The following is a 55,767-nucleotide window of genomic DNA, read 5'->3' on the forward strand; positions in this document are numbered from 1 at the left end:
GTCCTCGCACGCGACCCGAGGGCCGTGCCGACCCACGAGATCAGCGGCATCGACATCCTCGCGACCGTCCTCGACGGCGAGACCGTGCACGGCGACCTGGCGGGGGAAAAGCCCCTCAGTCGCGGACCCCGGCCGCCACCGGAGTGGCGTCCTCCGCGGCCACCGCCGTCCCCGTGCCCGCCCCCGGCTCCGACTTCGCCACGACCAGGCTCTCCCGCACCCCGCGCCGCGTACGCAGCCCGGTCAGCGTGATCAGGAAGCCGAGCGCGGCGACCGCGGTGACCACCACGAGCCCGGGCCGGAAGCTGTCCAGGACCTGCTGCGGCGAGGCCGCACCGGCCCCACCGGCGCCACCGCTCTCCGAGCCGGTCACCACGGCCGTGATGACGGCCAGGAAGATCGCGCCACCGACCTGCACAGAGGTGTTGAGCAGCCCGGACACCATGCCCTGCTCCTCGTCGGCCACCCCATTCGTGGCCTGGATGTTCAGGGACGGGAAGACCAGGGCGCAGGCAGCGCCGATGAGCAGCATGGTCGGCAGGATCACCGCGAGGTACTGCGGCGTGAGGCTGATCCGCAGGAACAGCGCGTACCCCACCACCATCAGTGCGAACCCGGTGGCGATCACCCGCGGCGTACCGAACCGGTCGACAAGGCCGCCGATCTTCGTCGAGGAGAGCGCCACCAGCGCACCCGCGGGCAGGAACGCGAGCGCGGTCTCCAGGGCCGACCACTCGAGCAGCGACTGCAGATAGAGCGTCGCCATGAACTGGAACGAGACATAGCTGCCGAAGAACGTCATCGCGCCCAGGTTGGCCCGCACCTGGCTGCCCGAGCGCAGTACGCCGAGCCGGATCAGCGGGCTCGCGCTGCGCCGCTCGATCGCGATGAAGGCACCGAGCAGGACGACGACCGCCAGGAAGGAGAGGAGCGTACGCGCGGAGCCCCAGCCCACCTCGGGCGCCTCGACGACGGTGAAGACGAGCAGCAGCATCGCGGCCGTGCCGGTGACGGCGCCCGGAACGTCGTAGCCGCCGCGGGTGTCCTCACGCGGGGTGCGCGGGATCATCTTCAGGCCGACGGCGAGCGCGACGAGCGCGATCGGCGCGGGCAGCAGCATGGTCCAGCGCCAGCTGGCCTCGGTGAGCAGTCCGGAGAGCACCAGGCCCATGGAGAAGCCGGTGGCCGCGCAGGTGGTGTAGATGGAGAGCGCGCGGTTGCGCACCGGGCCCTCGGCGAAGGTCGTGGTGATGATGGACAGGCCGGCGGGCGCGGTGAATGCCGCACTCAGGCCCTTGATGAAACGGCTGGCGATGAGCAGCGGCCCGGAGTCGACGAGCCCGCCGAGCAGCGAGGCGAGCGCGAAGACGGCGAGCGCGATCAGGAACACCCGGCGCCGTCCGAGCAGGTCGGCGGCGCGGCCGCCGAGCAGCAACAGGCCGCCGTATCCCAGGATGTAGCCGCTGACGATCCACTGGAGGGCCGAGGTGGACAGGCCGAGTTCCGCACCGATGGACGGCAGGGCGACGCCGACCATCGATACGTCGAGGGCGTCCAGGAACATCGCCGCGCAGAGCACGATCAAGGTGCCCCAGAGTCGCGGCGTCCAACGTTCCGTGGACGAGGAGGTGTTGAGCGGAGAGGTCATGGCAGGAGACAGTACATGCACATGCATTGGATGCAAACGCATTTAATGACCGTGCAACAAACCTTCGGTTCTCTGCTACCGTCTGGACATGGCGACGAAGGCTGACACGGCCGAAAGTGCGCTGGTGGATCAGTGGCGCGGCATCCTCGCGGTGCACGCCCGCACCACCTGCGAGCTCGACCGTGCACTGCATCAACACGGCCTCGGGGCAAGCGACTTCGAGGTCCTCGACGTGCTCGCGGGCAGCGACTGCTCGTACCGTCTCCAGGAGATCGGCGAACGGGTGCACCTGAGCCAGAGCGCCCTGTCCCGCCTCGTGGCCCGCCTGGAAAAGGAGGGCCTGGTCCACCGCGGCCTCTGCAGCTCCGACCGCCGCGGCGTCCAGGTCGCCCTCACCGACCGCGGCCGAGCGCTGTATACGGAGGTCAAGCCGGTACAGCGGGCGGTCCTGCGCAAGATGCTCGCGGATCGCCAACAGGGCTAGCGGACCAGGGAACTCACCCGAACTGGCCGGGCTGGTAGCTCCCGGCGGGCTGCTGGACGAGGACGTTCACGCGGTTGTAGAGGTTGATGACCGCGATGACGGCCACCAGGGCGGCGAGCTGTTCCTCGTCGTAGTGCTTGGCGGCATTCGCCCAGGCCTCGTCCGTGACCCCACCGGCCGCGTCCGCGATCCGGGTGCCCTGCTCCGCCAGCTCGAGGGCGGCGCGCTCGGCGTCGGTGAAGACCGTGGCCTCCCGCCAGGCCGCGACCAGATGGAGCCGCTGCGCGGTCTCCCCAGCGGCGGCGGCGTCTTTGGTGTGCATGTCGGTGCAGAACCCGCACCCGTTGATCTGGCTGGCCCGGAGCTTCACCAACTCCTGCGTCGCGAGCGGCAGCGACGAGTCCGAGAGCACCTGCCCCGCCGCGTTGAAGTGCTTCAGAAGCTTGCCCACGAGCGGGCTGCCGAACAGGTTCAGGCGAGCATCCATGATGAACTCCTCTGCCGTATGTCGATGCGCTACACCCCTACGACGGACCGGCTACGACGCGATGTGACACGACCAAATGTGACGTGCGCCACCCCGGATTACCGGGACACCGTCCGGCGGGTCGTGAAGCCGATCAGGGCGGCCAGGGCGGCCAGGGCGGCGACGCTGGTCAGGGCTACCGGCAGGGAGAACCAGTCGGCCATGAAGCCGATGGCGGGTGGGCCGAGGAGCATGCCGCCGTAGCCGAGGGTGGAGGCCGCCGCCACGCCGGTCGGGCCTGCCAGGGCACCGGCGCGTTCCACGGCGACGGGGAAGACATTGGCCAGGCCGAGGCCCGTGATGGCGAAGCCGGTCAGGGCCGCTTCCGTTGCCGGGGCGAGTGCGCCGAGCAGCATGCCCGCCGTGGCCGTCGCGCCGCCGAGGGTCAGGGTGCGGGTGCGGCCGAGGCGTTCCAGGAGTGTGGTGCCGGTGAGGCGGCCCACCGTCATGGCCAGGGCGAAGAGCGAGTAACCCGCCGCCGCCGTGCCGGGGGCGGCGCCCAGGTCCTGTTGCAGGTGCAGCGCGCCCCAGTCGGCCATGGCCCCCTCGCCGTACGCCGTGCACAGGGCGATCAGGCCGAAGACCGCTACCAGTGTGCGGGTGCGGCCCCTCAGGCGGGTGCTCGGCTCCGTGGCGGCGGGCTCCGCGAGTGCCGGGGACGGATGGCGCAGCAGCGTGGGTGCCGCCGCCGCGGTGATCAGGAGGCCGATCAGCGTCAGGCCGAGCAGGTGGCGGGTGGGGGAGAGGTGACCCGCGACCAGGCCGCCAAGTCCCGCGCCCACCATGCCGCCCAGGCTGAACGCGGCGTGGAAGCTCGGCATCACCGGGCGCCGCAGGGCGCGCACCAGGTCGACGGCCGCGCTGTTCATCGCCACGTTGATGCCGCCGTACGCGGCGCCGAACACCAGGAGCACCGCGCCGAGCGCCACCGGCGAGTGGGTCAGCGGCGGCAGCGCCACGCTCAGCGGCATCAGGACGCCGCAGGCCACCGTCACGCCGTGGCTGCCGTACCGGCGGCAGAGCCGTCCGGTGAGCGTCATCGTGACCACCGCGCCCGCCGAGACGCCAAGGAGCGCGAGCCCCAGGTCGCTCGCGGACGCCCCGGTCTGCTCCTTGATCGCGGGGATCCGGACCACCCAGCCCGCGAAGACGAAGCCGTCCAGGGCGAAGAACGCGGTCAGGGCGATGCGCAGGCGGGAGAGAGGGGTGAGACGGCGCGGGGAGCGTGGGCCGTTGGCGGGTACGGAACCGAGTTTGTTTAGTGTCGGCACAAACTCAGCGTACGGGCGGGTTCGGGCGCCCCGCAAGCCAGTTGACCGGTCGCACCGTGGGACAGGCGCATCGTGGGACCCGGGCCGCCTGCTGACGCCGCCCCGCCGCTCGTACGCAGAATTGCGTAGCCCCGAAGCCGCGCCTGTGACGACGACCGGACGCGAAGATCGGCGGAGTATTTCCGGTGTCACGAAGCAGCACCGGATCTTGGAGGAATAGCGATGAGCACCAGTGAGCAGCGGACCCTTTCGACGGCGAGCAAGGCGAACGCCGGTTTCCTGATCCTGGCGGGCATCGGGATCTTCATCCAGAAGTTCAGCGGAGTCGACGAGTTCCCGACGGTCCCGCCGGGCGCGATCATCCTGCTGGTCTCCGGCCTCCTGGTCGCCCTTCTCGGGGCGCGCTGGGCCTGGACCGCCTTCATCGGCCTGCTCGCGCCGCTCTACCTGGGCGTCGCCTCGGTCCTGGTGGAGTCCGGCGTCTGGGACCGGCTCGCGGACCCGGCGTCCTTCGGACCGTTCATCGGCAGTGCCGTGCAGATGGGCTCCATGGCGATTGCCCTGGTCGCCGGGGCGGGCGCCCTGTACGACAGGTTCGCGGGACGCAAGGCCGCCGTCAGGAGTCACCAGGCAGCGTGAGGCCGGCCCGTACCGCGAAGACCACCAGCTGGGCGCGATCCCTCGCGCCCAGCTTCGTGGTGGCCCGGCCGACATGCGTACGCACCGTGGCGGGGCTCAGATACAGCTCCTGGGCGATCTCGTCGTTGGACCGCCCGGTCGCCACCCACGCCACGATCTCCCGCTCCCGCTCGGTCAGTTCGTCGAGCGCCGAGGACGTGGTGACGCCGCCCGCGATGTGCCGGGCGAAGTGCGAGACCACCCGCCGCGTGACCGACGGCGAAAGCAGCGCCTCACCGGCCGCGGCCACGCGCACGGCCTGGATGAGCTCGAGCGGGTCGGTGTCCTTGAGCACGAAGCCGCTGGCACCGGCCTGCAGGGCGGCGAAGACGTACTCCTCGATCTCGAAGGTCGTCACGATCACCACCCGGGTGCTCTCCAGAGCCGGGTCGGCCGTGATGGTCCGCAGCGCCTCGAGGCCGTCCATGCCCGGCATCTTGACGTCGAGCAGCAGGACGTCCGGCCGGGTGCGCCGGACCAGCTCGATCGCGCCCGCGCCGTCCTCGGCCTCCCCGACGAGTTCGAGGTCGTCCTCGCGCTCGATGAGCGCCCGCAGGCCCATCCGCATCAGCATCTGATCGTCGGCCAGCGCGACCCGGATCATGTGTCCGTTCCCTTCGTCGTTACGGGCGTTACGGGTGTTACGGGCGTCATGGGGATGCGTGCGAGCACCTGGAAGCCGCCGCCCCCGTCACGCGGCCCCGCGGTGAGCTTGCCACCCAGGGCCTCGATACGGTTCCGCATTCCGGCCAGACCCCGCCCGCCGGAACGACTCGTCGCCCCGGCTTTCTGTTCCGTTTCCGTTCCGGTCGCCTTGGTTGCCGCCGTACCCGCGCCGTCATCGGTGACCTCGACGAGGAGGTCACCCTCTTGACGCGCCACGCGGACCCGGGCCCGCGCCGATCCGGCGTGCCGCAGCACGTTCGTCAGCGACTCCTGTACGACGCGGTAGGCGGCGGCGTCGGCCTCGGCGGACGGCGACTCCGCCCGATCCCCCTGTTCCAGTTGAAGATCCACCGGAAGTCCCGCCCCGCGTACCCGGTCGGCGAGCTCGGGCAGCGCGTCGAGACCCTTCTTCTCCGCGGGTCCCGCCTCCAGCATCCCGAGGGTGAGCCGCAGTTCGCCCAGTGCCCCGGTGCTGGTGGTACGGATGGCCTCGAGGGACGCACGGGCCTGCGCCGGATTGTCCTCGAGGACGAGCAGCGCCACCCCGGCCTGCATCGCGATCACCGAGAAGCCGTGTCCCGCGACATCGTGCACCTCGCGGGCGACCCGCATCCGCTCCTCGAGCGCGCCCCGCTCCACCAGCTCCGCCCGGACCCGGCGCGCGGCCACCGTACGCACCTGGACGAGCGTCCCCAACGACCAGGGAACCACCAGCCAGTTGAGCCACGCGACGGCGAAGATCACCGAAAACTGGTCCTCGCCCGCCATCCGGACGAGCAGCGCCGTCACCACGACCGCGGCCGCCGCCGCGCACGCCGCCAGGGACACCCGCACCGAGCGGACCCGGGCCACATGGAACGTCGCGAACACCGGGCACAACAACACCGGCCCGGGGGCGTACCCCGCGAGCACATAACCGCCGGTCCCGACCGCGACCGCCGCCAGCATGGCCACCGGCGCCACCCGCCACCAGGCCAGCGCGCCGACGGCGACGGCCGCCCACAGCCAGGCCCAGACGTCCGGCCGTCGCGCCCCGTCCATCACCGATGACCAGAGGTCCGAACTGGCCACGACCATCAGCACGAGCGCGGCGGCCACGAAGCCGTCGCGCCGCTCGGGCAGCACCAACTCCCGTACCGCGCCAAGCCCTCGTAACTTCCCTCGCGTCACCACGGGGTGAGCATACGGGGCGGCCGATCACGCCGGGCCGGCCAGCCGTCCGCCGCGTTCCCCGCCAGGCATACGCGGGTGTGCGTAGGCGGCTCCGCGTACGCGGCCGTGCGTACGCAGCAGTGCGTACGCGCGAATCAACATCGGCGTCGACGCCCGGGAGGCCGGGTGTGGCCGATGCTGGCCGGACCGCGATGCACCGGGCGCACCGAGCGCCACCGAGCCGCCCCGAGATCTACGGAGGAGCCATGACCGAGACCCTGACACCGGCTGTCCGGCCCCGTGCCAAGGCCGCGGGCAAGGCCCGTGGGGGCCGCAGGATGTCGCCCCGGCTGCGCAAGTTCGTCCTCACCTGCCATGTGGTCGTCTCGGTCGGCTGGCTCGGCCTGGAGATCGGACAGCTCATCATCGGGACCGTCGGCGTCGCCGCCGACAACCCCGAGCTGATCAGGGCGACCCGCATCGTCGCGGAGATCCTCGGCGTCGAGGTGGTCGCCGTGGCCGCCTGGTCGTCCCTGATCACCGGCCTGCTCCTGTCCCTCGCGACAAAATGGGGCCTGCTCAAGCACTACTGGATCATGACGAAGCTGGTCATCAACGTGGGCCTCATGGTGGCCGGTCACTCCCTGTTCCGGCACTGGCTGCACCACCAGGCCGATATCGGGGTCGCCGCCGACCCGGTCAGCACGAAGCTCCTGATCGGCATGGGCATCGGCTTCACCCTGCTCCTGACGGCGACCACGCTGTCCGTCTACAAGCCGTGGGGCAAGACCCGCTTCGCCCGCCGCGGGTGACGTCGGCCGCGGCGGCCGGGTCGGCCGACATAGCCTCGTCGTATGAGCGAGCTGTTTCCACGTACGCGCCGGGTCGTCGCGCCGGGGGCCGTCCACGTGCCGGACTGGCTGTCCCTGGACGAACAGCGTGAACTGCTCGCCGCGTGCCGGGAGTGGGCGCGGCCTCCGGCGGGGCTGCGCGAGGTCCGGACACCGGGCGGTGGGCGCATGACGGCCCGCCAGTTCGGCCTGGGGTGGCACTGGACTCCCCGGGGGTACGCGCGTACGGCCGTCGACGGCGACGGCGCCCCGGTCAAGCCGATGCCGCCGTTGCTCACCGAGCTGGCACGCCGGGCCGTGACCGCCGCCGGGTTCGGCAACCGGGAGACGTACGACATCGCGCTCGTCAACTACTACGACGCGGACGCCCGCATGGGCATGCACCAGGACCGCGACGAGACGTCGGACGCCCCGGTGGTGTCGGTCAGCCTCGGGGACAGCTGCACCTTCCGGTTCGGGAACACGGACCACCGGACCAAGCCGTACGCGGACGTCGAACTGCGCAGCGGCGACCTGTTCGTCTTCGGCGGGGAGTCGCGCCTGGCCTACCACGGGGTGCCCCGCGTCCACGCCGGGACCGCGCCGCCCGAACTCGGCCTGAACGGGCGCCTGAACATCACGCTGCGGGTCAGCGGCTTCACGGATCCGTCCGGGTCGGCTGCCGCATCGGGTGCATCGGGTGGATCGGCCGGGTCGGGTGGATCGGTCGGGTCGGGTGCATCGGCCGGGTCCGGTGCATCGACTGGATCAGGCGGAGCGGCGGGTTCGGATGGGTCGGGCGGATCGGGTGCTTCGGCCGGTCCAGTAGGTCCCGAGCCGATCATGGGAGACTCGCCGGTATGAACGGCAAGGCGGAGCCCCGCGACGCGGGGCACATGTCCACGCGTACCCGTCTTGAGCGGGGGCGCAGCGCGCTCGGGCCCGCGCTCGAACTGGTCCACACCGGCCGGGCCCCGACCCGCGCGGTGCTCACCGCCGAACTGGGCGTGACCCGGGCCACGGCTGGCGCGGTCGCCGCGGAGCTCGAGGCGCTCGGCCTGATCCACATCGAGCCCGGCGCCGCGGCCGGGGCGCAGGGCCGCCCCTCGCACCGCCTCACGGTCGCGGACGACGGGCCCGTGGTGCTCGCGGCCCAGGTGCACGCCGACGGATACCGGGCCGCGCTCGTCGGCCTCGGCGGCACCATCGTCGCCACCGCGCCGGGCTGCGAGACCATCGAGGCCGACCCCGCCGTCGTACTCAACTCCCTGGTCGAGGCCGGAGTTGGGCTCCTCGAGCAGACCGGGCGGCGGTGCGTGGGCGCCGGGCTCGCGGTGCCGTCCGCCGTGGCCGAGCCCGAAGGGCAGGCCCTCAACCCGCTGCACCTGGCCTGGCCCGCGGGCGCGCCCGTACGGGAGATCTTCGCGGCGCAGATCGCCGCGGCGGGGCTGCCGGGGCCCGCGTTCACCGGCAACGACGTGAACCTCGCGGCGCTGGCCGAGTACCGGCACGGCGCCGGGCGCGGCGCCCGCGACCTGCTGTGCGTGGCCACCGGGCACCGCGGGGTCGGCGGCGCCCTGGTCCTCGACGGGCGCCTGCACACCGGGAGTTCGGGCCTCGCCCTGGAGGTCGGCCACCTCACCGTCAATCCCGAGGGGCGCCCCTGCTATTGCGGCAGCCGCGGCTGCCTGGACGTCGAGGCGGATCCGCTCGCCTTCCTCGAAGCGGCCGGGCGGGTGCCGGGCCCCGAGGTGTCACTCCTGAAGCAGTCCCAGGACCTGCTGCGCCGCCACTACGACGACCCGCTGGTGCGCGGCGCCGCCGAAGAGCTGATCGACCGGCTCGGGCTCGGGATCGCGGGCTTGGTCAACATCCTCAACCCGGACCGCATCGTGCTCGGCGGGCTGCACCGGGAACTGCTCACCGCCGACCCCGGCCGCCTGCGCGCCGTCGTCGCCGACCGCAGCCTGTGGGGCCGCAGCGGTGGGGTACCGATCCTGGCCTGCACCCTGGACCACAACAGTCTGGTGGGAGCGGCGGAGTTGGCGTGGCAGCCGGTGCTTGACGATCCGCTGGGGGCGTTGGCCGCGGACTGACGCGGCCGGTGCGGGTTCGGTTCACACACTCGCGTTACGCACCCGCGTTACGCACCCGCGTCCGTCGCGGGAACGGTGAACGCCCGAGCCGGGTTCCCCACAAGCATCCCGTCCACCACCTCCTTGCCGACCGCCGCATCAAGCCGCTCGCGCAGGCCGCGCAGCAAGTACGGCATGCCGGGGCCCTCGTTCACCGACCGCGCACCCGCCGTGGTGGTGTCGCCCCCGAGCAGCAGGCGGTCCGCGAAACCCGCGTCGGCAAGGTCCCGTACGGCCTCCGGCATCCGCCAGTCCGTGGCGTGGTTCGCTCGTGACGGGCCGTCAAAGGCCAGATAGGCGCCCGCTTCCGCGGCCCGGCGGTGCACGGCCGGATCGGGGAAGCGGTTCAGGTGGCCGAGGAGCACCCGGTGCGGCGGGACCCCCAACTCGCCGCACAGCAGATCGAGTACGTCAAGCGCGCCGGTGCCCAGCTCCAGGTGCACGCCGATGGGGGCGCCCGTGGCGTGGTGCGCCTCGGCCGCGGCGGCCATGGTGTGCCGGGCGTGCGCGTCGAGGCCGTGGTAGCCGCCCGCGACCTTGATGAGGCCCGCACGGATGCCCGACTCGCCCATTCCCTCGGTGTGTTCACGGACGAACACCTCCGCAAGTCGGGGGATGATCCGCTCAAGGAACGTGGGGTCGTAGTGCACCGCCTGGTGCAGGCCCGTCGCCGCGACGATGTGCAGCCCGCTCGCCCGCGCCACGTCTGCGAGGCCGTCCACGCACCGCCCCATGCCGTACGGCGTCCACTGCACCACACTCGTCCCACCGGCCTCACGAAAGGCCACCGCCTCGGCGTGCGCCGCCTCCGGCGAGTCCAGTTCCTGGCCGACCGGCAGCCGGGGGCTGGACAGGAAGAAGTGGTCGTGCGCGTCGCAGACCCCGAGCTCTTCGGGCGCGATGTCGCCGAGCACCGTCCGTATGACGCCGGGCGCGGCGGCCGTCACCACTGCGGCTCCCGCGGCAGCGCGGCGAGCTCGGGCGCCGACAGGTGCAGGACGCGGAAGCGGTCGCCGCCGGTCGGCGGGTCCTCGCGGTTCCAGAGCGCGAGGCGCACCAGCTCCCAGCGGTCCGGGTCGAGCGCGAGCACCGTACCGACCGCGCCCGGAAGCCGGGCCTCCCGCTCCGCCTCCTTGAACGTCGCCTCGACCGCCTCGGCCGGGTCCGCGTCCCGCGGCAGATACTCCTGTCGCCGTACGGCGGTCCGGACCGAGCCGCCCGCGGCCACTCCGTCGACGAGGGCGAGCCCCGTCCAGTGCCGCACCGTAGGGCGCCCGAAGTCCGCGCTCAGGCCCCGGAAGCCGGGCCCCAGGAGGAAGCCGGTGAGGGCCGCGGGCTCGGACCACAGGTAGAACGGCGCGTACGCGTTCACCGGCGACCCGGCGACGCCTTTCTCGCGCACCAGATAGGCCTTGAACCCGAGGCCGGGCAGCTCGTCGAGCAGATGCCCCTTGGTGGCCACGCGCTCCCGGACGATGCCCATGTCGTAGTCGGCGGGCAGGGTGATCTCGTACTGCATGGCGTGCATGGATGTTCCCTTCCGGTCCTTCCGGAGTCCGGTCCTTCCGGAGTTACGTCGCGCCGTGTCGGGCGCCGTGTCGGGGCCTCAACCGGCCCGCAGCAGGTCGAGCGTGCCGAGCAGCCCCCGTACCGCCTCGTCGAAGTCCTCAGGCGCGCCGGAGGCCCGGGCCAGGACATAGCCGCCCTGGACCGTCGCGACGACCAGGGCCGCGGTGCGCTCCGGATCGAGCCCGTCCGCGAACTCGCCGCGCGCCAGGCCCTCCCGGACGACCTCGGTGAGGCGGCCGCGCAGCCGGTCGAGGGTCTCGTCGACCGGGGCGCGCAGCGCGTCGTCGGCGACGATGTCCGGGTCCATGGTCAGCCGCCCCACCGGACAACCGCGCAGCACGTCCCGCTCGCGCAGCAGATACGCCTCGATCCGTTCGTACGCCGTGCCGTCGCCGCCCAACGCCCGCTCCGCGGCGGCCCGCAGCTCCTCGGCGGTGCGCCTGATCGCCGCGAGCGCGAGGTCCGGCTTGCCCTTGAAGTGGTGGTACATGCTGCCCTGGCCCGCGCCCGCGCGCGCCTGGATGGCCTTGGGGCTGGTGCCCACATAGCCGCGCTCCCACAGGAGCTCCTGGGTGGCCTTGATCAGCCGGTCCGGAGTGCTCATGACACCACCGTACATACTAGTAGGTACAGAAACCACTCGCGGCCTGCGGAAGTGCCGAACGAGCCCGCCGCACGCCCGCACGCCCCGGAGCAGGCACGACACCTGGCTCGTACTCCCGTGGAGGTATACGAACTGCCGCTGGCCGTACGACGCCCCGGACCCCGGGCCTGGCCGATGCTCGGTTCATCGACAAGGAGCAGTCAACGAGCAGTCATTGACGAGGGAGATGAACCGAGATGCAGACCTTGGCGCACTGGGAAGGCGGGCCCGGCCCGTGGTTCCTGTTGTTCCCGCTGTTCTGGGCGGCCGTCGTGTTCGGCATCGTGACGGTGCTGCGGCGCACCGTGTGGCGCGGCCGTGGCCGCGGCGGCCCGTGGCGCGCCGTGCCCGATGAGAAGTCACCGATCAGCGTGCTCGGCCACCGTTTCGCCTCCGGCGAGATCGACGAGGAGGAGTACTGGCGGCGACTCACCGTCCTGAACGAGGAGTTCGGCCGTACCGGCAAGACGGGAGGTGCGGCATGAGCGCAGTGGCCGGCGGGGCGCCCCTCACGCCGGCCGCGGCGCATGTCGTGGACGCCGTGAAGGTCTATGGCAGCGGGGGCACCGAGGTCCGTGCCCTCGACGGGGTGAGCGTGGCCTTTCCGGCCGGGCGCTTCACCGCGATCATGGGCCCCTCGGGCTCCGGCAAGTCCACGCTCATGCACTGCGCGGCCGGTCTCGACACGCTCTCGTCCGGTTCCGCCTTCATCGGCGGTACGGAGCTGAACTCGCTGAACGACCGGGCCCTGACGCGGCTGCGCCGGGACCGGGTCGGTTTTGTCTTCCAGTCCTTCAACCTGCTGCCCACGCTGAACGTCGCCGAGAACATCACGCTCCCCATGGACCTGGCGGGCGTGCGCGGCGATCCGGAGTGGATCGACGCGCTCATCGACGTCGTCGGGCTCGGCGACCGGCTGCACCACCGGCCCGCCGAGCTCTCCGGCGGGCAGCAGCAACGCGTCGCCGTGGCCCGGGCGTTCGCCGGGCGGCCCGAGGTGGTCTTCGCCGACGAGCCCACCGGCAACCTCGACTCGCGCTCCGGCGACGAGGTGCTCCGGCTGCTCGGCCGCGCGGTGCGCCTGATGGACCGTACCGTCGTGATGGTCACCCACGACCCGGTCGCCGCCGCCCACGCCGACGAGGTCGTCTTCCTCGCCGACGGCCGCCTGGTGGACCGCCTCGAGGAGCCCACCGCCGAACGCGTCCTCGACCGGCTCAAGGCCGCGGACGCGAACTCGGCCCGTACATCCGCCCGTTCGGCCGCCCGGAACGGTCGGACGCACGGCGAGGCGGCGGAGTGGCTGCCGCTGTGACCCCCAGCGCCACGGGGGTCCTGCTCACCGTCCGGTCGGCTCTGTCGGCCGACCGGACGGGAATCGAGGGGGAGCGCTCAGCCGACCCCGGCTGGTCGGTACACCACGTGCTCGGGCAGGCTCTCCGCCGGGAGCGCCGCGGGGAGCGTGAACCATACGGACTTCCCGGAGTCGCCGTCGGGCCGTACGCCCCAGCTCTCGCTGACCGCGGCGACCATGGCGAGTCCCCGGCCGCCGGTGTCGCACAGATCGGCCACGTGCAGCTCGGGCAGCCGTGGATCGTGGTCGTGGACGGAGACCGTGAGCCGGTCGACGAGCCACTCGATCTCCACGGTGCACGTCTTGTCCGGGACGGCGTGCTGGTGGACGTTGCTGAGCAGTTCGGTGACGCCGAGCGCGGCACGGTCGATCAGCGGATCTAAGTGCCAGTAGCGCAGTTGCGCCGAGATGATTCTGCGGACTTGTCCGATACGCGACGGCAGGGCCTGGAGCTCCACCGTGCAGTGCCTGCTGGGCTGACTGATCACGGCTGCGACTCCCCGAATTGAGTCCGGAAGACGACGTTCGAAACCGGGGCGCGGACCCCGGGTCCCGTAGTGGCTGCCTGTTGCTGGGCGGTGAGGCTGGGTCACAGCGTGACCGCAGATAAACCCTGAGTTATGTGAGACCAGGGTCGCTCAGCGGTGACGCACCCGCAACTCGACGCCGCACCGCCGCTCTTCCCTCTTCGCGCGCGGGCGCCGCGAGTTCGCAGCTCGTGAACCGTAGGAGTGCGTGGAACGTGAACCGTACGAAAGCGTAGAAACGGGCTAGTCGCGGGCCCGGCGGCCGCCCGCCTTGCGGACCGCGTCGATGAAGCGGCGCGCGGTGCGCGGGCCGGAGGTGTCCGGGTCCGGGTCGGTCTCGCCGAGCGTCAGGGAATAGCGGGTGCCGTTCACCGTGGCCTGCGCCGTGTCGTCGGAGAACCAGCCCCGGCCCGCGCGGACCGCCTCGAGCGGCGCGCTGTCGATCTCCTTGCCGTAGCTGGTGAGCAACTCCAGGCGCCCTTCGCTGATGCGCACCTGCCCGGCCTTGGTCAGCGAGCGCAGCCGCCGCTCGATCCGCACGCCCTTGGCCGTGAAGTCCGGCTCCGCCATGCCGCTCGCCCCCTGCAAGTCGTATGTCCCGGTGGGTCATGCATCCCGGTGCGTTGTGCGTTCCGATCGTACTGGCCCGCGTTCCGGTCGTGAAGCGCCGGTGAAGCGCCCTCAAACCGCCTGCCCCCTGGGAACGTCCAGAGCTGTGACAGGTGTTCCTTTGGGCTACTCAAAGGGCTGTTTATGCAGGTGAGAAGGGTGAGGAGGGCGTTTATCATCGGGCGTACGGAGCCTGCTCGGACAGGTCGGGCAGGGCTGGCGGCAGGACACGGCACAGCCCATGGCAGGACATGAAGGAGCGGCACGGTGAACACCACAGAGCAGCCAGGGGCCGGGACGGTCATGCGGACACTCGACGTCGACCGCAGTGACGCCACGTACCGGGAGTGGCTGAAGGAGGCGGTCCGCAAGGTCCAGGCCGACGCCAACCGCTCCGCCGACACGCATCTGCTGCGCTTTCCGCTGCCCGAGCCGTGGGGGATCGACCTCTATCTGAAGGACGAGTCGACCCATCCGACCGGCAGCCTCAAGCACCGCCTCGCGCGCTCCCTCTTCCTGTACGGCCTGTGCAACGGCTGGATCAGGCCCGACAGGCCGGTCATCGAGGCGTCCAGCGGCTCCACGGCCGTTTCGGAGGCATACTTCGCGAAGCTGATCGGCGTCCCCTTCATCGCGGTGATGCCGCGTACGACCAGCGCCGAGAAGTGCCGACTCATCGAATTCCAGGGCGCGCAGTGCCACTTCGTGGACGACTCGCGCAAGATGTACGAGGAGGCGGCGGACCTCGCCGCGCGCACGGGCGGCCACTACGTCGACCAGTTCACGTACGCGGAGCGGGCCACGGACTGGCGCGGCAACAACAACATCGCCGAATCGATCTACCAGCAGCTGCGGTTGGAGCGTTACCCGGAACCGGCCTGGATCGTGGCGACGGCCGGCACCGGCGGCACCTCGGCGACCATCGCCCGCTATGTGCACTACATGCAGCACGACACCCGCGTCTGCGTGCCCGACCCGGAGAACTCCTGCTTCTTCGACGGCTGGGTGACCAACGACCCGGACGCCACCAGCGATTGCGGCTCGCGGATCGAGGGCATCGGGCGGCCCCGGATGGAGCCGAGCTTCGTGACCGGCGCCATCGACCGGATGATGAAGGTCCCGGACGCGGCCAGCGTGGCCGCCGTACGCGCCCTGGAGCGGGCCATCGGGCGCAAGGCGGGCGGCTCGACCGGCACCGGCCTGTGGAGCGCCCTGAAGATCGTCGCGGAGATGGTGGCCGAGGGCCGCACCGGCAGCGTCGTCACGCTGATCTGCGACCCCGGCGACCGCTACCTCGACAAGTACTACTCGGACGCCTGGCTGGCCGAACAGGGCCTGGACATCGGCCCGTACGCGGCGACCCTCGACTCGTTCCTGACCACGGGGGTGTGGCCGGACTGAGCCCGCGTCGGGCCACGTGGGGCTACGCGGGTCAGGCGTGGGCCGTGGAGATGCGCTTGTCCAGCGACGTCACCGCGTCTCGGAACGCCTTCGCGAGCCCGGGGCGTGCCGCCTTGACGGCCAGGCGCACCGGGGCCGGGCCGTCCGCGGCGAAGGTCCACTGCACCCGGGTGCCGGTACCGGCCGGGGTGAGCCGCCACTCCTCGACCAGGGCGCGCAGCATCGGGGCGTTGGTCGCGTCGACCCGGTAGGCGTACCGCTCGTCCGGCTCCGCGGCGAGGATCGTCTCCTGGAACCGGGTGCCGCCGAGCAGCTTCACCTCGCGGCCCGCGCCGTCCCGGGTGGGTCGGCACAGGGTCACGGCCCGGAACCAGTCGGGCCACCCCTCGACGTCCTCGGCCAGGGCCCGGAAGACGGCCGCGGGCGGGGCGGACACGTCCCGCGCGAAGACGTGGCGCACGGGCGCGGAGTCGAGGAATTCGAGCCCCACAGGGCTGAGTTGGCGTGCCATGGGATCCGTACCCCCATCGAGGAAGGTCAGTTGCCGGGTTGCCGGGCGCGGGGCAACCCTAGCTGACTGCCCGTCAGTTGTCTGTCCTCAGGCGCCGGGTCGGCCGGCCTCGCCCGGCGTCTCGACCTCTCCGGCCACCACCAGCTCCGGCAGCAGCTCCGAGATCTCCGCGCGGGCCGCCGCGGACAGACCGGAGTCCGTCACCAGCGCGTCCACCTCGTCGAGCCCGGCGAAGGAACTCAGGCCCACCGTGCCCCACTTGGTGTGGTCGGCCACCACGACCACGCGCCGCGCGGAGCGGACGAAGTGGCGATTGGTCTCCGCCTCCGCGAGGTTGGGCGTGGACAGGCCCGCCTCCGCCGATATGCCGTGCACCCCGAGGAAGAGCACATCGAAGTGGAGCGAGCGGATCGCCGCGTCCGCCACCGGCCCCACCAGCGTGTCCGACGGGGTGCGCACCCCGCCCGTCAGGACCACCGTCGGCGCCCCGGGGCGCGGCCCGCCCCCGGCCGCCGCCGAGCGCTGCGCGCCGTAGAACACATCGGCCACCCGCACCGAGTTGGTGACCACCGTCAGGTCCGGCACCTCGAGCAGCTGCTGCGCAAGGGCGAACGCCGTCGTGCCGCCCGCCAGGGCGACCGCGCTGCCCGGCGCCGCCATCGCCGCGGCCGCCCGCGCGATCTCCTCCTTGGCCGACAGCTCCAGGCTCGACTTGGCCTCGAACCCCGGCTCGTACGAACTGGCCTCGGCCACCGGCACCGCGCCGCCGTGCACCTTCTCGAGCACGCCCTGCCGGGCCAGCGCGTCCAGGTCGCGGCGGACCGTCATGTCCGAGACGCCCAGCTTCCTGGTGAGTTCATTGACGCGGACCCCGCCGCGCCGCCTGACCTCGTCGAGAATGAGGGCGCGCCGCTGCTCCGCGAGGAGGTTCTGGTTCTCGCTCACGCCCGATCCCGTCCTTCCGCCGTGGTCCTCTGCCTGACCCAGGGTTCCTCATCCTCGCACGTGGCACTGACACCCGCGGCACCGCCCGACGGCGGGCCCCGAACCGTACAGCTCGGGGAGATTCGGTGACGAGGGGTGCCCACCGGGCCCGCGACCAGGGATCCTGACGCCAGGACTTGGACAACGGCGAGGCACGCACGGGGGAGTCGACGACAGTGCAGCGCACTTCGGCGGAGGAGTCCGCCCAGGAAGACGTAAGACGCCAGCCCGCCCTGGAACTCTTGGTACACGGCGTCGGCGGCACCACACCGGAAGAGATGCTGAACGATCCGCGCACCGTGCGGATCACCGGCGACAAGACCGCCGCCGTGTACCGGCGCGCCGACGACGAGGACGCCGAGGAGCGCCCCGAGGACTACCAGGGCGAGCCGGTCCCGGAGGCGTACGTCTGGTCCAACCTGACCTCCGGGAACGGCGCCCGCGCCCTGTGGCTGCTGCTTCTCCCGTTCATGGTGGTCAACCTCGCGCACTGGATGCGGCCCACCGCCCGCGGCATGCAGCGCACGGTGCGGACGTACGGCGTCCTGGCCCGCCTGATCGGGCTCACCCTGACCGTGCTCCTTGTGGCCGCCGCCTGCGAGGTCGCCCTCGACCTGGCCGCCTGGCAGTGCGCCGGTACGCGCGCGTGCGCCGAGGAACGGGCCTGGCTCGCCTTCCTCGCCCCGAACGGCGACGGGAGCGGCGGCTGGTGGTCCCAGCCCGGGCGCCGCCTGGCCCTCGCCGCCGTGGTGCCGATGGCCCTCACCGGGCTGCTCTGGTACCTCTCGCACCGCACCTGGAGCGCGTACGAGTCCGAGCGGCCCATGGCATACGAGGACGAGCGGGAGCCGGAGGAGGACGGCCCGCGCAGCACGCTCAGCCGCCCCGGCTTCTGGTACGGCCGCCGCCTGGTCGCCCGCCTGCGCGCCGCGCACACCGCCGCGGGCCTGCTCACCGTCACCGCGGCCGTGGGCACCTCCGCGGCCCGGCACGACCGCGCGCCCGGCGGGCCCTTGGCCCTGAACGCCGCCGGGTGGATCCTGGTGACAATTCTCGTCCTGGGCGCGGTCGTTGTGGTGTGGGTGGTGTGCCGCAGGGGCCGCAGCGAGAGCACCCTCGACCGGCACCTGGACAAGGCGACCATCAAGGGACTGCCCCTGGCCGCCCTCGGCGTGCTCCTGCTCGCCATGGTCTACGCCGCCTGGGACCGGCCCGGCTGGGTCTCGGCGGGACGCCTTCCCGGGCACGAGACCTTCGGGTCGATCGCGCTCGTCCAGGGGATCCTGGTCCTTGCGCTCGCGGTCGTGGCCCGGGTCATCCACCGTCGTACGCGCGTGCCGAGCACCGTCCTGAGGGGGCTCGGCGGGCCCGCCGTGGCGATGCTGGCCTGCGCCCTGGGCGGGGTGATGTCCGGCGGCGTCGCGCAGCGCTTCGGCGACTGGCTGGACGGCTCCGGCACCCCCGGCACGCCCGACGGCGCACCCGGCTTCGTCGGGCCGCCCGTCGTGCTGACCTGGCAGGCCGCGGGGATCCCGGTGGTCCTGGTCGTGGTCGTCCTGCTCGTCGTGGTGTTCCTGGTGCGCACCCTGCGCCTCCAGCGCACCGAGATGCCCCGGGTCCTGCTCGACTACCAGGGCGAGCGCCCGGACCAGGAGCGCACCCGCCGCATCGCGGGCACGCGCACGCGTGCCGCCCTCACCGACCACGCCCCGCTGATCGCAGGCATCATCTCGGCCGTCACGCTGCTGCTCGGCGCCGCCGCCCTCGCCGGAGCCTGGGCCACCGGACAGGTGCCCGGCACGGCCGCCGAGGGCAGCCCGGCGTTCATCGAGGGCGCCGCGCACACCGCGCAGGCGCTCGGCTCCTGGCTCATCGGCTTCGGTTTCATACTGTTCGTCACCTGGGGCCGCCGCGCCTACCGCGACCCCTCGGCGCGACGCACCATCGGCATCCTCTGGGACGTCGGTACGTTCTGGCCGCGCGCCGCCCACCCGTTCGCGCCGCCCTGCTACGCCGAGCGCGCCGTACCCGATCTGACCTGGCGGATCGCGACCTGGACCCGTGAGCCGGGCCGCCACCTGGTCATCTCCGGACACTCCCAGGGCAGCGTGCTCGCCGCCGCCGCGGCCTGGCAGCTGCGGCCCTCGGTGCGCCGCCGTATCGCGGTGCTCACCTACGGCTCACCCCTGGAACGGCTCTACGGGCGCTGGTTCCCCGCCCACTTCGGCCCGGAGGCGCTCACCGCGCTGCACCGCGAGGTCGACTGCTGGCGCAACCTGCACCGCCGTACCGACCCGATAGGCGGCCCCATCGGCCTGCCGGGCGACTGCGGCCCCGACGTCGACCACCCACCGCTCAAGGACCCCCTCGCCTACGGCCGTACGGAGGCCCTGCCGCTGCCCGCGCCCATCCTCGGCCACGGCGACTACCAGGCCGACCCGGCCTTCGCCCAGGAACGCGAGAAACTCCTCGCCCGCCTGCGGCCCGGTGCCGTACCGCGGCAATCCGACCACCGCTACTGCGGGTTGATCCCGGACAGCGCGGTGACGGACGGGCCCGACCGGCCAACGGGCCCGCCACCCAAGGGCAGTTAGGCCCACCGCCTCACGGCAGTTCCGGCAGGTCCTCCGGGTACAGCAGCGTCAGGTCGTCCGTGCTCGCCCCGTCGATGCGGGCCACGCGGCCCGCGTGCTGCTCGACCATCGCCTCGAAGGTCTGCCGGGCCGTACGCCCGTTGCCGAACGACGGGCCCTTGGGCAGCGCCGTGAAGTACTTGAGCAGCGCCTCCGACGTGCCCTCGCCGAGCCGGTACTCGTGCTCCTCGGCCTGCTGCTCCACGATCCTGAGCAGCTCCTCGGGGGCGTAGTCGCCGAAGGTGATGGTGCGTGAGAAGCGGGACGCGACACCGGGGTTGACCGCCAGGAAGCGCCGCATCTCCGCGGTGTACCCCGCGACGATCACCACGACCGCGTCCCGGTGGTCCTCCATCAGCTTCACCAGCGTGTCGATGGCCTCACGCCCGAAGTCCCGCCCGGAGTCCTCCGGCGACAGCGCGTACGCCTCGTCGATGAACAGGACGCCACCACGCGCGCGTTGGAAGGCCTCCTGGGTACGGATCGCCGTGGAGCCGATGTGCTCGCCGACCAGGTCGACCCGGGACACCTCGACGAGATGGCCCTTCTCCAGGACGCCGAGCGAGGCGAGGACCTCGCCGTACAGCCGCGCCACGGTCGTCTTGCCGGTGCCGGGGGAGCCGGTGAACACCAGGTGGCGGCGGACCGAGGCGGCCTTGAGCCCGGCCTGCTGCCGCTTGCGGCCCACCTCGATCATGTCGGTGAGCGCCCGCACCTCCCGCTTGACGCTCTCCAGGCCCACCAGGGCGTCGAGTTCACCGAGCACGTCCTCCGAGTCGCGCACCGGCTCAGTGGGCGGTTCGGGGGCCGACGGCGCCGCCTCCGGGCCCGAGCGTGCCGCGGGCACCCCGCCGAGCAGCCCCGCGGGCTGTGTCGCGGTCTCGTTGAGTACGGCGGGCTCGGTCGGCACCGCGGCCCGTACGCCGCCGCTCTCGTCGCTGGCGCAGTCCTCCACGATCGGCCCGTCCTCGGCGAACTCGTAGCCGCCGCGCGCACACCGCTCGGTGCGGCACCGCTTCAGCGTCGTACGGCAGCCGTCGAGGATATGGAAGCCGTAGCCGCCGCTGCCGGTGACCCGGCAGGTGTGGAAGGTGCCGCGGCCCTCGGCGGACACATAGAAACCGGCCTCCGACGGGGACGTCACCGTGCACCGCTCGATCGAAGGGTCGGCGCCCTTGGTGACGATCACGCCCGTCTGCACGGAGTCGAAGGCGCAGCCGGCCAGGGTGCCGCCGCTGCCGTGGTCCCGGAACCAGGCGCCCGTCGCGGCCTCCCGGATCCGGCAGTCGTCGAGCTGCGCCGTGGCGCCGTCACTCACCGACACGGCGGTGTTGCGCACCTGCGCCAGGTCGCTGTCCACCACGTCCGCGCGCGAGCCCCGGTCGAGCACGAACAGCGCGTCCGGCACGTCGTGCACCCGGCAGGAGTCCAGGACGGCGGTGGCGCCGTCGCTGACCCACACGGCCGGATAGTCGCCCGTACTGTCGTGGATCTCGCACTGGTTGGCGTCCACGCGGGTGCCCGGGTCCCATACGGAGAGGCCGTTGCGCCCGAACCGGCTCACCGTGGAACGGGTCAGCGTGAGGACGGACCGGGAGCGCAGGTCGACCGCGTTCTCCGGGATGTCGTGCAGGCGGCAGTCGGCGAGCGTGAGCACCGCGTCGGTGTCGAGCGTGACCCCGTCGGCGGTCGTACGGTGCACCTCGCTGTCGGTGAGGTGTGCGGTGGCCCGCGAGGTGACCTGGATGCCCGCGCCCTTGATCTCGTACACCTCGCAACCGAGCGCCTCCAGCGCGGAGTTGTCGCCGGTCACGGAGATTCCGGCGCCGGAGGCGTGGTGGATCCGGCAGCGCTCCAGGCGGGGATGGGCGCCGCCGCGGACCGCCACACCGCTCTGCCCGGCCGCGACGACCTCGCACTCCTCGAAGACGCCGCCCGCCCGGTCGAGCACGGCGACGCCGATGCCCGCCGGGTTGTCCACGGTGCAGCGGCGCACGGTGGGCCGCGCCCCGGCGCGCACCTCGAGCCCGGCGGCGGAGCGCGTGACCACGCGTACGTCGGTGAGCTCGGGTGCGCCGTCCTCCACGAGCAGCGCGGGCGCGGCCGCGTCCTGGCCCTCGACCTGGAGGTCCCGCACCACGGCGGAGGCCCGCACGGTCAACGGCACGCCGTCGGCGGGCGCGAGGCGCACGGAGCCGGGGGAGCCCTCGGGCCCGCGCAGCGTCACCGCCCGCTGGACGACCAGATTCTCCCGGTACGTTCCCGGGGTGACGGTCAGCACGTCGCCGTCCCCCGCCGCCTCCAGGGCCGCGGCGAGAGAGGTGTACTCGCCCGTGCGGCGCCGCCACCGCGATGTGCCGGTGTGCGTCACCTGGACCGTGCCCTGTGCCATGGCGTTGCCTTGCCCCCACCTCGTACGTTGCGCGACCGATCTGCCGCACCACCGTAGCGTGCGCGCGCAGGGGGAGTTGACGGCTCCTGGCCGCTGTCTCATATGCCTTGTGCCGTTGTGTCCGGTGCCGTCGGCCTTGTGACCGGAACCGGTTGTTCAGCTTCCCGAAGTGACTGCTCAGCTTCCGGTGCCCGTGGTGCGCCCCCAGTCCGGGCCGACCCGCGCCCAGGACTCGTCCCACGCGGCGTGCCGGAGCCGGACGAGGCACCAGACGGTGAGCCGCCGGGCCGCCTCGACGAGGGCACCGGTCGCCGCGGCCGCGCCGACGCCCGCGAGGACGGCGTGCGCCGACGCGGTGGCCGCGGGCATCGGACGGGGCACGATGCGGCCGCTGGCGTCGGTCCACACCGGGAAACGGTCGCCGGGGTGGGGCGTGGTGAGCTCGGTGAGCGCCGTACCGGAGCGCTGGGTGCCGTCCGGGCCTAGCCAGACGGCGGAGACGCGGGTGCGGCCGTCGCCCTCGGCGGCCGTCTCGGGGTTGGGCGGCAGGGGGCGCTGGTGCGGCGCGTCCGTGACCGTCGCGGTGGTGCGGTGGCGCAGCCGGTGCTGTTCGCGGACGGCCTCGTGCAGGGCGTCGTGCGAGTGGGCGCCGACGGCGACGCCGACGAGGGGTGCGGCCACGGCGATCACCAGGCCGGCCGCGAGCGCGACCAGGCCCTCGACGAGATCGGTCGTACGGCGCAGCGGATTGCCCCGCCAGCGCCAGAGACCGACGATTGCCCGCACGATCTTCCCCCCTTCTTCACCCCTCCGGTTCACTCATAACCCTGAACGCCACGACTCAAGCGAGCCGTGCGATCAAAGAGAGCGAAATCACCCTATCCGTGGCGGTGTTGTGATCCCCTCGATGCCGTGGTCCCGACACCGTCGTGTCAACGTCGGTGCCCCGCACCGGGTTCCCCCTCGACGTAACCACTGGGCCCCGGACCTGGGCCCCGCATCTAGTCAAGTATCTCCACCGGATCGCCGACCCGGATCGTGCCGGTCCCCTCCGGCACGAGGTTCTGGCCGAAGACGAGTTGGTCGCCGAAGCGGCGGTGCCGGGCCAGCGTGCGCAGCGGCTCCTTGCCGCGCTCGGCGGTCCGCTGGTCGGTGGTGGTGACGACGCAGCGGCCGCAGGGCTTGGCCACGCGGAAGGTCACCTCGCCGATGGCGATCCGGGTCCAGTCGTCCTCGGCCCAGGGCGCGGTGCCGTCCACCACGACGCTCGGCCGGAACCGGTTCATCGGCAGCGGGCCCTCGTCGGCGTGATCGCCCTGCGCGATCAGGGAGTTGAGGGCATCGAGCGAGGAGAGCGTGGTGAGCAGCAGCGGGAAGCCGTCGGCGAAGCTCACGGTCTCGCCCGGGCGCGCGAACCGCGGGTCCAGGGGACGGCGTACGGCCGGATCGTCGAGGTACACCAGGCGCACGTCCGCGCCCAGGTAGTCGCTCAGCCAGGCATCTGCGGCGTCGTCGGCCGGGACCGCCTCGACCTTGTCGCGCCAGACCTCCACCGGCACGGTGTGCCGCTCCGCCGCGGGCACCGGAACGCTCAGCGGGTCGCGGCCCGGCGCGGAGACGTCGATGCCGCCGTCGGCCCGCAAGGTGGCCGAGACCAGCGCGAGACGCGGGTGGAGGCGCTGCGTGACATACCGGCTGTCGGGCTCGATCAGCATCCACCGGCGGTCCCCCGTAAGCCCCCAGGGCCGCACGACCGCCTCGCCCGGGGCGAACCCGCGGACCGACTTCAGCGGATGAACGTGAATCGAGCGGAGAGCTGGCTTCGACATGGGGCCATCCTGCCAGGAGGCACTGACAGCCCCATCAGCCGGTCATCCGCGGGTACGGCCGCCGTCGCCGTCAGTAACCGGCACCCCCGCCCGGACGCCGGTAGTACGGGTCCTCGTACGGGCCGGGCGGCTGCGGCCGCGGCGTCGCCGGGCGCATCGCCTCGTATCCGGTGCCACCGCCCGGAGCCGGCCGCTGCTGCTGCGCGGGGCCCGGGTAGCCGCGGGGCGCGGCCGCCTGCTGCGGGATGTACGGGGCGGGAGCCTGCTGGAGCGGCGAGGGCTGCGGCGCCGGGGCGTACCCACCGTAGGAAGAACCGGAGGAGTGGCCCTGGGTGTGGCTGGACGAGGACGGCAGGGCGGGCAGCGCCGACGGGAGAGCGGGCAGGTGGCTGCCGCCGGTGTCGTACGGGGACGGCACTCTGATCGGGGCGATCTGCGGTGTACCGCGCTCGGCGACGAGCGAGTCGTAGATCGGAGTGTCGGGGAAGGAGGGCGCGGGATAGTAACCGCTGCCGTAGGTGGCGCGGGGGGAGGTCATGTCACATAAGTTAAGCCCACGATGTGCTGGTTGGGGAGACCGATAAGAGGGTTGTTTTCCGTGTCGACAGTGACCGGTCATCCTCAATTCGAGCTAACTAGGCGGAAATCGGTCGCCCGAAGGCGTTCTGATTGTGTAAAGACCCCGGTTTCAGGGGCGCTGACCAGTGATCATCACGGAGCGCGTTGGGCGCCGGGCGGTGCCGGGGAATAGGTTGGCGGGGAACGAACGAGCCACCGTCCCGGAACGGTCGGTGGCCTTCTCGACCCGGCGACACGCAATGGGGGCGCTCATGTCCATGCCCAAAGGTTCGAACGTTCCGGTACCGGCGCCCGCCGTACGCATCGAAATCGGCTGGACGTCGGGTCCCGGCGTGCCCGACGCCGATGCCTCCGCGCTGCTCCTGACCGCCGGAAAGGTCCGGTCCGACGCCGACTTCGTCTTCTACAACCAGGCGGCCCACGCCTCCGGCGCCGTACGGCACGAGGGCAAACAGCCGGTGAACGGCGGGGTGGTGGACGCGATTTCGGTGGACCTCGCGCGCGTGGAGCCCGACATCGAGACCGTGGTCCTGGCCGCGTCGGCGGACGGCGGCACCTTCGGGCAGGTCCCGGGCCTGCACATCCGGGTGCTCGACGCGGCGAGCGGCGCCGAACTCGCCCGCTACGACAGCGGGGACGCCACCGTCGAGACGGCCTTCGTGCTCGGTGAGCTCTACCGGCGCCAGGGCGCCTGGAAGTTCCGCGCCGTGGGGCAGGGCTACAGCAGCGGACTCGAAGGGCTCGCGACGGACTTCGGGATCACCGTGGACGAACCGCAGGACGCGCCCGCGGCCCCGCCGGTATCGACCTCCGTACCGGCCGCCGCCGCCACGCCCGCGCCGCCCGCCCCCGCGGCGCCGCCCGCGCCCCCGGCCGCCGCCACGCCCGTACGGCTCACCAAGGTGACGCTCACCAAGGACGCCCCGGCGGTCTCGCTGCGGAAGCAGGGCGGCACCTCCGGCGCCCTGCGCGTCAACCTCAACTGGCAGGTGCGCAAGCAGTCCGGCCAGCCCGGTCAGCCCAAGCAGGCCAAGGGCCTGGGCGCGAAACTCAGCCGGGCCCTCGCCCAGTACGCCAGCGCGGGCCTCGACCTCGACCTGGGCGCCCTGTACGAGCTCAGCGACGGCAGCAAGGGCGTCGTCCAGGCGGTCGGCAACACCTTCGGCGCCCTGCACGCACCGCCGTACATCCACCTCGACCGGGACGACCGCACCGGCGCCGTCGCGACCGGCGAGAACCTCACCGTCAACCTCGACCACACGGCCGCGTTCCGGCGCATCCTGGTCTTCGTCATCATTTACGAAGGCGCGCGCAGCTTCGAGGGCCTTGACGCCACCGTGACGCTGACCCCGGCCAACGGAGCGCCGGTCGACTTCTCGCTCGACGAGTGCACCGTGCCCTCGACGGTGTGCGCGCTCGCGCTGCTCACCAACGAGGGCGGCGACCTCGTCGTACGCCGCGAGGCCCGCTACCTCGTGCCCGAGCGCGGCGTCAGCATGCAACGCACCCTCGACCACGCGTACGGCTGGGGAATGAACTGGACACCGGGCCGCAAGTAGCAGCGTAAGGAGCAGCGGTGCAGAGCCTGCTGGCCGCTACTGCTCCGGGGCCGCGTCGGGGGCCGCTTGGCGGCCCGGCCCTGAGTAGGTGCGGCCCTTCCAGGCCGCGCCCCGGCCCCGGTAGTGCTGCACCGCCGAGTCCACGGTCATCAGGAGGTAGAGCAGCGCCACCGCGGGCAGCAGCGGGGTCAGCCACAGCGTCTGCCGGTAGTAGTGCAGCATCGGGGCGTACGTCGCCGTCATCACGAGCCACGCCGCGCCGCCCGCCCACGCCATCCCCGCGTGCCCGGTGAGCAGCCCGGTCACCAGGGCCACCGGCGGTACGAGATAGATCAGGGCCAGGCCGAGCACGGTGCCCGCGAGCAGCAGCGGATTGCGGCGCAGTAGGGCGTACGCGCTGCGCGTGATCATCCGCCACAGGTCCGCGAGGCGCGGATACGGCCGCACGCTGTCGACCCGTTCGGCCAGACCGAGCCAGATCCTCCCGCCACCGCGCTTGACGGCACGGGCCAGGGCGACGTCGTCGATGACCGCGTCCCGGATCGTCTCGGGCAGCCCGGCCCGTACGGCCGCCTCCGTCCGCAGCAGTGTGCACCCGCCCGCGGCGGCCGCCGTGCGCGCGCCCGCCTTGGCCACCCACCGGAACGGATACAGCTGCGCGAAGAAGTACACGAACGCGGGCAGCACCAGCTGCTCCCAGACGCTCGCCACGCGCAGCCGCGCCATCAGCGACACCAGGTCGAAGCCGCCCGCGTGCGCGGCCGCCACCAACTCCCGCAGGCTGTCCGGCTCGTGAGCGATGTCGGCGTCCGTGAGCAGCAGATACTCGGGTTCCGCGATGTCGCCGGCGGGCCTGTCCTTCTGTGGGCCACCCGTACGGGCGTGCGCGATGCCGTGCCGTACCGCCCAGAGCTTGCCGGTCCAGCCCGTGGGAGGCTCGCCCGGCGACGTGACCGTCAGGGGCAGTCCCCGGTGCCGGTCGGCCAGGGCGCGGGCGAGCTTGCCCGTGCCGTCCGTACTGCCGTCGTCGACGAAGACGATCTCCGCCCGTCCCGGATAGTCCTGTGCGAGCAGCGACGGCAGGCTGTGGCGCAGCAGGGCGGCCTCGTCGCGGGCGGGCACCACGACACATACGTAAGGCCAGCGTTCGGGTTCGCGGCGCGGCGGCAGGCGCATATCCGTACGCCAGAAGAAGCCCTGGCACAGCAGCAGCCAGAGCCAGGCGGCCAGAGAGACGGCGGCGGTCCAGGCGAGGGCGCTCATCCCCGGGAGTCTGCCGTACAAACCGGGCCCTGTAGGGCCCGTCGGATAGGGTGACCGGGTGAAAATCGCGCTCATGGACTCCGGCATCGGACTGCTCCCGGCCGCCGCCGCCGTACGCCGCCTGCGGCCCGACGCCCACCTTCTGCTCTCCTCGGATCCCGACGGAATGCCCTGGGGGCCGCGCACCACCGAGTCCCTGACGGAGCGGGCGCTCGCCGTCGCCGAGGCCGCCGCGGAGCACCGCCCGGACGCCTTGATCGTGGCCTGCAACACCGCCTCCGTGCACGCCCTGCCCACGCTGCGCGCCCGGCTCGAACCGGAGGTGCCGGTGATCGGCACCGTGCCCGCGATCAAGCCCGCCGCCGCGGGCGGCGGTCCCGTGGCGATCTGGGCCACCCCCGCCACCACCGGCAGCGCCTACCAGCGGGGCCTCATCACCGAGTTCGCCGCCGACGTCGCCGTCACGGAGGTGCCCTGCTGGGGGCTTGCCGAGGCCGTGGAGCAGGCCGACGAGGCGGCCATCGACCGTGCCGTCGCGGCCGCCGCGGCCCTCACCCCGCCCGACGTACGCGCCGTCGTCCTCGGCTGCACCCACTACGAACTGGTCGCCGAACGCATCCGCAAGGCCATCCGCCCCGCCGACCCGACCTCGCTCGCCCTCCACGGCAGCGCAGGCGCGGTAGCCGCCCAGGCCCTGCGCCGCAGCGCCATCGAGCCCGTCCCGGCGGCCGCTCCCACCGGCGGCCTCACGGTCTTGCTGAGCGGCCGCGAGGGTCTGCTGTCGCTGGCTGCGCGCAGCTATGCGGAGGGTCGGTCGCTGGCGGCGGTCAGTACGGCGGTTCGCTGAGTCCGGGCGGGTCCCGCCCGCCCCACACCCCGGCCTCGTCGTCACTCTCCGCAGCCCTCTGCCTTCGGAGGGGAACGCGGGTAGCCTTTGCGTATGAGGTACCACCTCCGTCGTGAGCAGGGCGCCGGGGAACCCCTGACCGAGATCTGGACCGGACGGGCCACCAACCGTATGCAGTGGGTGCCCGCCCTGGCCGGGGCTGCCTGTATCGCGCTCGGGATCCGGCTCGCGGTGTCCGTGTCGACGGACTCGCGGCTCACCTTCGCCGCGCTGGTCATGGCCGTGGTCGGATGCGTCGCCGCGGGGCTCCTGATGATGTTCGGGACGCTGGGGTTCGTGCACGTGGCGGTGCGGCTCAACGAGGAGTACCTCGAGGTGCGCTGCGGGCACCTGGGCCTGCCGCGTCACCGCATCCCGCTCTCGCACGTCGTCTCCGTGGACTTCGCGCCCAAGGTCAGCCCACGGCAGTGGGGCGGCTGGGGGTGCCGCTGGCGTCCGGAGAAGGGCACCGCCGTGGTCGTACGGCGCGGTGAGGCCGTGGTGCTCAAGCTCGGCGACGGCCGTAAATTCACGATCACCGTGGACGATGCCGAGGCGGCCGTCACCGCTATTCGTGAGCTGTTGGTCAGGCACGCGCGGTCCAGTGCCGCCGGTACGGCGGGGAGCTGACCCCGGCACCCGCGGGCGTCTCCGCGAACCCGTGGCTGCTCGGAGATCCGCTGCGTCGCGCCCACCCTGCGGGGCGCTCGGCTTCGCGCCGTAAACTCCGCAGAGTGACAGCCACCACCACGGATGACCCGCCGCAGCAGCCCGAGCACGAGTCCGAGTCCGCGCATGAGCCGGAGGGCGGCCGCTCGCGGGCGGTGCTGGTGCTGCGTAAGTTCGCGCCTGCCGGGGCGGCGGTGCTCTCCGGGCTGCTGCTCTACGTCAGCTTTCCGCCGCGTGAGCTGTGGTGGCTCGCTCCGGTCGCGCTGGGGCTCTTCGCGCTCGCCGTGTACGGGCGTCGGGTGCGGGCGGGCTTCGGCCTCGGGTTCCTCGCCGGGCTGAGCTTTTTCGTGCCGCTGCTTTCCTGGACCGGCGTCGATGTCGGGCCGCTGCCCTGGCTCGCGCTCGCCTTCGCCGAATCCGTGATTCTCGCCCTGGCCGGGGCCGGAATCGCCTACGTCTCACGGCTGCCGCTGTGGCCGCTGTGGGCGAGCGGTGTGTGGATCGCTGACGAGGCGCTGCGGGCCCGGATGCCGTTCGGCGGCTTTCCCTGGGGCAAGGTCGCCTTCGGTCAGCCCGACGGGCTCTTTCTGCCGCTCGCCGCCGTGGGCGGTACCCCGCTGCTGAGCTTCGGCGTCGTCCTCTGCGGCTTCGGGCTCGCGGCGCTCGCGCTGCGCCTGCGCGAGGTGCGCGGTGTGCGGGACCGGGGCGTCGTGGTCGCCGCCGCGCTGACCGTGGTGCCGGTGCTCGCCGGGGCCGCGGCCGCCCCGCTGGTGTCCAACGCGGCGGAAGACGGCACGACCCGGGTCGCCGTGGTCCAGGGCAATGTGCCGCGCATGGGGCTCGACTTCAACGCCCAGCGCCGGGCCGTGCTCGACTATCACGTACGCGAGACCCTCAAGCTCGCCGACGACGTCCAGAGCGGCAAGGTCGAGCGGCCCGACCTCGTCCTCTGGCCGGAGAATTCCTCCGACATCGACCCGTACGCCAACCCCGACGCGTACGCCGAGATCGACCGGGCCGCCAAGGCCGTCGGCGTGCCCCTGGCGGTCGGCGCGGTCGTCACCGCCGACGACGGCACCACCCGCAACCGGCTCATCCTCTGGGACCCGGTCAAGGGCCCCGGCGCCGTCTACGACAAGCGGCAACTCCAGCCCTTCGGCGAGTACATGCCGTACCGCGGGTTCTTCCGGATCTTCAGCAAGGACGTGGACCGCGCCGGGAGCTTCGTGCCCGGCGACAAGCCGACCGTCTTCGACATGGCGGGTACCAAGGTCGGTCCCGTCACCTGCTACGAGGCCGCCTTCGACGGGGTCGTACGGGATCAGGTGCGGGCCGGGGCCCAGCTGATCTCCGTGCCCAGCAACAACGCCACCTTCGGGCGCAGTCAGATGACCTACCAGCAGCTCGCCATGGACCGGGTGCGCGCCGTCGAGCACGGCCGGGCCGTCCTGGTCCCGGTGACCAGCGGCGTCAGCGCGGTGATCCGGCCCGACGGCTCGATCGCGCAGCGCACCGGGCTGTTCGTGCCGGACACCCTGGTCGCCGAGGTACCCAAGCGGTCCTCGCTGACCCCGGCCACACAGGCCGGCGTCTGGCCCGAGGTACTGCTCGTCGCGCTCGGCGTGGCCGGGCTCGCGGGAGCGGTGGTGCGCGCCCGCGCGGGGCGCGACCGCGGCTCGGCGGAGCGGGTCTCCGGATAGGGTCGGGGCATGGCGATTCCCGATTTTCTTCGCGAACTGCGCGCGTCCGTCGGCAACCAGCTGCTCTTCCTTCCGGGCGTTACCGCGATCGTCCTCGACGACCAGGAGCGGGTGCTGCTCGGGCGGCGCTCCGACACCGGCAAGTGGGCCGTGATCGGCGGCATTCCGGAGCCGGGCGAGCAGCCCGCGGAGTGCGCCGTGCGCGAGGTGTACGAGGAGACGGCCGTGCACTGCGTCGCCGAGCGGATCGTCCTGGTCGAGGCCAACGAGCCGATGCAGTACCCCAACGGCGACGTCTGCCAGTTCATGGACATCACGCTGCGCTGCCGCGCCATCGGCGGCGAGGCCCGCGTGAACGACGACGAGTCCCTGGAAGTCGGCTGGTTCGGCATGGACGAGCTGCCCGAGCTCGAGGAGTTCTGCCTCTTCCGGATCAAGCAGGCCCTCGTCGACGGGCCCGTCTGGTTCACACAGCCGGGGCAATGAACCAGCCCGTCCGCGGGCGCGGCCCCCAGATGCGGTCACCCGGTCGACGGTGCGGATACGCGAGAGGGAAGAACCCCGCGCGGTAGTTTGCGCGCATGGAACAGCGCATCAGTCTGATCACTCTGGGCGTCGCCGACCTCGGCCGCGCCAAGCGTTTCTACGCGGCACTCGGCTGGCAGGGCCAGGAGATCGAGCAGACCGTCTTCTACCAGGCGGGCCCCCTCGGCCTGGTCCTGTGGGGGCGGGACAAGCTCGCCCGGGACATCGGGGCCGAGGTGGGGGAGACCGGCGGCTTCGGCGGGATCGTGCTCGCGCACAACGTACGGTCGCGGGACGAGGTCGACGAGATCCTGGCGGCGGCCGAGCGGGCGGGCGGCACGGTGACCAAGCAGGCGGCCGATTCGATCCACGGTTTCTACGCGGGCGGGTTCGCGGATCCGGACGGGCACCGGTGGGAGGTCGCCTACAATCCCGGCTTTCTGCTGGCCGAGGACGGGTCGATCATCATCCCGGACTTCGGGGCCATTTGACGGGGATCAGCGAGCTTGTGTGTGTGGGGGGCGCGCGGTGAAGCGTGTGACGGTACGGGGTCCGGGCGTACGCGTGGTGGTGGCCGTGGGGGTCGTCCTTGTCGCCTCCGGGTGCGGTGGAGAGCGGTCGGGGGCCGACGGGGGCGGGGCCCGGTCCGGGGGCATACCGGTGGTGACCAGTCACCAACAAGCCCAGGAACTCCCGGAGTTGCCGCTCGCCGCGGACCGGTTCCAGTACTCCGCGCGGGAGCAGCGGCAGATCGAGGAGGCCGAGGCGCTGCTCGCCCAGGCCTGCATGCGGCGCCGCGGGCACGAGGACTTCCCGAAGTACCCGGGGAACGACATGGGGAACACCGTCCTGACCATGGTGTCGTCCGACGGGAACTTCGCGCTCACCGACCCGGCGCGGGCCCGGCGTTGGGGCTACGGCAACGACCCCGCGAAGGTGCGCGAGTGGCGGGAGTCGTACGAGGAGAAGCGGCGGGCCCGGCAGGGACGCCCGCTGCGGCCGGACGAACGCCGCGACTATGACGGCCTGTCGGAGCGGACGACGGGCGACGGGAAGCGCCCGGGCGGCTGTGTCGACGCCGCCCATGCCCGCCTCGCCCGCGGCGTCGCCGACGCGAAGAACGACGCGTTCCGGACGTACGCCAGCAACCGGCAGTACCAGGTGTGGCGGGCCGCCGAGCGCCGGCCCGAGCTGAAGAAGGCGTTCCGGGACTGGGCGGCGTGCCTGAAGACCAAGGGCGTACGCGCCTATCGGACCCCCAACGAGCCCTATCAGGACAAGCGTTGGGCGGACCGGGACGGGGCGCGGGGCGTCCGGACCGCCGTCGCGGACGTGGCGTGCAAGTTCGAGCACAACACCGTGGGCATCTGGTGGTCCGTCCTCGACCGGAGCGAACGGGCCGACCTGGCCCGGCACAAGGAGCGTTACGAGCGGGCGGCGCGGGACATGGCCACGTATCTGGCCAACGCTCGTACGGTGTTGACGTCCTAGAGACTGGCATGGCCACCTCAAGATAGCCTGCGGGGCGTGCGACGCGGCCGGAGGGAACCAGAAACGATCACGGCACGTCACAGGGGTACCGGATCGCCAACTCCCGGCTCAACAACGCAATACAACCCCCCACGCACCCCCCACAGGAGCTCCACGTGCTCGCCGCCATATCCCCCCTGACCACCGAACCTGATACGAAACGCGCGACCGCCCCACCCTGCCGCGGAGGTGACAGAACGCCCGCCAGCCGCGCGGCATGAGCCCGAGCACGCGGCGCGGGCGGCGCAACCGGCCGGTTTTCATCGAGCGTTCGGGACTGCGAAGAAAACTCCTTCGGTACCTCGCGGTGACGCTCGGCTGTGCCTGCGCCGGATATCTGGTCTTCCTCGGCGTGATCGTCGGCGCCCTGAAGGACCCCGGCAGACAGCTGCCACCCCGCATGGACGAGCCGCTGCCTACGGGGAACGCCCGGCATGAGTACGGGTGGAGAGGCGAGAGACCCGGCGGATCCGGTGGTGACGCCGACGGGCCCGGCAAGTCCGGCGGATCCGGTACGTCGGGCGGTCGCGGTACGGCGGACGGCCCCGCTGCCTCGAACGCCCCGGACGCCCCGGATGCCCCGGACGGCCCGGACGGCCCGGACCGCCGCCGAGGTACGCCGATGCGCGGCGGCCCCGGGAACGACCCCGGGAGCGAGGACACCACCCCGGGAGCCCCCCGGTGAGCCCCCGGCACGCGCTGCGGCGCCCGCCCCGTGGCCACTGGTTGCTGCTCGTGCTGATCTTCCCCGTGGTGGCCACGGCCCTGCTCTTCGAGGGCTGGACCACCCACGAGGTCGACGCGGCCCGGGACAAGGAACCGTGCGTCAGGCCCATTCCGAAGGAGGCGGACGACGGGCGGCCGGTGCTCAGGCTCGCCGGTGACCGGGTGGAGACCGCGGGGATGCCGCGGCGCACCGTCGCCCTGACCTTCGACGGCGGTCCCGACCCCAAGTGGACCCCGCGCATCCTCGGCCTGCTCCGCAGACACCAGGCCAAGGCGACGTTCTTCGTCTACGGGGCACGGGCCGTGCGTCATCCGGATCTGGTGCGGCGGATCCGGGCCGAGGGGCACGAGATCGGCTCGTACACCTACACGGGCGGTGACCTCGGTGCCGCCTCCACCTTGCGGGCCCGGCTCGAACTCTCCCTCACCCAGAGCGCGTTCGCGGGCTCCGCCGGGTTCCGCACCCGGCTGCTGCGGCTCCCGCACACCACCGCCGCGGACACCCTCTGCGGCGCCGAGTGGGAGGCGGCCCGTGACGCGGCCGGGCAGGGCTATCTGCTCGTCGCCGCCGACCGCAAGTCGCGGCGGCCCTCGGAGGGCGTGATCCGGCAGTACAGCAACACCTCGCTGGGCCTCCGTGAGGCCGAGGCGCTGCTCGGGGATCGCCGTATCGACAAATTCACCACCGTGACGGCGGGGCTCGGCCGGCCCCCGCTCACCTCCCCGGCGCACTGGACCGAACGCCTCAAGGGCGAGGGCCTGATGTGGGCGCAGACCGTCGGGCACGCCTTCACGCGCCTGATGGCCTGGGTGCTCGGGGTCGCGGGCGCGCTCGGGCTGCTGCGGCTCGTGCTGCTTTGGCTGTTCGCCCGTGCGCACGTACGCCGAAGAGATCGGTACCGGCCCGGTGCGCCCCGCCTGCGCGAGATCACCGAGCCGGTGACGGTGCTCGTGCCCGCGTACAACGAGGAAGAGGGCATCGAGGCGACCGTGCGCTCGCTGCTCGCCTCCACGCACCCGTACCTCCAGGTCGTCGTGGTCGACGACGGTTCCACGGACCGTACGGCCGAGCTTGCCGCGGCGATCGACGACCCGCGGCTCCAGGTGATCCGGCAGCCCAACGGCGGCAAGCCGCGCGCGCTCAACACCGGTCTGGCGCACGCCCGTTACGACATCGTCGTGATGGTCGACGCCGATACGGTCTTCGAGCCGGAGGCGCTGTACCGGCTGATCCAGCCGCTCGCGCACCCGGCCGTCGGGGCCGTCAGCGGCAACACCAAGGTCGGCAACCGGCGTCGCCTGTTGGGGCGTTGGCAGCACCTGGAGTACGTCATCGGCTTCAACCTGGACCGGCGCATGTTCGAGGTCCTGGAGTGCATGCCGACCGTGCCCGGGGCCATCGGCGCGTTCCGGCGCGCGGCCCTCATGGGCATCGGCGGCGTCAGCGAGGACACCCTCGCCGAGGACACCGACCTGACCATGGCGCTGTGGCGGGCCGGTTGGCGGGTGGTGTACGAGGAGTCGGCGGTCGCCTGGACCGAAGTACCGGCCACGCTCGGCCAGTTGTGGCGGCAGCGCTACCGCTGGTGCTACGGCACCCTCCAGTCCATGTGGAAGCACCGTCGGGCCGTCCGCGAGCTGGGGCCCGCCGGGCGGTTCGGGCGGCGCGGGCTGACCTCTCTGGCGCTCTTCCAGGTCCTGCTGCCGCTGTTCGCGCCCGTCGTGGACGTCTTCGCGCTGTACGGCGTGTGCTTCCGGGACGCGACCGAGGCGGTCGCCGTGTGGCTCGGGTTCCTGGCCGTACAACTCCTGACCGCCGGGTACGCGCTGCGGCTCGACGGCGAACCGCTCCGCCAGCTGTGGGCGCTGCCGCTCCAGCTGTTCGTATACCGGCAGTTGCTGTATCTCGTCGTCATCCAGTCCGTGATGACCGCGTTGCTCGGCACCAGGCTGAAGTGGCAGCGGATGCTCCGGTCCGGTACGGGAAATCAGCGGCTCCTGGAGGAGGGGGAGACGCGGCCGGGTCCGGCGCCCTACCGCACGGCCCCCGCTGAACTCCCGTACCACGACGGCCAGGGCGACGCCCAGGACATCGCCCCGGTCGTCCCGTACCACCACGATCCGGGCCCGGCGAGGGGAGCGGCGCGATGAGGTACTCGATCGACGACTGGCCCGCCCAACTGCGCGGCCACAGGCGCGCGTCGACGCCCGTGGCCGGGGAGACGGTGCATGTGGACGGGCCGCTGTGGCGGACGGATCCCGAGCCGGGGCCCGGCGGCGGCCCGGGCGCGGCGCCGGCCCCTTGGCGGGATCCGATGCCGGGCCCCGGGCCGGACCCCGGGCCGGACCCCGTACCGGATCCGGAGCCGTCGCCGCGGGCCCGCTCCCGTCGCCGCCGACGGCGACGCCCCCTGCGGCGGGCGCTCCTCGTCCTCCTGGTCCTGGCCCTCGCCACGCCGCTCGGCACCTATGCCTGGGCGGAGAGCAGGCTCCAGGGTGATGTGGACCTGGGTGCGCACGGGTCCCGGCCCGCGCCGGGGCGCGGCACGACCTACCTGATCGTCGGCTCCGACAGCCGGGCCGGGCTCTCCGCGGACGAGCAGCGCGAGTTGCACACCGGGGACGTCTCGGGGCGGCGCACCGACTCGATGATCCTGCTGCACACCGGCCCCTCGGGCACCACCATGGTCAGCCTGCCGCGCGACTCGTGGATCACGATCCCGTCGTACCTGCGGACCTCGACCGGCAAGCGTTCGGCCCCGGCCAAGGACAAGCTGAACGCGGCCTTCGCGTACGGCGGTCCGGAGCTCCTGGTCCGCACGGTGGAGCACAACACCGGCGTACGGATCGACCACTACGCGGAGATCGGCCTCGGCGGGTTCGTGCACATCGTGGATTCCGTCGGGGGCGTACGCCTCTGCCTCGACAAGCCGGTACGGGACGAGAAGTCGGGCGCCGACCTGCGCAAGGGCTGCCAGACGCTGAACGGGCGGGAGTCCCTCGCATACGTACGCCAGCGCCATCAGGAGGCCAACGGCGACCTCGGCCGCACCCTCAACCAGCAGCGGTTCCTGTCCGCGCTGGCCCACCGGGCGGCGAAACCGGAGACGGTGCTCGACCCGACCCGGGTCTATCCGGCGCTGAGCGCGGGCCTCGACACGCTCATCGTCGACCGGGACATGGGGCTGACGGACCTCGCCGAGATGGTGCGGGCGGTGCAGCGGGTCGCGGGCGGCGGTCCGGGCGGCAGACGGCTCAACGTGCCGGTGTCCGGGGTGGGGATCCCCACGCCCAAGGGCAGCGCGGTGCAGTGGGACGAGAAGCGGGCGCGGAAGCTCTTCGCGCAGCTGAGGGATGGGCGTTGACAGCGGGTACCCGTGCTCCGAAACTCGGCGCGGAGCACGGCGAACCGGAAGGAACTCCCATGCACACCACGGTCGGCATCATCGGCGGCGGGCCCGCGGGGCTGCTCCTCGCCCGGCTGCTGCACAACGCCGGGATCGACAGCGTCGTCCTGGAGTGCCGCGACCGCGCGTACGTCGAGCGGCGCCAGCGGGCCGGGATCCTGGAGCAGGGCACCGTCGACGCGTTGCGCGCCGCCGGGGTGGGGGAGCGGATGGACCGCGAGGGGCTGACGCACGACGGCATCGAGCTGCGCTTCGACCGCCGCGCGCACCGCCTCGACTTTCCCGCGCTCACCGACGGGCGGCGGGTGACGGTCTACGCCCAGACCGAGGTGGTCAAGGACCTCATCGCCCGCCAACTCGCCGACGGGGACCCGTTGTTGTTCGGTGCCGAGGTGCATGCGGTCATGGGCGCGGACGCGGAGCGCCCGACCGTGCGCTTCACGCACGAGGGCCGCGAGCAGACCCTGACCTGTGACTACGTCGTGGGCTGCGACGGGTTCCACGGTGTGGCCCGCGACGCGGTGCCGGAGGCGGTCCGGACGTCGTACGAGAGGACCTATCCGTACTCCTGGCTCGGGATACTCGCCGAAGCGCCGCCCGCGTACGAGGAGTTGATCTATGCCCACTCGGCGCGCGGCTTCGCGCTCGCCAGCATGCGCTCGCCCACGGTGAGCCGTCTCTATCTCCAGGTGCCGAACGGCACCGACCCCGCCGACTGGCCGGACGCACGCATCTGGGACGAGCTCGACGCCCGGCTCGCCCTCGACGCCGACCCCGGGTTCAAACTGGAGCGTGGCCCGGTGACCGCCAAGTCCGTGCTGCCGATGCGGAGTTGGGTGACCGAGCCGATGCGGTACGGGCGGGTCTTCCTGGCCGGTGACGCGGCGCACATCGTGCCGCCGACCGGGGCGAAGGGCCTCAATCTCGCGGCCGCCGACGTGATCGTGCTGGCCCGTGCGCTGATCGAGCGGCAGCGGACCGGTTCGGCCGCGCTGCTCGACGCGTACTCCGCCACCTGCCTGCGCCGGGTGTGGCGGGCCGAGCACTTCTCCGCCTTCATGACGACGACCCTGCACCTCGACCCCGGCGGCTCCGGCTTCGACTCCCGCCTTCAGCTCGCCCAGCTCGACCGGGTGGCCTCCGCGCCGCACGCCGCGGCCGAACTCGCCGAGAACTACACGGGGTTGCCGTTGTAGCGGAGCAGATAGCGCGCGAAGCGGTCGAGGTCGGCCTCGTCCCACTCCGCGAGGCGCTCGTGGAAGCCCCGTCGGCGGCTCTCGGCGGCGTGCCGGAGCACCGCCGCGCCCTCCTCGGTGATGTGCAGGACCTGGATGCGGTGGTCGGCGGGGTCGGTGCCGCGCGCCACGTACCCGAGCCGCTCCAGGCCCGCGACCTGGCGGCTGACCGTCGACTTGTCGAGCAGGTAGTGCGCCGCGAGGTCGGTGGCGCGGCAGCCCCGCCGGTCCTCCAGGTGGGCCAGGAGCGTGAAGGAGACCAGTGAGAGCTCCGGGTGCATCCGGGCCGCGGCGGCCCGGGCGCGGCGGGCGAAGGCGGTCAGCTCGCGCTGGATGACGGCCACGGATTCGTCTCTGGTCTGCATGGTTTGGCCCTCTCGACGACTGGTTGTAGAGTACAACGCAATGCGAAGATTGTAAAACGCAACCAATGTCGATGCCGGTACGGCAGTGGAGTCACAGGAAGTGAACGGTCGAGACATGGGTGCAGCGGCACACGGACGGAGCGGGGCGCGTAAGGGCGACGCCCGCGGCGGCGGGCTCCTGGGGGCGGCGCCGCCGGGCGCGCTGCGGCATGTCCTGATCCATCTGCTCACGCCGCTCCTGATGTGCGTGGGCATGGGCCTCGCCTACCTCGGCGCCTTCGCGCACCCCGAGCCGCACCAGATGCCGGTCGCCGTCGTCGGCTCGGGCCCGCAGGCGCAGGTGCTCGCGCAGACCCTGCACGACAAGGCGGACCACGGCCTGGACGTCCGTACCCTGCCGGACCGGGACGCGGCCGTCGAGGCCCTGAAGACCCGGGACCTCACGGGCGCGTACGTCCTCGGCGGCGACCGGCCCGAACTCCTCGTCGCCTCCGCGGGCTCCGACACCAGCGCCTCCGCGGTCCAGAAGGTGTTCACGCCGGTGGCCGACCGCGAGGGCGCGCCCCTGAAGGTGACCGACGTCGTGCCGACGGACTCCGACGACCCGACCGGGCAGGGCATCTTCTTCCTGCTCGTCGCGCTCAGCATCGGTGCCTACGCCTCGGTGGCCGCACTCGGCGCCGCGGGCTCGGCGCTGCCGCCGCGGATGCGGGGGCTGCTCGTGCTCGGCACGTCGTTCGTGGTCAGCGTGGTCGGCGCGGCCTTCGCGGGGCCGGTCTTCCGTCTCGTACACCAGGGCCTGTGGGGCGTCTGGGCGCTCGCGTGGCTGTACGCGGCCGGGATCCTCTTCATCGGCACCGGCCTGCACACGTTCCTGAAGCGGTGGACCACGCTCGGCGTGATGGTCCTGTTCGTGATGCTCAACTTCACCAGCTCCGGCGGGATCTTCCGGCCCGAGCTGCAGCACCCCTTCTTCGGCTCGCTGCACGCGTTCTGGAACGGCGCGGGGGGCGTCTAGTCGGACGCGCGACGGCCCCCGAGCCCGTCACTCCTGACTCAGTACTCCTCTGATCCGTACCCCTTCGGTCGTTTACTTCTTCGGCCCCGTTACTCCTTGCGGTAGTCGTACGCCTCCGTGGCCGCCGCGGCCACCGCGTCCAGGTCGGCGCCGGTGGAGGCCGTCACCACCGCCGCTACCGCGCCCTCCACGAACGGGGCGTCCACCAGGCGGGCGCCGTCCGGGAGTTCGTCGCCCTCGGCGAGCATGGCCTTGACCGTCAGGACCGCGCTGCCCAGGTCGGCCAGGACGGCCACGCCCGCGCCCCGGTCGACCTCTTGAGCGGCCGTGGCGATCAGCTCCGAGCTGGTACCCAGACCGCCGTCCTCGGTGCCGCCCGCCGCCGCGACCGGCGCCGTCGCGATGCCGCCCGCGAGGCCCTGGGCCAGTTCGGCAACGGACCGGGCGACGGTCGCGCTGTGCGAGACGAGCACGACGCCGACCTGCTGCCCGGCGCTCATCGGGCGTCCCCGGCGACCCCGGCGGCCTCGGCGAGTGCGGCCACGAGCAGCGCCGACGAGGTCGCGCCCGGGTCCTGATGGCCGATGCTGCGTTCACCCAGATAGCTGGCCCGGCCCTTGCGCGCCTGCAACGGAATGGTGGCCTCGGCCCCCTGCTCGGCGGCCGCGCGGGCGGCGCCGAAGGACTCACCGAGCGCGTCGACCGCGGGGAACAGCGCGTCCAGCATCGTCTTGTCGCCCACCGCCGAACCGCCCAGCTTGGCCACCGTCTCCACACCGGCCCGGAAGGCCGCGGCGAAGTCGCCCTCGCTGACCTCCGTGGCGTCACCGAGCGCCTTGCCGGTGCTGCGCAGGAGCGAGCCGTACAGCGGGCCGGACGCGCCACCCACCTTGGAGATCAACTGCCGCCCGGCCAGGACCAGTACGGCTCCGGGCGTGGCGGCGTCCGCGCCCTGGAGCGCCTCGGTCACGGCCGCGAAGCCGCGGCGCATATTGGTGCCGTGGTCGGCGTCGCCGATCGCCGAGTCGAGGTCGGTGAGGCGGTCCGCCTCGCGGTCGACGGCCGCCGCTGCGGTCGTCATCCAGCGGCGGAAGAAGTCGGCGTCGAGCACAGGTCCTCCTGGTTCGTGGTGCTGTTCGGGGTGGTGGCGAGACGGGGAGGGGGGCCGGAGGCTGTTCCTCCGGGCGCTCACACGCCCCAGCGCAGGGCGGGCGTCCGCACCGGAGCGTCCCACAGGCGCAGGATCTCCTCATCGATCTGACACAGAGTCACCGAGGCGCCCGCCATATCGAGCGAGGTCACATAGTTGCCGACCAGGACGCGGGCGACGGCGACGTTCCGCTCCGTGAGCGCGCGGTCGACCTCGGCGAGGAAGCCGTACAGCTCGAGGAGCGGCGTCGCGCCCATGCCGTTGACGAGCAGCAGCACCGGATCCTTCGGGCGCAGGTCCTCGACCACGGCGTCCACGGCGAAGTCGGCGATCTCCCGGGAGGTCATCATGGGGCGCCGCTCGCGGCCCGGCTCGCCGTGGATGCCGATGCCCAGCTCCAGCTGGCCCGTGGGCAGGTCGAAGGTGGGGCCGCCCTTGGCGGGCGTGGCGCAGGGGGCCAGGGCGACGCCGAAGCTGCGGGAGTACTCGTTGACGCGCCGGGCGATCGCCTCGACCCGCTCGAGCGGCATGCCCTCGTCGGCCGCGGCACCCGCGATCTTCTCGACGAAGAGGGTGGCGCCGGTGCCGCGCCGCCCCGCCGTGTAGAGGCTGTCGGTGACGGCCACGTCGTCGTTGACGAGCACCTTGGCGACCTGGATGCCCTCGTCCTCGGCGAGCTCGGCCGCCATGTCGAAGTTCAGCACGTCACCGGTGTAGTTCTTCACCACGAACAGCACACCCTTGCCGCTGTCCACGGCGGCCGCGGCCCGCACCATCTGGTCCGGCACGGGCGACGTGAACACCTCACCGGGACAGGCCGCGGAGAGCATCCCGGGCCCCACGAACCCGCCGTGCAACGGCTCGTGCCCGGACCCGCCACCGGAGATCAGGGCCACCTTGTCGGCCACGGGTGCGTCCCGGCGCACGATCACCCGGTTCTCCACGTCGACGGTCAGCTCGGGATGAGCGGCGGCCATACCGCGCAGGGCGTCCGCGACCACCGTCTCGGCCACGTTGATCAACATCTTCATGGGTACCTCCGGGGAAGAGCAGGTGCTTCGGTGGCGGAGTAACGGCCTCAGTATCAACGGATCTCTGCCGCCAGGTCATGACCTTGGACGTGACGGTGGTGTGTGCAGCGGCTGAAGCGGTACCGGGGCGGGCGTCCGGGCGACCGGCCCTTGTCAGGGAATCGCCGTCAGGGAATCGCCGTCGGGGAACTGCTGTCAGGGAATCGCTAAGGCGCTCGATGCGGCCGTAAGAGGGTCGTCAACGACGGGTGCGATCGGCCGAAAGGGCTGTTTCCTCTAACAGTCCGATCATCTCCGTACTTCATTCAGGAGCTCGCGATGGCCGATCTGGCCTTCGTCGTCACCACGGTCGCGGTGTTCGCGCTGGTGGCACTCATCGCCAAGGGGGTCGCAAAGCTGTGACCGTCGAAAACATCGTCGGCCTCGTCGTGGCCGTGGCCTTGCTGGGCTATCTCGTTCTCGCCCTCGTCAAGCCGGAGAGGTTCTGAGCACGACTATGAGTCCTGTACTTGCCGACGTGCTCGTGGTGGTCGCGCTGGTCGGCGCGCTCGCTCTGGTGCACCGGCCGCTTGGCGACTACATGGCCGCCGTCTATTCCTCCAGGAAGCACCTGAGGGTCGAGAGGCTCCTGTACCGGTGTGTGGGGGCGAATCCGGATGCGGAGATGCGCTGGCCCGCGTATCTGCGGGGCGTGCTCGCCTTCTCCGCGGTCAGTGTCCTGTTCCTGTATCTGATGCAGCGGGTGCAGGACAGGCTGCCGTTGTCGCTGGGCTTCAAGCCGATCTCGCCGGATCAGGCGTTCAATACGGCCGCGTCGTTCGTGTCGAACACCAACTGGCAGTCGTATTCGGGTGAGTCGGCGATGAGCCATGTCACTCAGACCGGCGGCCTTGCGGTGCAGAACTTTGTCTCCGCGGCGGTGGGGATGGCGGTGGCGGTGGCGTTGATCCGCGGCTTCGCCCGTTCCCGTTCCGGTGAACTGGGTAATTTCTGGGCGGACTTGGTGCGGGGTGTCGTACGCATTCTGATTCCGATATCAGTCGTGGCGGCGGTGTTGCTGGTCGCGGCGGGTGCGGTGCAGAACTTCGGGGACATCCACCACGTCACGACGCTGACCGGCGACAGGCAGGCCATCAGCCCGGGTGCGATGGCGTCGCAGGAGGCCATCAAGGACCTGGGCACGAACGGCGGCGGCTACGCGAACGCCAACTCGGCGCATCCGTTCGAGAATCCCAACGGCTTCTCGAATCTCCTTGAGATATTCCTGCTCCTGGTCATTCCGTTCTCGCTGCCGCGGACGTTCGGCAAGCTGGTCGGTTCGGTCCGTCAGGGGTACGCGATCGTCGGCGCGATGGCCACCGTCTGGTTCCTCGCGGTGGTTGCGGTGACGTGGATCGAGTACGTCCATCCGGGCACGGCTTCGCAGCTTGCGGGTGGTGCGATGGAAGGCAAGGAGCAGCGTTTCGGTGAGGGCAATTCGTCGCTGTTCGCGGTCTCCACGACGATGACGTCGACCGGTTCGGTCGACTCCTTTCACGACTCGTACAGCGGTCTGTCCGGCGGCGTTCTCATGGTGGGGATGATGCTGGGCGAGATCGCGCCCGGCGGTGTCGGCTCGGGTCTTTACGGCATGCTGGTCATGGCGATCATTGCGGTGTTCATCGCGGGTCTGATGGTGGGCCGTACACCCGAGTACTTGGGCAAGAAGATCGGTACCCGAGAGATCAAGCTGGCCGCCTGCTACATCCTGATCACTCCGGCCCTTGTGCTGATCGGCACGGCTCTCGCGATAGCGCTGGGCACGGGCCAATCGTCGATGACGAATGTCGGCCCGCATGGCTTCTCCGAGGTCTTGTACGCGTATACCTCGGCGTCCAATAACAACGGCTCGGCATTCGCGGGCTTCGGGGCCGATACCCCGTATCACAACACGGTGTTGGGGCTGTGCATGCTGCTCGGCCGGTTCCTGCCGATGGTGTTCGTCCTCGCGCTCGCCGGATCCCTCGCTGAGCAGCGGCCGGTCCCGGCCACGGCGGGCACATTGCGCACGGAGAAGCCGTTGTTCACCGGGCTTGTGGTGGGCGTGATTCTGATCGTCACGGGTCTGACGTTCTTCCCGGCCCTGGCCCTCGGCCCGCTCGCGGAAGGACTTGCGGCATGACCACCCCCGTAACGCAACCAGAAGTTCAGGACGCAAAGGAGCAAGGGGCGATGTCCACCCCGACACTGGCTCCGCACCAGGACGCGCCGACCGGGCACAAGCCCGAAAGCGGCGACGGCCGGGTCGGCGGGGGCCTCTTCGACCCGAAGCAGCTGGTGAAGTCCCTGCCGGACGCGCTGCGCAAGCTGAACCCCCGGGTCATGGTCAAGTCACCCGTGATGTTCGTGGTGTTGACCGGTTCCGTCGTCACCACGGTGCTCGCGGTCAAGGACCCGGGGGAGTGGTTCGGCTGGGTGATCGCTGCCTGGCTGTGGCTCACCGTGATCTTCGCGAACCTGGCCGAGGCGGTGGCCGAGGGCCGTGGCAAGGCGCAGGCCGACACATTGCGCAAGGCCAAGACCGACACCACCGCCCGACGCCTGGCCAATGACGGCAGGACCGAGGAGCAGGTGCCCGGCACCCAGCTCAGGATCGGGGACCTCGTTGTTTGCGAGGCGGGCGACATCATCCCTGGGGACGGTGACGTCGTCGAGGGCGTCGCGAGCGTCGACGAGTCGGCCATCACGGGTGAATCGGCCCCGGTCATCCGGGAGTCGGGCGGCGACCGTTCGGCCGTCACCGGCGGGACGAAGGTGCTCTCCGACCGCATCGTCGTGCGGATCTCGACCAAGCCGGGTGAGACCTTCATCGACCGCATGATCAATCTGGTCGAGGGTGCGGCGCGGCAGAAGACGCCGAACGAGATCGCCCTGAACATTCTGCTCGCCTCGCTGACGATCGTGTTCCTGCTCGCCGTGGTCACGCTGAAGCCGTTCGCGGTGTACGCGGGGGCCGACGGGCAGACGTCCCTGATCGTGCTCACCGCACTGCTCGTCTGCCTGATCCCGACGACCATCGGGGCGTTGCTCTCGGCCATCGGGATCGCGGGCATGGACCGGCTGGTGCAGCGCAATGTGCTCGCCATGTCCGGGCGTGCGGTCGAGGCGGCGGGCGATGTGTCCACGCTGCTGCTCGACAAGACCGGCACCATCACCCTCGGCAACCGGCAGGCCGCCGAGTTCGTCCCGGTGCGCGGCACGACGGCCGCCGAACTCGCCGACGCCGCCCAGCTGTCGTCCCTGGCCGACGAGACGCCCGAAGGCCGCTCCGTCGTCGTACTGGCGAAGGAGAAGTACGGGCTGCGGGAGCGGCATCAGGGGGAGTTGGCGCACGCCGAGTGGATCGAGTTCACCGCACAGACCCGCATGTCGGGGGTCGATGTCAGCGAGAACGGCATCGCCCGCAAGATCCGCAAGGGCGCCACCGGCTCCGTCGTGGCCTGGGTCGAGGAGCGCGGCGGCAGCGTCTCCGACGAGGCGCAGGAGCTGACCGACACCATCTCGGAGGCGGGCGGTACGCCGCTGCTCGTGGCGGTGGAGGACTCCGCCCCGAATGGGAAGAGCAGCGCCCGGGGCCTGGGCGTGATCCATCTCAAGGATGTGGTCAAGGACGGTATGCGGGAGCGGTTCGAGGAACTGCGGCGTATGGGCATCAAGACCGTCATGATCACGGGGGACAACCCGCTGACGGCCAAGGCCATCGCCGAGGAGGCGGGCGTGGACGACTTCCTCGCGGAGGCCACGCCCGAGGACAAGATGGCGCTGATCAAGCGCGAGCAGGCGGGCGGGAAACTCGTCGCGATGACGGGTGACGGCACCAACGACGCGCCCGCGCTCGCGCAGGCGGATGTGGGCGTGGCGATGAATACCGGGACCTCGGCCGCCAAGGAGGCCGGGAACATGGTGGACCTGGACTCCAACCCGACGAAGCTGATCGAGATCGTCGAGATCGGCAAGCAACTCCTCATCACCCGCGGCGCGTTGACCACGTTCTCCATCGCCAATGACGTGGCGAAGTACTTCGCGATCATCCCCGCGATGTTCGCAGTCGCCTACCCGTCCCTGGACAAGCTCAACATCATGGGCCTGGCCTCGCCCCGGTCCGCGATCCTGTCGGCCGTCATCTTCAACGCGCTGATCATCGTCGCCCTGGTGCCGCTCGCCCTGAAGGGTGTGCGCTACCGGCCGATGAGCGCCGACGGAATGCTCCGCCGCAACCTCGGGATCTACGGGCTCGGCGGGCTGATCGCCCCGTTCATCGGCATCAAGGCCATCGACATGCTCCTCTCCCTCATCCCCGGGCTGCGTTAACAGAAAGGCATGTGGCCGACCGCCATGACCAACTCCGTGACACACTCCGTCCGCCTGCTGTGGGCCGCGCTGCGCGCGCTGCTCGTCCTGACCGTCCTCACCGGCGTCCTCTATCCGCTCGCCGTCACCGGCATCGCCCAGGCGGCCTTCCACGACAAGGCCAACGGATCGATGGTGAAGGCCGACGGCAGAGAGGTCGGCTCGGCGCTCATCGGCCAGTCCTGGAACATCAAGGGCACCGACGAGCCCGACCCCCACTGGTTCCAGGGCCGACCCTCCAACAGCGGCTACAACCCGCTGGCCACCGGCTCGAGCCAGCTGGGCGCCTCCGACCCGACCCTGGTCAAGGCCGTGAGGGCGGCCAAGAAGCAGGTCGCCGCCTTCAACGGCGTCCCGCAGTCCGAGGTCCCCAAGGACGCCGTCACCGGCTCCGCCTCCGCCATCGACCCGCACATCTCACCCGCGTACGCCGAGATCCAGGTGAAGCGGGTCGCCAGGGAGAACAAGCTCTCCACGGCAGAGGTACGGGAGCTCGTCGCGGCGCACACCGAGGGCCGCACCGCCGGATTCCTCGGCGAACCCCACGTCAACGTCCTGAAACTCAACATCGCGCTCCAGGACCTGACCAAGAAGAGCTGACCAGGAAGCGCTGACCAAGAAGAGCTGATCGTTCCAGCAGGCTTACGACAGGAAGGCACCACAGCAAATGACGCGGGTGCTGGTGGTGGAAGACGATCCGCAGCTCGTGCGGGCGTTAGTGATCAATATGCAGGCGCGGAAGTACGGGGTGGATGCCGCGCCCGACGGAACGACGGCGCTGCGGCTCGCGGCGGCCCGGCAGCCCGACGTCATCCTTCTCGACCTGGGCCTGCCCGACCTCGACGGGGTCGAGGTGATCAAGGGCGTACGGACCTGGAGCAGAGTGCCGATCCTGGTGCTTTCGGCCCGCCGCGGTTCGGACGAGAAGGTGGCCGCCCTGGACGCCGGTGCGGATGACTACATCACCAAACCGTTCAGCATGGACGAACTCCTGGCCCGCCTGCGGGCCGCCGTACGGCGCACGGACGAACCCCTGCCGGCATCCGTGGAGATGGCGGTGGTGGCGACGGACGACTTCACGGTGGATCTCGTCGCCAAGAAGGTGCGGCGGGACGGACATGACGTCCGTCTCACCCCCACCGAGTGGCATCTCCTTGAGATCCTGATCTCCCGTCCGGGCCGCCTGGTCTCCCAGAAGGAGCTCCTCGAGACCGTGTGGGGCCCCAGCTATGGCAGGAAGACGAACTATCTCCGGGTCTACATGGCCCAGTTGAGACGGAAACTCGAGGCCGACCCGGCCCACCCTCGCTACCTGGTCACGGAGCCGGGTATGGGCTATCGCTTCGAGGACTGAGGGCAGGGCAGGGCAGGCATGGCACGCAGCACACGCGGCACATTGCGTATCTATCTCGGTGCGGCACCGGGCGTGGGCAAGACCTACGCCATGCTGTCCGAGGCGCACCGTCGCGTCGAGCGGGGCACGGACTGCGTGGTCGCGTGCGTGGAGCATCACAACAGACCTCGTACCGAGGTGATGCTGCACGGACTCGAACAGGTAGCGCGCCGGGAGTTGGAGTACCGGGGCTCGGTCTTCATCGAGATGGACGTGGACGCCGTACTGGACCGGCGCCCGGCCGTCGCCCTGGTGGACGAGCTGGCGCACACCAATGTGCCCGGCTCGCGCAACGGCAAGCGCTGGCAGGACGTCGAGGAGTTGTTGGCCGCCGGGATCGACGTCATCTCGACCGTCAACATCCAGCACCTGGAGTCCCTCGGCGACGTCGTCGAGTCGATAACGGGCGTACGGCAGCGGGAGACCGTACCGGACGAGGTGGTGCGCCGCGCCGACCAGATCGAGCTGGTCGACATGTCCCCGCAGGCGCTGCGGCGCCGGATGGCGCACGGGAACGTGTACCAGGCCGACAAGGTCGACGCGGCCCTGTCGAACTACTTCCGGCCCGGAAACCTCACCGCCCTGCGGGAGTTGGCACTGCTGTGGACCGCCGACCGGGTCGACGCATATCTCCAGGAGTACCGCGCCGAGCACCGCGTCTCGAAGATCTGGGGCTCGCGCGAGCGCATCGTCGTCGGACTCACCGGCGGCCCGGAAGGGCGCACCCTGCTCCGCCGGGCCGCCCGGCTCGCCGAGAAGGGCGCGGGCGGTGAGGTCATCGCCGTCTACGTCGCCCGCAGCGACGGCCTGACCTCGGCCTCTCCGAAGGAACTCGCCGTCCAGCGCACCCTCGTGGAGGACCTGGGCGGCACCTTCCACCACGTCATCGGCGACGACATACCGGCGTCCCTGCTCGAGTTCGCCCGTGGGGTCAACGCGACCCAGATCGTCCTCGGCGTCTCCCGGCGCAAGCCGTGGCAGTACGTCTTCGGCCCCGGCGTCGGAACGTCCGTGGCCCGCGACTCCGGGCCCGACCTCGACGTTCACCTCGTCACGCACGGCGCGATGGGCAAGGGCCGCGGCCTGCCGGTCGCCCGCGGCGCCCGGCTCGGCCTGGCCCGGAGCATCTGGGGCTGGCTCACCGGTGTGGCCGGGCCGGTGCCGCTCACCTGGCTCCTGCACGACGTACTGCCCGTCGGGCTCGCCAACAACGTCCTGCTGTATCTGACGCTCACCGTCGGCGCCGCGCTGCTCGGCGGGCTCTGGCCCGCCCTGGCGTCCGCGGCGGTCGGCTCGGCCCTGCTCAACTGGTTCTTCACCGAACCCCGTTACACCCTGACGATCGACGAGCCGAAGAACATCCTCGCCATCGCGGTCTTCTTCGCCGTCGCCGTCTCCGTCGCCTCGGTCGTGGACCTGGCGGCCCGCCGCACCCATCAAGCGGCCCGCCTGCGCGCGGAGTCGGAGACCCTGTCCATCCTCGCGGGCAGCGTGCTGCGCGGCGGGACCACCGTCGACGCGCTCCTCGAACGGGTCCGCGAGACCTTCGCCATGGACTCCGTCGCCCTCCTGGAGCGCGAGAACGACAAGGAGCCCTGGACTTGCGTCGGTTCCGTCGGGGACGGCGGCCCCATCGGGCGCCCCGACGAGGCCGACGTGGAGATGCCCGTCGGCGGCAGCGACGACGACATGGTGCTCGCCCTGTCCGGCCGCGTCCTGCCCGCCGAGGACCGCCGCGTCCTCGGTGCCTTCGCCGCTCAGGCCGCCGTCGTCCTGGACCGCCAACGGCTGCGGGACCAGGCGAACCAGGCCCGCGCCCTCGCCGAGGGCAACCGCATCCGCACCGCCCTGCTCGCCGCCGTCAGCCACGACCTGCGCACCCCGCTCGCCGGTATCAAGGCTTCCGTGACGTCCTTGCGCTCCGAGGACGTCGAGTGGTCCGAGGCCGACCAGGCCGAACTCCTCGAGGGCATCGAGGACGGCGCCGACCGCCTGGACCACCTCGTCGGCAACCTCCTCGACATGTCCCGCCTCCAGACCGGCACCCTCGCCCCGCTCCTGCGCAAGGTCGACCTCGACGAAGTGGTGCCGATGGCGCTCGGCGGCGTACCGGAGGACAGCGTCGAACTCGACATCCCCGAAACCCTGCCCATGGTCGAGGTCGACAAGGGGCTGTTGGAGCGGGCCGTCGCCAACATCGTGGAGAACGCCGTCAAGTACAGCCCGGACGGAACCAAGGTCCTGGTGGCGGCCAGCGCCCTCGCCGATCGCGTCGAGGTGCGCGTCGTGGACCGCGGCCCCGGCGTCCCGGACGAGGCGAAGGACCGTATCTTCGCGCCCTTCCAGCGGTACGGCGACGCTCCGCGCGGGGCGGGCGTCGGGCTCGGTCTCGCGGTCGCCCGCGGCTTCACCGAGTCCATGGGCGGAACCCTCGACGCCGAGGACACGCCCGGCGGCGGCCTCACCATGATCCTCACCCTCAAGACGGCAGCCGACCAGCCCTTGGCCCGTCCCGGCCTGCCCAGCGGGGTCACCGCGTAAGGGAGTCCGGCCGAGGTATTGACGCGTGTTTCCTCCGGTGCCATCGTTACCGACAGATAGACATCAGATGTCTGACGTCAGATGTGATTCACCCAAGGGCACACCGAAGAACACCGAAGACGCCGAAGATCACCGAACGAAGAGGTTCCTGCCATGTCGCTCTCGGACGACCTCGCCGAGCAGCTGCTCGCCGCGATCATCGACGGCCAGTACCCGCCGGACTCCGCTCTGCCGCCCGAGGGAGAGCTCTCGGAGCAGGGCGCGGTCAGCCGTCTGACCGTGCGCGAGGCGGTCAAGCAGTTGCGTGCGCAGAACGTCGTCCGAGTGGTGCGTGGCCGGGGCACCTACGTCAACCCGCCGGACCGGTGGACCGCCCTGGAGCCGGTGGTGCGGGCGGCCTCGCGCACCGCGAGCGGCGCCCTGTCGGAACGGCTGATCGAGGCACGCCGGCTCATCGAGAACGGCGCGTGCGAGCTGGCCGCCGCCCGCCGCACCGAGGAGGACCTGGAGGCGCTGCGCCAGCACTTGGCGGTGATGCGCGAGGCCGCCGACGCGGGCGACACCGAGCAGTTCGTGCAGGCCGACATCGACTTCCACGACACGGTGATGCGGGCGACGGGCAACCTGTTCGTCCCGCTGCTCTTCGAGCCGTTCGGGCCGCTGCTCGTCGAGGGGCGCCGGGAGACCTCGGCCGTACCCGAGATCCGTACGAACGCCATCGCGCACCACGAGAGGGTGCTCGCCGCGCTGGAGTCCGGCAGCCCCGAGGCCGCCCGAACCGCCATGGACGGCCATATGAACCAGACCGCCGACGACCTGCGCACCCATGTGATCAAGCGCGACCTCGACTGACCTTCGCTCTCGGCTCTCCTTTCAACTCCCCTGACCTTCCCCCTCTCGACTCTCCGTTCAACTCCCCGTAACAGACCAGGAATTCGCCATGTCCCTACCCCTCCATGCCCGGACGCGGCCCGTCCCCGAAGCCGCGGTGCTTGAAGGGCTCCCACCGGTCCGCGAGGTGAGCGCCGCCGACGTGGCCGCCCGCATCTCCGGCGGGCGGCCACCTCGGCGGATCGTCGTGCTCGACGACGACCCGACCGGCACCCAGACGGTCGCCGACGTCCCGGTCCTCACCTCCTGGACGGTGGACGACCTGCGCTGGGCGCTGCGCCAGGACAGCGCCGCCTTCTTCGTCCTCACCAACACGCGCAGCCTGTCGCCCGAGGACGCCGCCGCCCGCAACCGCGAGGTGGTCCGCGCGCTGCACGCGGCATCGGCGGCCGAGGGCACCGGATACGTCCTGGCCAGCCGTGGCGACTCGACCCTGCGCGGCCACTTCCCGCTGGAGACCGACGTCCTCGCCCAGGAGCTCACCGAGCTGGGCGGCGGCGCTCCGGACGGTGTGGTGCTCGTCCCCGCCTACATCGAGGCGGGCCGGCTGACCGTCGGCTCCCGCCACTGGATGCGCACGGCCGACGGACTCCTTCCGGTCGGCGAGAGCGAGTTCGCCCGCGACGCCACCTTCGGCTACCGCAGCTCTTCGCTGCCCGAGTGGGTCGAGGAGAAGACGGGCGGGCGTGTGCCCGCGGACGAGGTTCTGCGCATCACCCTCGACGACCTGCGTGGCGGCGGCCCGGCGCACACGGCGCGGCTGCTGTCCTCGCTGCGCGGCGGGCGTACGGCCGTGGTCGACGCGGTGTGCGACGACGATCTGCGGGTCCTTGCCCTGGCCCTCGCGGAGGCGGAGGAGAACGGCACGCGGCTCCTTTACCGGGTCGGGCCGTCCTTCGTCCGGGCCCGCGCCGGACAGGCCGGGCGGGCACCGCTCACCCCGGCGGAACTGCGCCCGCTGCGCGGGGACGCGCCGCACGGGCTGATCGCCGTAGGGTCCCATGTCTCGCTGACGACACGGCAGTTGGACCGGCTGCGGGAGCGCGGCGGAATCGCCGAGTACGAACTGGACGTGGCCCTCCTGCTCGACGAGGAGCGGCGTACCGCCCACATCGCCGAGGTCGCGGCCGCCGCCGCCCACGCGCTCGACTCGGCGGACGCCGTGATCCGCACCTCGCGCACGCTGGTGACGGGTGCCGACGCGGACGACAGCCTGGCCATCTCGCGTCGGGTCTCCGCCGCGCTCGTGGCGGCCGTACGTCAGGTCAACGCCATCCGTCGGCCCGCGTACGTCGTCGCCAAGGGCGGCATCACCTCCAGCGACACCGCCACCCATGGCCTGGAGATCCGCCGTGCCTGGGCCCGGGGCACGCTGCTTCCCGGCATCGTCTCGCTCTGGGAACCCGTGGACGGCCCCGCCGCCGGCATCCCGTACATCGTCTTCGCCGGGAACGTCGGCGGCGCCGACGCCCTCGCCGACGCCCTCGACCTGCTCCGGAGTGCCTGATGCTGCTGCACGGAACCGATGCCCTGAAGGAGGCCGCGGCCGCCGGTCACGCCCTGCCCGGGTTCGTCGCCTACAACCTGGAGACGGTCCAGGGCATCACGGCCGCCGCCGAGGCCGCCGGACGGCCCGTCCTGATCCAGGCGGGCGCCAGCCCCTTCAAGCACGCCGGGCGGCAGGCCCTGATGCGGCTGGCCCTTGACGCCGCCGAGGACTCCGGCGCCCGCATCGGGGTGCACCTCGACCACAGCCGGGACCTGGACGAGATCACGGCCTGCCTGGACGCGGGCTACACCTCCGTCATGGTCGACGGCTCCCACCTGCCGTTCGCCGAGAACATCGCCCTGACGAAGGAGGCGGTACGGCAGGCCCGTGACCACGGCGCCTGGGTGGAGGCCGAACTCGGTGCCCTGCCGGGCGACGAGGACGTCTCCACCGATGCCGTCGCGCAGACCGCGGCGATGACCGATCCGCGGCAGGCGGCCGAGTTCGTGGCCGCGACGGGCGTGGACGCGCTCGCCGTCGCCGTCGGCAACGTCCACGGCTTCACCAAGGACCCGGTCCGCCTCGACCTGGAGCGGCTGGCCGCGATCCACGAAGCCGTACCGGTCCCGCTCGTCCTGCACGGCGCCAGCGGTCTGCCCGTCGAGGAGTTGCACGGCGCCCTCGCGCGCGGCGTCGCCAAGGTCAACGTCAACGCCGAACTGCGCCGGGCCTACTTGGAGGCCGTTCGTGCGGCCCTCCCGTCCGCGCTGCCCGGCTCCGATGTCGTCTCCGTGTGGACGGCGGGCCGCGACGCGGTGCGGGACGCCGCGCTGGAGGTCATCGGCCGCCTGAGCCCTCGCGCCGAGGGAGGCAATCCGTGACGTTGACCCAGCACCGCTGAACCCGGTTCCGCTTACTACGAGCCGCACCGCTTACTACGAGCCGCACCGCACCGCCGTACGGCACGAGACCGTCGTACAGCCGTACGGCACAAGCCGGAGCCTTCCCCACCCCGGCAGCCAACCCCCTCCCTTCCTTTCCCTCCCCTCCCCTTCCTTTCCCTCCTCTCCTCTCCTCTCCTCTCCCCTCCGCTCTCCCCAGGAGGACAGAAATGTCTCCCCACCCCCGTCCCCATACGGCCGTCATCGGCCTGGGTGCCATGGGACTTCCCATGGCACGCCGCTTGGCCGGTGAACTGCCCGTCTCCGTCTACGACATCGCCGCCGACCGGCGGGCCACCCTGGCCGCCGAGGGCGCCCGCGACACCGCGTCCCCGGCCGAGGCCGCCCGTGACGCCGATGTCGTCGTGCTCGCCGTACGCGACCAGGCGCAGGTCGAGGGCGCGCTCTTCGGTGAGAACGGCGCCGCCGTTGCCCTCCGCCCCGGCGCGGTCGTGATCCTCACCAGTACGGTCGGCCCCGAGGCGGCGCGCAGCACCGCCCTGCGGCTCGCCGAGCGCGGTGTGCTCACCGTGGACGCGCCGGTCAGCGGTGGCCCGGTGCGGGCCGGTGACGGCGATCTGCTGATCGTCGTCGGCGCCGAGGACATGGCGCTGAAGACGGCCCGGCCGGTCCTGGACCTGCTCGCCTCGACGCTCACCGTTGTCGGCCCGCGCCCCGGTGACGGCCAGGCGATGAAGGCCGTCAACCAGCTCCTTGCCGGTGTGCACATCGCGGCCGCGGCGGAGGCCATCGCGCTCGCCCGCGAGCTCGGGCTCGACCCGGCGCTCGTGGTGGACAGCCTCAAGCACGGCGCCGCGGGCTCCTTCATGTTCGCGGACCGCGGGCCACGCATGGCCGAGACGTACGCCTCCGAGCAGGCCCCCGAGGTGAAGTCCAGGCTTGACATTTTCGTCAAGGACATGGGCATTGTGACCGGAATTGCGAAGTCTGCCCATGTTCCGGTCCCCCTGGCGGCCGCCGCCGAGCAGCTCTACCTGCTTGGCGAGCGTGCAGGTCTGGCCGCTCACGACGACTCCAGCATCGTCACCGTGCTCTCGCCGAAGGAGACCGACAGATGAGCGCCGCCACACTGCTCCTGATCGCCGCGGGCGGCATAGCCGCGCTGCTCCTGATGGTGATCCGTTTCAAGGTCAACGCGTTCGTCGCCCTGCTCCTGGCGAGCCTGGGCGTGGCGCTGGCCGCGGGCATCCCCGCCGCAGAGCTGGTCACCACCGTCCAGGAGGGCATGGGCCAGACCCTGGGCTATATCGCCATCATCATCGCGCTGGGCGCCATGGTCGGCCGGATGATCGAAATCTCGGGCGGGGCCCGGTCGTTCGCGCAGTCGCTGATCGACCGCTTCGGTGAGCGCCGCACCCCGCTGGCGCTGACCGTGGCCGGTTTCGTCCTCGGCATCCCGATCTTCTTCGACGTCGGCCTGATCATCCTGATGCCGATCGTCCTCGGGGTCGCCCGGGTCTCCCGCAAGCCGATCCTGCTGTACGCCCTGCCGCTGGCCGGTGCGATGCTCACCGTCCACGCCCTGCTGCCCCCGCACCCGGGCCAGGTGGCACTGTCCGGCCTCATCGGCGCCGACCAGGGCATGATCCTGCTCTTCGGCATCCCGATCACCGCGGTCGTGACCGTGGTCGGCTTCCTGCTCGCCCGCCGCATGACCCGCCGCGAGTACCCGATCGACCCCGAGCTGTACGAGCGGGTCTACGGCGGTACGGACCAGCCGGAGACGGACGGCACGGTGGGCACGGACGGTGCGGACGGCACGGGCGGCGGCTCCGGCTCCGCCCCCTCGACCGGCAGGCGGAACGCGGACAACGGCGACGCCCGCGGCACCACCGTCCTGGCCCCGGCGCCCAGCGACACCAAGCAGCCCGAGCGCCCGCCGTCCTTCGGGACGATCCTCACCCTGGTCCTCACGCCCATCGTGCTCATCATGCTCGGCACGGTCGGCACGACCTTCCTGCCCGAAGGCTCGCTGCTGCGGACCGTCCTCGGCGTGCTCGGTGCTCCGATGATCGCCCTGCTCATCGCCGTCGTGTTGTGCACCTACCTCCTCGGCGCCCGCCGCGGCTGGTCGGCCTCCCACATCGAGCAGGTCCTGAGCTCCGCACTGCCGCCCGTGGCACTGGTCGTCCTGGTCTCGGGCGCCGGCGGGATCTTCGGCAAGGTCCTCGTCAAGACCGGCATCGGCGACGCCGTCTCCGACGTACTGCAGGCCAGCGGTCTGCCGCTGCTTGCCCTCGCCTTCCTGATGACGCTGACGCTGCGCGCCGCCCAGGGCTCGGCCACGGTCGCACTGGTCACCGTCGGCGGCCTCCTCGCACCCCTCCTGAAGGACGTCGACCTGTCCTCGCCCCAACTGGCCCTGGTCGCCCTGGCCATGGGCGGCGGCGCCCTCGCCCTGTCACACATCAACGACTCGGGCTTCTGGATGCTCAGCAAACTGATCGGCATCAACGTCCCCACCGCCCTACGCACCTGGACAGTCCTGACCACGGCAATGGGCCTCACCGCCTTCGCCCTCACCGGGGTCTTGTGGCCGCTGGTCTGAACGGACGTGTCGGCCTGACGTGTCGGCCTGACGTGTCGGCGTACGGAGCTGTACCCCCAAGCCTCAACG

The 55,767-nt window shown here is 71.8% G+C and carries 51 protein-coding genes and 2 pseudogenes; 32 read left to right on the plus strand and 21 right to left on the minus strand.

Annotated elements, in window-relative coordinates; translation table 11 throughout:
* Positions 1-115 precede the first annotated feature (115 nt).
* Positions 116-1,648 (minus strand): MFS transporter, encoded by a 1,533-nt coding sequence (locus ACWD10_RS05335; protein WP_451087240.1) that lies wholly within the window; start codon positions 1,646-1,648, stop codon positions 116-118.
* Between the two features lie 88 nt (positions 1,649-1,736).
* On the opposite strand from ACWD10_RS05335, the gene ACWD10_RS05340 reads away from it, so the two are divergent.
* On the plus strand, positions 1,737-2,132 hold the full coding sequence (locus ACWD10_RS05340; protein ID WP_451087242.1) for a MarR family winged helix-turn-helix transcriptional regulator: 396 nt from the start codon (positions 1,737-1,739) through the stop codon (positions 2,130-2,132).
* Positions 2,133-2,145: 13 nt separating this feature from the next.
* On the opposite strand, the gene ACWD10_RS05345 is transcribed toward ACWD10_RS05340, so the two are convergent.
* Together ACWD10_RS05345 and ACWD10_RS05350 are read right to left on the minus strand one after the other, a co-directional pair.
* Complete coding sequence (locus ACWD10_RS05345) at positions 2,146-2,619, minus strand: carboxymuconolactone decarboxylase family protein (RefSeq protein WP_451087244.1); 474 nt, start codon at positions 2,617-2,619, stop codon at positions 2,146-2,148.
* Positions 2,620-2,717: 98 nt separating this feature from the next.
* Complete coding sequence (locus ACWD10_RS05350; RefSeq protein ID WP_451087246.1) at positions 2,718-3,929, minus strand: MFS transporter; 1,212 nt, start codon at positions 3,927-3,929, stop codon at positions 2,718-2,720.
* A 222-nt stretch (positions 3,930-4,151) separates the two neighbouring features.
* Between ACWD10_RS05350 and ACWD10_RS05355 the strand changes: the two genes are divergently transcribed.
* Positions 4,152-4,568: a hypothetical protein gene (locus ACWD10_RS05355; RefSeq protein WP_451087248.1), complete on the plus strand. Its 417-nt coding sequence runs from the start codon at positions 4,152-4,154 to the stop codon at positions 4,566-4,568.
* Here ACWD10_RS05355 and ACWD10_RS05360 read toward each other — a convergent pair.
* Positions 4,546-5,211 carry a response regulator gene (locus tag ACWD10_RS05360; RefSeq protein ID WP_451087250.1) on the minus strand — a complete coding sequence of 222 codons (666 nt, stop codon included), beginning with the start codon at positions 5,209-5,211 and terminating at the stop codon, positions 4,546-4,548. The two genes, ACWD10_RS05355 and ACWD10_RS05360, sit on opposite strands and share 23 nt — an antisense overlap.
* On the minus strand, positions 5,208-6,446 hold the full coding sequence (locus tag ACWD10_RS05365) for a sensor histidine kinase (RefSeq protein ID WP_451087252.1): 1,239 nt from the start codon (positions 6,444-6,446) through the stop codon (positions 5,208-5,210). The genes ACWD10_RS05360 and ACWD10_RS05365 overlap by 4 nt, the downstream gene beginning before the upstream one ends.
* A 245-nt stretch (positions 6,447-6,691) precedes the next feature.
* Here ACWD10_RS05365 and ACWD10_RS05370 point away from each other — a divergent pair, with 245 nt between their 5' ends.
* The 3 genes and pseudogenes from ACWD10_RS05370 (at position 6,692) to ACWD10_RS05380 (ending at position 9,351) form a co-directional block, all read left to right on the plus strand.
* On the plus strand, positions 6,692-7,237 hold the full coding sequence (locus tag ACWD10_RS05370; protein ID WP_451087254.1) for a hypothetical protein: 546 nt from the start codon (positions 6,692-6,694) through the stop codon (positions 7,235-7,237).
* A 42-nt stretch (positions 7,238-7,279) separates the two neighbouring features.
* A pseudogene (locus ACWD10_RS05375) lies at positions 7,280-7,915 on the plus strand (alpha-ketoglutarate-dependent dioxygenase AlkB family protein); the annotation flags it as partial.
* 200 nt (positions 7,916-8,115) lie between these two features.
* Positions 8,116-9,351 carry an ROK family protein gene (locus tag ACWD10_RS05380; protein WP_451087256.1) on the plus strand — a complete coding sequence of 412 codons (1,236 nt, stop codon included), beginning with the start codon at positions 8,116-8,118 and terminating at the stop codon, positions 9,349-9,351.
* 47 nt (positions 9,352-9,398) lie between these two features.
* Here the strand turns inward: ACWD10_RS05380 and ACWD10_RS05385 are convergent, their stop codons facing one another.
* From ACWD10_RS05385 to ACWD10_RS05395, 3 genes are all read right to left on the minus strand, one after another.
* Positions 9,399-10,337, minus strand: a complete 939-nt coding sequence (locus tag ACWD10_RS05385; protein ID WP_451087793.1) for a phosphotriesterase family protein — start codon at positions 10,335-10,337, stop codon at positions 9,399-9,401.
* A complete protein-coding gene (locus tag ACWD10_RS05390; protein WP_451087258.1) occupies positions 10,334-10,918 on the minus strand; it encodes a DUF4865 family protein in 585 nt (194 codons plus the stop codon). The genes ACWD10_RS05385 and ACWD10_RS05390 overlap by 4 nt, the downstream gene beginning before the upstream one ends.
* 78 nt (positions 10,919-10,996) lie before the next feature.
* Complete coding sequence (locus ACWD10_RS05395; protein WP_451087260.1) at positions 10,997-11,578, minus strand: TetR/AcrR family transcriptional regulator; 582 nt, start codon at positions 11,576-11,578, stop codon at positions 10,997-10,999.
* Positions 11,579-11,799: 221 nt separating this feature from the next.
* Between ACWD10_RS05395 and ACWD10_RS05400 the strand changes: the two genes are divergently transcribed.
* Both ACWD10_RS05400 and ACWD10_RS05405 read left to right on the plus strand, forming a co-directional pair.
* Positions 11,800-12,087 (plus strand): SHOCT domain-containing protein, encoded by a 288-nt coding sequence (locus ACWD10_RS05400; RefSeq protein ID WP_451087262.1) that lies wholly within the window; start codon positions 11,800-11,802, stop codon positions 12,085-12,087.
* Positions 12,084-12,917, plus strand: coding sequence for an ABC transporter ATP-binding protein (locus ACWD10_RS05405; protein ID WP_451087264.1), 834 nt, complete (start codon positions 12,084-12,086; stop codon positions 12,915-12,917). The genes ACWD10_RS05400 and ACWD10_RS05405 overlap by 4 nt, the downstream gene beginning before the upstream one ends.
* A 77-nt stretch (positions 12,918-12,994) precedes the next feature.
* Here the strand turns inward: ACWD10_RS05405 and ACWD10_RS05410 are convergent, their stop codons facing one another.
* Positions 12,995-13,444 (minus strand): ATP-binding protein, encoded by a 450-nt coding sequence (locus ACWD10_RS05410; protein WP_451087266.1) that lies wholly within the window; start codon positions 13,442-13,444, stop codon positions 12,995-12,997.
* A 282-nt stretch (positions 13,445-13,726) separates the two neighbouring features.
* Positions 13,727-14,053, minus strand: coding sequence for a hypothetical protein (locus ACWD10_RS05415; RefSeq protein WP_451087268.1), 327 nt, complete (start codon positions 14,051-14,053; stop codon positions 13,727-13,729).
* 342 nt (positions 14,054-14,395) lie between these two features.
* On the opposite strand from ACWD10_RS05415, the gene ACWD10_RS05420 reads away from it, so the two are divergent.
* On the plus strand, positions 14,396-15,493 hold the full coding sequence (locus tag ACWD10_RS05420; RefSeq protein ID WP_451087795.1) for a PLP-dependent cysteine synthase family protein: 1,098 nt from the start codon (positions 14,396-14,398) through the stop codon (positions 15,491-15,493).
* Positions 15,494-15,524: 31 nt separating this feature from the next.
* Here ACWD10_RS05420 and ACWD10_RS05425 read toward each other — a convergent pair whose 3' ends face one another.
* Positions 15,525-16,004: an SRPBCC family protein gene (locus ACWD10_RS05425; protein ID WP_451087270.1), complete on the minus strand. Its 480-nt coding sequence runs from the start codon at positions 16,002-16,004 to the stop codon at positions 15,525-15,527.
* A gap of 87 nt (positions 16,005-16,091) precedes the next feature.
* A complete protein-coding gene (locus ACWD10_RS05430; RefSeq protein WP_451087272.1) occupies positions 16,092-16,949 on the minus strand; it encodes a DeoR/GlpR family DNA-binding transcription regulator in 858 nt (285 codons plus the stop codon).
* A gap of 317 nt (positions 16,950-17,266) precedes the next feature.
* Between ACWD10_RS05430 and ACWD10_RS05435 the strand changes: the two genes are divergently transcribed.
* Positions 17,267-19,582, plus strand: coding sequence for a hypothetical protein (locus tag ACWD10_RS05435; RefSeq protein WP_451087797.1), 2,316 nt, complete (start codon positions 17,267-17,269; stop codon positions 19,580-19,582).
* Between the two features lie 10 nt (positions 19,583-19,592).
* Here ACWD10_RS05435 and ACWD10_RS05440 read toward each other — a convergent pair whose 3' ends face one another.
* The 4 genes from ACWD10_RS05440 to ACWD10_RS05455 all read right to left on the minus strand — a co-directional run bounded on the left by ACWD10_RS05440 (position 19,593) and on the right by ACWD10_RS05455 (position 24,380).
* Positions 19,593-22,013, minus strand: a complete 2,421-nt coding sequence (locus tag ACWD10_RS05440; protein WP_451087274.1) for a right-handed parallel beta-helix repeat-containing protein — start codon at positions 22,011-22,013, stop codon at positions 19,593-19,595.
* 177 nt (positions 22,014-22,190) lie between these two features.
* The gene (locus tag ACWD10_RS05445; RefSeq protein WP_451087276.1) at positions 22,191-22,799 is read right to left on the minus strand and encodes an Rv1733c family protein; all 609 of its coding nucleotides are present in this window, start codon (positions 22,797-22,799) and stop codon (positions 22,191-22,193) included.
* A 215-nt stretch (positions 22,800-23,014) separates the two neighbouring features.
* The gene (locus ACWD10_RS05450) at positions 23,015-23,842 is read right to left on the minus strand and encodes an MOSC domain-containing protein (protein ID WP_451087278.1); all 828 of its coding nucleotides are present in this window, start codon (positions 23,840-23,842) and stop codon (positions 23,015-23,017) included.
* Between the two features lie 70 nt (positions 23,843-23,912).
* Positions 23,913-24,380: a DUF6643 family protein gene (locus ACWD10_RS05455; protein WP_451087280.1), complete on the minus strand. Its 468-nt coding sequence runs from the start codon at positions 24,378-24,380 to the stop codon at positions 23,913-23,915.
* A gap of 292 nt (positions 24,381-24,672) precedes the next feature.
* Between ACWD10_RS05455 and ACWD10_RS05460 the strand changes: the two genes are divergently transcribed.
* A complete protein-coding gene (locus ACWD10_RS05460) occupies positions 24,673-25,980 on the plus strand; it encodes a TerD family protein (protein ID WP_451087282.1) in 1,308 nt (435 codons plus the stop codon).
* Positions 25,981-26,016: 36 nt separating this feature from the next.
* Here ACWD10_RS05460 and ACWD10_RS05465 read toward each other — a convergent pair whose 3' ends face one another.
* Positions 26,017-27,243 (minus strand): glycosyltransferase, encoded by a 1,227-nt coding sequence (locus tag ACWD10_RS05465; RefSeq protein WP_451087284.1) that lies wholly within the window; start codon positions 27,241-27,243, stop codon positions 26,017-26,019.
* A 58-nt stretch (positions 27,244-27,301) separates the two neighbouring features.
* On the opposite strand from ACWD10_RS05465, the gene ACWD10_RS05470 reads away from it, so the two are divergent.
* The 10 genes from ACWD10_RS05470 to ACWD10_RS05515 all read left to right on the plus strand — a co-directional run bounded on the left by ACWD10_RS05470 (position 27,302) and on the right by ACWD10_RS05515 (position 37,882).
* Positions 27,302-28,090, plus strand: a complete 789-nt coding sequence (locus ACWD10_RS05470; protein WP_451087286.1) for a glutamate racemase — start codon at positions 27,302-27,304, stop codon at positions 28,088-28,090.
* 93 nt (positions 28,091-28,183) lie between these two features.
* Positions 28,184-28,759, plus strand: a complete 576-nt coding sequence (locus ACWD10_RS05475; RefSeq protein WP_451087288.1) for a hypothetical protein — start codon at positions 28,184-28,186, stop codon at positions 28,757-28,759.
* 104 nt (positions 28,760-28,863) lie between these two features.
* Positions 28,864-30,498, plus strand: coding sequence for an apolipoprotein N-acyltransferase (lnt, locus tag ACWD10_RS05480; RefSeq protein WP_451087290.1), 1,635 nt, complete (start codon positions 28,864-28,866; stop codon positions 30,496-30,498).
* A gap of 9 nt (positions 30,499-30,507) precedes the next feature.
* Complete coding sequence (locus ACWD10_RS05485; RefSeq protein WP_451087292.1) at positions 30,508-30,984, plus strand: NUDIX hydrolase; 477 nt, start codon at positions 30,508-30,510, stop codon at positions 30,982-30,984.
* Positions 30,985-31,079: 95 nt separating this feature from the next.
* On the plus strand, positions 31,080-31,514 hold the full coding sequence (locus ACWD10_RS05490) for a VOC family protein (protein WP_451087294.1): 435 nt from the start codon (positions 31,080-31,082) through the stop codon (positions 31,512-31,514).
* Positions 31,515-31,551: 37 nt separating this feature from the next.
* On the plus strand, positions 31,552-32,514 hold the full coding sequence (locus tag ACWD10_RS05495) for a hypothetical protein (RefSeq protein ID WP_451087296.1): 963 nt from the start codon (positions 31,552-31,554) through the stop codon (positions 32,512-32,514).
* Positions 32,515-32,770: 256 nt separating this feature from the next.
* Positions 32,771-33,238: a hypothetical protein gene (locus ACWD10_RS05500; protein ID WP_451087298.1), complete on the plus strand. Its 468-nt coding sequence runs from the start codon at positions 32,771-32,773 to the stop codon at positions 33,236-33,238.
* Complete coding sequence (locus ACWD10_RS05505) at positions 33,235-35,430, plus strand: bifunctional polysaccharide deacetylase/glycosyltransferase family 2 protein (protein ID WP_451087300.1); 2,196 nt, start codon at positions 33,235-33,237, stop codon at positions 35,428-35,430. The genes ACWD10_RS05500 and ACWD10_RS05505 overlap by 4 nt, the downstream gene beginning before the upstream one ends.
* Positions 35,427-36,644 carry an LCP family protein gene (locus ACWD10_RS05510; protein ID WP_451087302.1) on the plus strand — a complete coding sequence of 406 codons (1,218 nt, stop codon included), beginning with the start codon at positions 35,427-35,429 and terminating at the stop codon, positions 36,642-36,644. The genes ACWD10_RS05505 and ACWD10_RS05510 overlap by 4 nt, the downstream gene beginning before the upstream one ends.
* Before the next feature lie 59 nt (positions 36,645-36,703).
* On the plus strand, positions 36,704-37,882 hold the full coding sequence (locus tag ACWD10_RS05515; protein WP_451087303.1) for a 4-hydroxybenzoate 3-monooxygenase: 1,179 nt from the start codon (positions 36,704-36,706) through the stop codon (positions 37,880-37,882).
* Here ACWD10_RS05515 and ACWD10_RS05520 read toward each other — a convergent pair.
* Positions 37,861-38,286 (minus strand): MarR family winged helix-turn-helix transcriptional regulator, encoded by a 426-nt coding sequence (locus ACWD10_RS05520; RefSeq protein WP_451087305.1) that lies wholly within the window; start codon positions 38,284-38,286, stop codon positions 37,861-37,863. The genes ACWD10_RS05515 and ACWD10_RS05520 overlap by 22 nt on opposite strands.
* 241 nt (positions 38,287-38,527) lie before the next feature.
* Here ACWD10_RS05520 and ACWD10_RS05525 point away from each other — a divergent pair.
* A pseudogene (locus tag ACWD10_RS05525) lies at positions 38,528-39,301 on the plus strand (hypothetical protein); the annotation flags it as partial.
* A gap of 92 nt (positions 39,302-39,393) precedes the next feature.
* Here ACWD10_RS05525 and ACWD10_RS05530 read toward each other — a convergent pair.
* The 3 genes from ACWD10_RS05530 to dhaK form a co-directional block, all read right to left on the minus strand.
* Entirely contained in the window at positions 39,394-39,804 is a 411-nt protein-coding gene (locus tag ACWD10_RS05530; protein WP_451087307.1) for a PTS-dependent dihydroxyacetone kinase phosphotransferase subunit DhaM, read from the minus strand.
* On the minus strand, positions 39,801-40,415 hold the full coding sequence (dhaL, locus tag ACWD10_RS05535) for a dihydroxyacetone kinase subunit DhaL (RefSeq protein ID WP_451087309.1): 615 nt from the start codon (positions 40,413-40,415) through the stop codon (positions 39,801-39,803). Before dhaL ends, ACWD10_RS05530 begins: the two co-directional genes overlap by 4 nt.
* 77 nt (positions 40,416-40,492) lie before the next feature.
* A complete protein-coding gene (dhaK, locus tag ACWD10_RS05540; RefSeq protein WP_451087311.1) occupies positions 40,493-41,485 on the minus strand; it encodes a dihydroxyacetone kinase subunit DhaK in 993 nt (330 codons plus the stop codon).
* 398 nt (positions 41,486-41,883) lie between these two features.
* Here dhaK and kdpF point away from each other — a divergent pair, with 398 nt between their 5' ends.
* From kdpF to ACWD10_RS05595, 11 genes are all read left to right on the plus strand, one after another.
* On the plus strand, positions 41,884-41,973 hold the full coding sequence (gene kdpF / locus ACWD10_RS05545; RefSeq protein ID WP_360623224.1) for a K(+)-transporting ATPase subunit F: 90 nt from the start codon (positions 41,884-41,886) through the stop codon (positions 41,971-41,973).
* An 8-nt stretch (positions 41,974-41,981) separates the two neighbouring features.
* Positions 41,982-43,646, plus strand: a complete 1,665-nt coding sequence (gene kdpA, locus ACWD10_RS05550) for a potassium-transporting ATPase subunit KdpA (protein ID WP_451087313.1) — start codon at positions 41,982-41,984, stop codon at positions 43,644-43,646.
* Positions 43,647-43,696: 50 nt separating this feature from the next.
* Entirely contained in the window at positions 43,697-45,835 is a 2,139-nt protein-coding gene (gene kdpB / locus ACWD10_RS05555; protein WP_451087315.1) for a potassium-transporting ATPase subunit KdpB, read from the plus strand.
* Between the two features lie 24 nt (positions 45,836-45,859).
* A complete protein-coding gene (gene kdpC, locus ACWD10_RS05560; protein WP_451087317.1) occupies positions 45,860-46,474 on the plus strand; it encodes a potassium-transporting ATPase subunit KdpC in 615 nt (204 codons plus the stop codon).
* A 67-nt stretch (positions 46,475-46,541) separates the two neighbouring features.
* On the plus strand, positions 46,542-47,228 hold the full coding sequence (locus ACWD10_RS05565) for a response regulator (protein ID WP_451087319.1): 687 nt from the start codon (positions 46,542-46,544) through the stop codon (positions 47,226-47,228).
* Positions 47,229-47,246: 18 nt separating this feature from the next.
* Positions 47,247-49,808, plus strand: a complete 2,562-nt coding sequence (locus ACWD10_RS05570) for a DUF4118 domain-containing protein (RefSeq protein ID WP_451087321.1) — start codon at positions 47,247-47,249, stop codon at positions 49,806-49,808.
* 153 nt (positions 49,809-49,961) lie between these two features.
* Positions 49,962-50,660 carry a FadR/GntR family transcriptional regulator gene (locus ACWD10_RS05575; protein WP_451087323.1) on the plus strand — a complete coding sequence of 233 codons (699 nt, stop codon included), beginning with the start codon at positions 49,962-49,964 and terminating at the stop codon, positions 50,658-50,660.
* Between the two features lie 88 nt (positions 50,661-50,748).
* Positions 50,749-52,206 (plus strand): four-carbon acid sugar kinase family protein, encoded by a 1,458-nt coding sequence (locus ACWD10_RS05580; protein ID WP_451087325.1) that lies wholly within the window; start codon positions 50,749-50,751, stop codon positions 52,204-52,206.
* Positions 52,206-53,069, plus strand: coding sequence for a class II fructose-bisphosphate aldolase (locus tag ACWD10_RS05585; protein WP_451087327.1), 864 nt, complete (start codon positions 52,206-52,208; stop codon positions 53,067-53,069). Before ACWD10_RS05580 ends, ACWD10_RS05585 begins: the two co-directional genes overlap by 1 nt.
* Positions 53,070-53,299: 230 nt before the next feature.
* Entirely contained in the window at positions 53,300-54,208 is a 909-nt protein-coding gene (locus ACWD10_RS05590) for an NAD(P)-dependent oxidoreductase (protein WP_451087329.1), read from the plus strand.
* Entirely contained in the window at positions 54,205-55,698 is a 1,494-nt protein-coding gene (locus ACWD10_RS05595) for a GntT/GntP/DsdX family permease (protein ID WP_451087331.1), read from the plus strand. The genes ACWD10_RS05590 and ACWD10_RS05595 overlap by 4 nt, the downstream gene beginning before the upstream one ends.
* Positions 55,699-55,767 lie beyond the last annotated feature (69 nt).

The sequence above is a fragment of the Streptomyces sp. NPDC002851 genome (assembly GCF_053591935.1).

What these genes read in the sequence shown, in the direction of transcription:
- ACWD10_RS05335 (WP_451087240.1), bottom strand. Translation starts at nt 1,648, where the DNA reads ATGACCTCTCCGCTCAACACCTCCTCGTCCACGGAACGTTGGACGCCG.
- ACWD10_RS05340 (WP_451087242.1), top strand. Translation starts at nt 1,737, where the DNA reads ATGGCGACGAAGGCTGACACGGCCGAAAGTGCGCTGGTGGATCAGTGG.
- ACWD10_RS05345 (WP_451087244.1), bottom strand. Translation starts at nt 2,619, where the DNA reads ATGGATGCTCGCCTGAACCTGTTCGGCAGCCCGCTCGTGGGCAAGCTT.
- ACWD10_RS05355 (WP_451087248.1), top strand. Translation starts at nt 4,152, where the DNA reads ATGAGCACCAGTGAGCAGCGGACCCTTTCGACGGCGAGCAAGGCGAAC.
- ACWD10_RS05360 (WP_451087250.1), bottom strand. Translation starts at nt 5,211, where the DNA reads ATGATCCGGGTCGCGCTGGCCGACGATCAGATGCTGATGCGGATGGGC.
- ACWD10_RS05370 (WP_451087254.1), top strand. Translation starts at nt 6,692, where the DNA reads ATGACCGAGACCCTGACACCGGCTGTCCGGCCCCGTGCCAAGGCCGCG.
- ACWD10_RS05380 (WP_451087256.1), top strand. Translation starts at nt 8,116, where the DNA reads ATGAACGGCAAGGCGGAGCCCCGCGACGCGGGGCACATGTCCACGCGT.
- ACWD10_RS05390 (WP_451087258.1), bottom strand. Translation starts at nt 10,918, where the DNA reads ATGCACGCCATGCAGTACGAGATCACCCTGCCCGCCGACTACGACATG.
- ACWD10_RS05395 (WP_451087260.1), bottom strand. Translation starts at nt 11,578, where the DNA reads ATGTACGGTGGTGTCATGAGCACTCCGGACCGGCTGATCAAGGCCACC.
- ACWD10_RS05400 (WP_451087262.1), top strand. Translation starts at nt 11,800, where the DNA reads ATGCAGACCTTGGCGCACTGGGAAGGCGGGCCCGGCCCGTGGTTCCTG.
- ACWD10_RS05405 (WP_451087264.1), top strand. Translation starts at nt 12,084, where the DNA reads ATGAGCGCAGTGGCCGGCGGGGCGCCCCTCACGCCGGCCGCGGCGCAT.
- ACWD10_RS05415 (WP_451087268.1), bottom strand. Translation starts at nt 14,053, where the DNA reads ATGGCGGAGCCGGACTTCACGGCCAAGGGCGTGCGGATCGAGCGGCGG.
- ACWD10_RS05420 (WP_451087795.1), top strand. Translation starts at nt 14,396, where the DNA reads ATGCGGACACTCGACGTCGACCGCAGTGACGCCACGTACCGGGAGTGG.
- ACWD10_RS05425 (WP_451087270.1), bottom strand. Translation starts at nt 16,004, where the DNA reads ATGGCACGCCAACTCAGCCCTGTGGGGCTCGAATTCCTCGACTCCGCG.
- ACWD10_RS05435 (WP_451087797.1), top strand. Translation starts at nt 17,267, where the DNA reads ATGCTGAACGATCCGCGCACCGTGCGGATCACCGGCGACAAGACCGCC.
- ACWD10_RS05440 (WP_451087274.1), bottom strand. Translation starts at nt 22,013, where the DNA reads ATGGCACAGGGCACGGTCCAGGTGACGCACACCGGCACATCGCGGTGG.
- ACWD10_RS05450 (WP_451087278.1), bottom strand. Translation starts at nt 23,842, where the DNA reads ATGTCGAAGCCAGCTCTCCGCTCGATTCACGTTCATCCGCTGAAGTCG.
- ACWD10_RS05455 (WP_451087280.1), bottom strand. Translation starts at nt 24,380, where the DNA reads ATGACCTCCCCCCGCGCCACCTACGGCAGCGGTTACTATCCCGCGCCC.
- ACWD10_RS05460 (WP_451087282.1), top strand. Translation starts at nt 24,673, where the DNA reads ATGTCCATGCCCAAAGGTTCGAACGTTCCGGTACCGGCGCCCGCCGTA.
- ACWD10_RS05465 (WP_451087284.1), bottom strand. Translation starts at nt 27,243, where the DNA reads ATGAGCGCCCTCGCCTGGACCGCCGCCGTCTCTCTGGCCGCCTGGCTC.
- ACWD10_RS05475 (WP_451087288.1), top strand. Translation starts at nt 28,184, where the DNA reads ATGAGGTACCACCTCCGTCGTGAGCAGGGCGCCGGGGAACCCCTGACC.
- ACWD10_RS05485 (WP_451087292.1), top strand. Translation starts at nt 30,508, where the DNA reads ATGGCGATTCCCGATTTTCTTCGCGAACTGCGCGCGTCCGTCGGCAAC.
- ACWD10_RS05490 (WP_451087294.1), top strand. Translation starts at nt 31,080, where the DNA reads ATGGAACAGCGCATCAGTCTGATCACTCTGGGCGTCGCCGACCTCGGC.
- ACWD10_RS05500 (WP_451087298.1), top strand. Translation starts at nt 32,771, where the DNA reads ATGAGCCCGAGCACGCGGCGCGGGCGGCGCAACCGGCCGGTTTTCATC.
- ACWD10_RS05510 (WP_451087302.1), top strand. Translation starts at nt 35,427, where the DNA reads ATGAGGTACTCGATCGACGACTGGCCCGCCCAACTGCGCGGCCACAGG.
- ACWD10_RS05515 (WP_451087303.1), top strand. Translation starts at nt 36,704, where the DNA reads ATGCACACCACGGTCGGCATCATCGGCGGCGGGCCCGCGGGGCTGCTC.
- ACWD10_RS05520 (WP_451087305.1), bottom strand. Translation starts at nt 38,286, where the DNA reads ATGCAGACCAGAGACGAATCCGTGGCCGTCATCCAGCGCGAGCTGACC.
- ACWD10_RS05530 (WP_451087307.1), bottom strand. Translation starts at nt 39,804, where the DNA reads ATGAGCGCCGGGCAGCAGGTCGGCGTCGTGCTCGTCTCGCACAGCGCG.
- dhaK (WP_451087311.1), bottom strand. Translation starts at nt 41,485, where the DNA reads ATGAAGATGTTGATCAACGTGGCCGAGACGGTGGTCGCGGACGCCCTG.
- kdpA (WP_451087313.1), top strand. Translation starts at nt 41,982, where the DNA reads ATGAGTCCTGTACTTGCCGACGTGCTCGTGGTGGTCGCGCTGGTCGGC.
- kdpB (WP_451087315.1), top strand. Translation starts at nt 43,697, where the DNA reads ATGTCCACCCCGACACTGGCTCCGCACCAGGACGCGCCGACCGGGCAC.
- kdpC (WP_451087317.1), top strand. Translation starts at nt 45,860, where the DNA reads ATGACCAACTCCGTGACACACTCCGTCCGCCTGCTGTGGGCCGCGCTG.
- ACWD10_RS05565 (WP_451087319.1), top strand. Translation starts at nt 46,542, where the DNA reads ATGACGCGGGTGCTGGTGGTGGAAGACGATCCGCAGCTCGTGCGGGCG.
- ACWD10_RS05570 (WP_451087321.1), top strand. Translation starts at nt 47,247, where the DNA reads ATGGCACGCAGCACACGCGGCACATTGCGTATCTATCTCGGTGCGGCA.
- ACWD10_RS05575 (WP_451087323.1), top strand. Translation starts at nt 49,962, where the DNA reads ATGTCGCTCTCGGACGACCTCGCCGAGCAGCTGCTCGCCGCGATCATC.
- ACWD10_RS05580 (WP_451087325.1), top strand. Translation starts at nt 50,749, where the DNA reads ATGTCCCTACCCCTCCATGCCCGGACGCGGCCCGTCCCCGAAGCCGCG.
- ACWD10_RS05585 (WP_451087327.1), top strand. Translation starts at nt 52,206, where the DNA reads ATGCTGCTGCACGGAACCGATGCCCTGAAGGAGGCCGCGGCCGCCGGT.
- ACWD10_RS05590 (WP_451087329.1), top strand. Translation starts at nt 53,300, where the DNA reads ATGTCTCCCCACCCCCGTCCCCATACGGCCGTCATCGGCCTGGGTGCC.
- ACWD10_RS05595 (WP_451087331.1), top strand. Translation starts at nt 54,205, where the DNA reads ATGAGCGCCGCCACACTGCTCCTGATCGCCGCGGGCGGCATAGCCGCG.